The organism is Microbacterium sp. MMO-20, assembly GCF_037147735.1.
In the GTDB taxonomy this organism is placed as follows: domain Bacteria; phylum Actinomycetota; class Actinomycetes; order Actinomycetales; family Microbacteriaceae; genus Microbacterium.
Genome location: NZ_JBBCUU010000002.1, coordinates 57,210 through 114,524 on the forward strand (window position 1 = coordinate 57,210; position 57,315 = coordinate 114,524).

The 57,315-nt window shown below is 70.8% G+C and carries 48 protein-coding genes and 1 riboswitch (2 of these 49 running past the window's edge); of the genes, 27 read left to right on the forward strand and 21 right to left on the reverse strand.

The genetic code is table 11. The features are described 5' to 3' along the window. Positions 1-79, reverse strand: the start of a protein-coding gene (locus WFI52_RS03940; protein WP_336626029.1) for a YccF domain-containing protein. The gene continues 320 nt to the left of window position 1, outside the view; the window shows 79 of its 399 coding nt (coding positions 1-79); the start codon lies at positions 77-79; the stop codon falls past the left edge of the window. A gap of 237 nt (positions 80-316) precedes the next feature. Here WFI52_RS03940 and WFI52_RS03945 point away from each other — a divergent pair, with 237 nt between their 5' ends. The 3 genes from WFI52_RS03945 to ligD are packed head-to-tail and all read left to right on the forward strand — an operon-like array spanning position 317 to position 4,896. After that, positions 317-2,773: an ATP-dependent helicase gene (locus WFI52_RS03945; RefSeq protein WP_336626028.1), complete on the forward strand. Its 2,457-nt coding sequence runs from the start codon at positions 317-319 to the stop codon at positions 2,771-2,773. 44 nt (positions 2,774-2,817) lie between these two features. Then, positions 2,818-3,846, forward strand: coding sequence for an SseB family protein (locus WFI52_RS03950; RefSeq protein ID WP_336626027.1), 1,029 nt, complete (start codon positions 2,818-2,820; stop codon positions 3,844-3,846). A gap of 24 nt (positions 3,847-3,870) precedes the next feature. Continuing rightward, positions 3,871-4,896 carry a non-homologous end-joining DNA ligase gene (gene ligD, locus WFI52_RS03955; RefSeq protein WP_336626026.1) on the forward strand — a complete coding sequence of 342 codons (1,026 nt, stop codon included), beginning with the start codon at positions 3,871-3,873 and terminating at the stop codon, positions 4,894-4,896. On the opposite strand, the gene WFI52_RS03960 is transcribed toward ligD, so the two are convergent. The 3 genes from WFI52_RS03960 to WFI52_RS03970 form a co-directional block, all read right to left on the reverse strand. After that, a complete protein-coding gene (locus tag WFI52_RS03960) occupies positions 4,897-6,117 on the reverse strand; it encodes an AI-2E family transporter (protein WP_336626025.1) in 1,221 nt (406 codons plus the stop codon). Between the two features lie 62 nt (positions 6,118-6,179). Next, positions 6,180-7,559 (reverse strand): threonine/serine ThrE exporter family protein, encoded by a 1,380-nt coding sequence (locus WFI52_RS03965; protein WP_336626024.1) that lies wholly within the window; start codon positions 7,557-7,559, stop codon positions 6,180-6,182. A gap of 200 nt (positions 7,560-7,759) precedes the next feature. Then, entirely contained in the window at positions 7,760-8,857 is a 1,098-nt protein-coding gene (locus WFI52_RS03970) for an ATP-dependent DNA ligase (RefSeq protein WP_336626023.1), read from the reverse strand. Positions 8,858-9,013: 156 nt separating this feature from the next. Here WFI52_RS03970 and WFI52_RS03975 point away from each other — a divergent pair, with 156 nt between their 5' ends. The 3 genes from WFI52_RS03975 to WFI52_RS03985 all read left to right on the forward strand — a co-directional run bounded on the left by WFI52_RS03975 (position 9,014) and on the right by WFI52_RS03985 (position 12,299). Next, a complete protein-coding gene (locus WFI52_RS03975; protein WP_336626022.1) occupies positions 9,014-10,744 on the forward strand; it encodes an acyl-CoA dehydrogenase in 1,731 nt (576 codons plus the stop codon). A gap of 206 nt (positions 10,745-10,950) precedes the next feature. Further along, a complete protein-coding gene (locus WFI52_RS03980) occupies positions 10,951-11,700 on the forward strand; it encodes an SDR family oxidoreductase (RefSeq protein WP_336626021.1) in 750 nt (249 codons plus the stop codon). A 23-nt stretch (positions 11,701-11,723) separates the two neighbouring features. After that, complete coding sequence (locus WFI52_RS03985; protein WP_336626020.1) at positions 11,724-12,299, forward strand: TetR/AcrR family transcriptional regulator; 576 nt, start codon at positions 11,724-11,726, stop codon at positions 12,297-12,299. A 47-nt stretch (positions 12,300-12,346) separates the two neighbouring features. On the opposite strand, the gene WFI52_RS03990 is transcribed toward WFI52_RS03985, so the two are convergent. The 3 genes from WFI52_RS03990 to WFI52_RS04000 all read right to left on the reverse strand — a co-directional run bounded on the left by WFI52_RS03990 (position 12,347) and on the right by WFI52_RS04000 (position 15,597). Next, positions 12,347-13,549, reverse strand: a complete 1,203-nt coding sequence (locus WFI52_RS03990; protein ID WP_336626019.1) for an acyl-CoA dehydrogenase family protein — start codon at positions 13,547-13,549, stop codon at positions 12,347-12,349. Next, positions 13,549-14,700: a phosphotransferase family protein gene (locus tag WFI52_RS03995; protein ID WP_336626018.1), complete on the reverse strand. Its 1,152-nt coding sequence runs from the start codon at positions 14,698-14,700 to the stop codon at positions 13,549-13,551. The genes WFI52_RS03990 and WFI52_RS03995 overlap by 1 nt, the downstream gene beginning before the upstream one ends. Before the next feature lie 219 nt (positions 14,701-14,919). Next, positions 14,920-15,597, reverse strand: coding sequence for a TetR/AcrR family transcriptional regulator (locus WFI52_RS04000; protein WP_336626017.1), 678 nt, complete (start codon positions 15,595-15,597; stop codon positions 14,920-14,922). A gap of 297 nt (positions 15,598-15,894) precedes the next feature. Between WFI52_RS04000 and sucC the strand changes: the two genes are divergently transcribed. After that, positions 15,895-17,061: an ADP-forming succinate--CoA ligase subunit beta gene (gene sucC / locus WFI52_RS04005; protein WP_336626016.1), complete on the forward strand. Its 1,167-nt coding sequence runs from the start codon at positions 15,895-15,897 to the stop codon at positions 17,059-17,061. A 39-nt stretch (positions 17,062-17,100) separates the two neighbouring features. Continuing rightward, the gene (sucD, locus tag WFI52_RS04010; protein WP_336626015.1) at positions 17,101-18,003 is read left to right on the forward strand and encodes a succinate--CoA ligase subunit alpha; all 903 of its coding nucleotides are present in this window, start codon (positions 17,101-17,103) and stop codon (positions 18,001-18,003) included. A gap of 86 nt (positions 18,004-18,089) precedes the next feature. Here the strand turns inward: sucD and WFI52_RS04015 are convergent, their stop codons facing one another. Then, positions 18,090-19,508, reverse strand: coding sequence for an NCS2 family permease (locus WFI52_RS04015; protein ID WP_336626014.1), 1,419 nt, complete (start codon positions 19,506-19,508; stop codon positions 18,090-18,092). 79 nt (positions 19,509-19,587) lie between these two features. Here WFI52_RS04015 and WFI52_RS04020 point away from each other — a divergent pair, with 79 nt between their 5' ends. From WFI52_RS04020 to WFI52_RS04050, 7 genes are all read left to right on the forward strand, one after another. Further along, positions 19,588-20,991: a cell division protein PerM gene (locus WFI52_RS04020; protein WP_336626013.1), complete on the forward strand. Its 1,404-nt coding sequence runs from the start codon at positions 19,588-19,590 to the stop codon at positions 20,989-20,991. A 46-nt stretch (positions 20,992-21,037) separates the two neighbouring features. Beyond that, positions 21,038-21,643 carry a phosphoribosylglycinamide formyltransferase gene (purN, locus tag WFI52_RS04025; RefSeq protein WP_336626012.1) on the forward strand — a complete coding sequence of 202 codons (606 nt, stop codon included), beginning with the start codon at positions 21,038-21,040 and terminating at the stop codon, positions 21,641-21,643. Positions 21,644-21,683: 40 nt separating this feature from the next. After that, positions 21,684-23,291, forward strand: coding sequence for a bifunctional phosphoribosylaminoimidazolecarboxamide formyltransferase/IMP cyclohydrolase (purH, locus tag WFI52_RS04030; RefSeq protein WP_336626011.1), 1,608 nt, complete (start codon positions 21,684-21,686; stop codon positions 23,289-23,291). A gap of 94 nt (positions 23,292-23,385) precedes the next feature. Beyond that, a complete protein-coding gene (locus WFI52_RS04035; RefSeq protein ID WP_336637396.1) occupies positions 23,386-24,897 on the forward strand; it encodes an AlkA N-terminal domain-containing protein in 1,512 nt (503 codons plus the stop codon). Further along, positions 24,894-25,418 carry a methylated-DNA--[protein]-cysteine S-methyltransferase gene (locus WFI52_RS04040; RefSeq protein ID WP_336626009.1) on the forward strand — a complete coding sequence of 175 codons (525 nt, stop codon included), beginning with the start codon at positions 24,894-24,896 and terminating at the stop codon, positions 25,416-25,418. The genes WFI52_RS04035 and WFI52_RS04040 overlap by 4 nt, the downstream gene beginning before the upstream one ends. Before the next feature lie 296 nt (positions 25,419-25,714). After that, the gene (locus tag WFI52_RS04045) at positions 25,715-27,559 is read left to right on the forward strand and encodes an ABC transporter ATP-binding protein (RefSeq protein WP_336626008.1); all 1,845 of its coding nucleotides are present in this window, start codon (positions 25,715-25,717) and stop codon (positions 27,557-27,559) included. Then, complete coding sequence (locus WFI52_RS04050; RefSeq protein ID WP_336626007.1) at positions 27,556-29,373, forward strand: ABC transporter ATP-binding protein; 1,818 nt, start codon at positions 27,556-27,558, stop codon at positions 29,371-29,373. Before WFI52_RS04045 ends, WFI52_RS04050 begins: the two co-directional genes overlap by 4 nt. 368 nt (positions 29,374-29,741) lie before the next feature. Here the strand turns inward: WFI52_RS04050 and WFI52_RS04055 are convergent, their stop codons facing one another. Further along, the gene (locus tag WFI52_RS04055) at positions 29,742-30,194 is read right to left on the reverse strand and encodes a GNAT family N-acetyltransferase (protein WP_336626006.1); all 453 of its coding nucleotides are present in this window, start codon (positions 30,192-30,194) and stop codon (positions 29,742-29,744) included. A 141-nt stretch (positions 30,195-30,335) separates the two neighbouring features. Between WFI52_RS04055 and WFI52_RS04060 the strand changes: the two genes are divergently transcribed. Then, positions 30,336-32,552, forward strand: coding sequence for an NADP-dependent isocitrate dehydrogenase (locus tag WFI52_RS04060; protein ID WP_336626005.1), 2,217 nt, complete (start codon positions 30,336-30,338; stop codon positions 32,550-32,552). Positions 32,553-32,663: 111 nt separating this feature from the next. On the opposite strand, the gene WFI52_RS04065 is transcribed toward WFI52_RS04060, so the two are convergent. Together WFI52_RS04065 and WFI52_RS04070 are read right to left on the reverse strand one after the other, a co-directional pair. After that, complete coding sequence (locus WFI52_RS04065; RefSeq protein ID WP_336626004.1) at positions 32,664-34,139, reverse strand: L,D-transpeptidase family protein; 1,476 nt, start codon at positions 34,137-34,139, stop codon at positions 32,664-32,666. A 116-nt stretch (positions 34,140-34,255) separates the two neighbouring features. Then, complete coding sequence (locus tag WFI52_RS04070) at positions 34,256-34,687, reverse strand: hypothetical protein (protein WP_336626003.1); 432 nt, start codon at positions 34,685-34,687, stop codon at positions 34,256-34,258. Positions 34,688-34,794: 107 nt separating this feature from the next. Between WFI52_RS04070 and WFI52_RS04075 the strand changes: the two genes are divergently transcribed. The 6 genes from WFI52_RS04075 (at position 34,795) to WFI52_RS04100 (ending at position 40,953) form a co-directional block, all read left to right on the forward strand. Beyond that, on the forward strand, positions 34,795-35,976 hold the full coding sequence (locus WFI52_RS04075; RefSeq protein WP_336626002.1) for an ROK family transcriptional regulator: 1,182 nt from the start codon (positions 34,795-34,797) through the stop codon (positions 35,974-35,976). Positions 35,977-36,058: 82 nt separating this feature from the next. Next, positions 36,059-37,327, forward strand: a complete 1,269-nt coding sequence (locus WFI52_RS04080; RefSeq protein WP_336626001.1) for an extracellular solute-binding protein — start codon at positions 36,059-36,061, stop codon at positions 37,325-37,327. Between the two features lie 102 nt (positions 37,328-37,429). Then, complete coding sequence (locus WFI52_RS04085) at positions 37,430-38,386, forward strand: carbohydrate ABC transporter permease (RefSeq protein WP_336626000.1); 957 nt, start codon at positions 37,430-37,432, stop codon at positions 38,384-38,386. After that, positions 38,383-39,222: a carbohydrate ABC transporter permease gene (locus WFI52_RS04090; protein ID WP_336625999.1), complete on the forward strand. Its 840-nt coding sequence runs from the start codon at positions 38,383-38,385 to the stop codon at positions 39,220-39,222. Before WFI52_RS04085 ends, WFI52_RS04090 begins: the two co-directional genes overlap by 4 nt. Beyond that, a complete protein-coding gene (locus tag WFI52_RS04095) occupies positions 39,222-40,181 on the forward strand; it encodes an ROK family protein (protein ID WP_336625998.1) in 960 nt (319 codons plus the stop codon). The genes WFI52_RS04090 and WFI52_RS04095 overlap by 1 nt, the downstream gene beginning before the upstream one ends. Continuing rightward, positions 40,174-40,953, forward strand: coding sequence for a glucosamine-6-phosphate deaminase (locus WFI52_RS04100; protein WP_336625997.1), 780 nt, complete (start codon positions 40,174-40,176; stop codon positions 40,951-40,953). The genes WFI52_RS04095 and WFI52_RS04100 overlap by 8 nt, the downstream gene beginning before the upstream one ends. Positions 40,954-40,981: 28 nt before the next feature. Here the strand turns inward: WFI52_RS04100 and WFI52_RS04105 are convergent, their stop codons facing one another. The 5 genes from WFI52_RS04105 to WFI52_RS04125 form a co-directional block, all read right to left on the reverse strand. Next, positions 40,982-42,352: an FAD-binding oxidoreductase gene (locus WFI52_RS04105; RefSeq protein ID WP_336625996.1), complete on the reverse strand. Its 1,371-nt coding sequence runs from the start codon at positions 42,350-42,352 to the stop codon at positions 40,982-40,984. Between the two features lie 2 nt (positions 42,353-42,354). After that, entirely contained in the window at positions 42,355-42,759 is a 405-nt protein-coding gene (locus tag WFI52_RS04110; protein WP_336625995.1) for a YrdB family protein, read from the reverse strand. Between the two features lie 44 nt (positions 42,760-42,803). Beyond that, positions 42,804-44,513, reverse strand: a complete 1,710-nt coding sequence (locus WFI52_RS04115; protein ID WP_336625994.1) for a sigma-70 family RNA polymerase sigma factor — start codon at positions 44,511-44,513, stop codon at positions 42,804-42,806. A 365-nt stretch (positions 44,514-44,878) separates the two neighbouring features. Beyond that, the gene (nagA, locus tag WFI52_RS04120) at positions 44,879-46,015 is read right to left on the reverse strand and encodes an N-acetylglucosamine-6-phosphate deacetylase (RefSeq protein ID WP_336625993.1); all 1,137 of its coding nucleotides are present in this window, start codon (positions 46,013-46,015) and stop codon (positions 44,879-44,881) included. Continuing rightward, positions 46,012-47,565, reverse strand: a complete 1,554-nt coding sequence (locus tag WFI52_RS04125) for a family 20 glycosylhydrolase (RefSeq protein ID WP_336625992.1) — start codon at positions 47,563-47,565, stop codon at positions 46,012-46,014. Before WFI52_RS04125 ends, nagA begins: the two co-directional genes overlap by 4 nt. A gap of 127 nt (positions 47,566-47,692) precedes the next feature. Continuing rightward, a riboswitch (ZMP/ZTP riboswitch) is annotated at positions 47,693-47,775 on the forward strand. 49 nt (positions 47,776-47,824) lie between these two features. Here WFI52_RS04125 and glyA point away from each other — a divergent pair. Together glyA and WFI52_RS04135 are read left to right on the forward strand one after the other, a co-directional pair. Continuing rightward, entirely contained in the window at positions 47,825-49,099 is a 1,275-nt protein-coding gene (gene glyA, locus WFI52_RS04130; RefSeq protein WP_336625991.1) for a serine hydroxymethyltransferase, read from the forward strand. An 88-nt stretch (positions 49,100-49,187) separates the two neighbouring features. Continuing rightward, positions 49,188-50,072 (forward strand): bifunctional methylenetetrahydrofolate dehydrogenase/methenyltetrahydrofolate cyclohydrolase, encoded by an 885-nt coding sequence (locus WFI52_RS04135; protein ID WP_336625990.1) that lies wholly within the window; start codon positions 49,188-49,190, stop codon positions 50,070-50,072. A 238-nt stretch (positions 50,073-50,310) separates the two neighbouring features. On the opposite strand, the gene WFI52_RS04140 is transcribed toward WFI52_RS04135, so the two are convergent. From WFI52_RS04140 to WFI52_RS04160, 5 genes are all read right to left on the reverse strand, one after another. Next, the gene (locus tag WFI52_RS04140) at positions 50,311-51,063 is read right to left on the reverse strand and encodes an amino acid ABC transporter ATP-binding protein (RefSeq protein WP_336625989.1); all 753 of its coding nucleotides are present in this window, start codon (positions 51,061-51,063) and stop codon (positions 50,311-50,313) included. Continuing rightward, a complete protein-coding gene (locus tag WFI52_RS04145; RefSeq protein WP_336625988.1) occupies positions 51,060-51,905 on the reverse strand; it encodes an amino acid ABC transporter permease in 846 nt (281 codons plus the stop codon). The genes WFI52_RS04140 and WFI52_RS04145 overlap by 4 nt, the downstream gene beginning before the upstream one ends. Before the next feature lie 22 nt (positions 51,906-51,927). Next, positions 51,928-52,779 carry an ABC transporter substrate-binding protein gene (locus WFI52_RS04150; RefSeq protein ID WP_336625987.1) on the reverse strand — a complete coding sequence of 284 codons (852 nt, stop codon included), beginning with the start codon at positions 52,777-52,779 and terminating at the stop codon, positions 51,928-51,930. Positions 52,780-52,920: 141 nt separating this feature from the next. Next, entirely contained in the window at positions 52,921-53,466 is a 546-nt protein-coding gene (locus tag WFI52_RS04155) for a hypothetical protein (protein ID WP_336625986.1), read from the reverse strand. 56 nt (positions 53,467-53,522) lie between these two features. Continuing rightward, a complete protein-coding gene (locus WFI52_RS04160) occupies positions 53,523-54,320 on the reverse strand; it encodes a transglutaminase-like domain-containing protein (RefSeq protein ID WP_336625985.1) in 798 nt (265 codons plus the stop codon). 129 nt (positions 54,321-54,449) lie between these two features. Here WFI52_RS04160 and WFI52_RS04165 point away from each other — a divergent pair, with 129 nt between their 5' ends. The 3 genes in view from WFI52_RS04165 to WFI52_RS04175 are tightly spaced (at most 10 nt apart) and all read left to right on the forward strand, a layout consistent with a single transcriptional unit that may run on beyond the window. After that, complete coding sequence (locus WFI52_RS04165; RefSeq protein WP_336625984.1) at positions 54,450-54,992, forward strand: Dps family protein; 543 nt, start codon at positions 54,450-54,452, stop codon at positions 54,990-54,992. A gap of 5 nt (positions 54,993-54,997) precedes the next feature. Then, positions 54,998-55,879, forward strand: coding sequence for an SDR family oxidoreductase (locus WFI52_RS04170; RefSeq protein WP_442927702.1), 882 nt, complete (start codon positions 54,998-55,000; stop codon positions 55,877-55,879). 10 nt (positions 55,880-55,889) lie between these two features. Then, on the forward strand, positions 55,890-57,315 hold the 5' portion of the coding sequence (locus WFI52_RS04175; RefSeq protein ID WP_336625982.1) for a glycoside hydrolase family 15 protein. It continues 389 nt past the right edge of the window; 1,426 of the gene's 1,815 nt are visible here — the first part of the coding sequence; it begins with the start codon at positions 55,890-55,892; the stop codon falls past the right edge of the window.

A 57,315-nucleotide genomic window follows, 5' to 3' on the forward strand; every position in this document is an offset into this window, starting at 1 on the left:
CGACGCCCGCGGCGACGTACCCGACGAAGAGCCAGAACCCCGCGAAGATGATCCAGATGATGTTGAGGATCGTGCGCATGGCTCCATTCTCGCTCGCGTCGGCTCGTGGCGGTGTCGGGCGCGACGCAGGTGCGGGCCACAACTCAGGCAGGATCGTGCGCTGCGCGCCAGATCGGCGCCTCGACGGCGCTTCTGCCTGAGTTATGCGCGCCCGGCTCGCGCCCCCGGCTCGCGCCCCCGGCTCGCGCGCCCGGCGAGGTTCCGGCCGCAATCGGGCGCCGCCGCTGTCGGGCCCCGCGCCTAGACTTGAGGGGACATGCCTGACCCCATCACACCCGTCATCGTCGGCGCGGGCGACGCCGGCCAGAACCGCCCCGACGACGACCTGCTCGCCGGTCTCAACGAGCCGCAGCGCGAGGCCGTCACCTACCGCGGACCCGCGCTCCTCATCGTCGCCGGAGCGGGGTCGGGGAAGACGAGCGTGCTGACGCGCCGCATCGCGTCGCTCCTGCGCGCCCGCGAAGCGTGGCCGAGCCAGATCCTCGCCATCACCTTCACGAACAAGGCCGCAGGCGAGATGCGCGAGCGCGTGCAGGGCCTCATTGGCGACGTCGCGCAGGGCATGTGGATCTCGACGTTCCACTCCGCGTGCGTGCGGATCCTGCGTCGTGAAGCCGAGCAGTTCGGCTTCACGAAGAACTTCACGATCTACGACTCGGGCGACTCACGCGCGTTGATCAAACGCCTCGTCAAGGAGCACGAGGCGGACGCGTTCGGCCTGACTCCGGCATCCGTGCAGAGCCGCATTTCGAAGCTCAAGAACGAACTCGCGGATGCCGAGTCGTTCGCCCGCACGGCGAACATGAGCGATCCCGCCGAGCGCGTCTTCGTGGAGATCTTCGCGGACTACCAGCGGGCGCTCCAGCGCGCGAACGCCTTCGACTTCGACGATCTCATCGGTCAGACCGTCTATCTCTTCCGCGCGTTCCCGCACGTCGCCGACGTGTACCGCAAGAGGTTCCGGCACATTCTCGTCGACGAGTACCAGGACACGAACCACGCCCAGTACGCACTCATCCACGAGCTCACGCGCCCTCCCGGCGCCGATGGGTACAGTGCCGACGGCTCGGCGCACGATTCGGGGATGATGATCTTCGACGCCCCGACCGAGGAGGCGGCGTCGCTCACCGTCGTCGGCGACTCGGACCAGTCGATCTACGCCTTCCGCGGCGCCGACATCCGCAACATCACCGAGTTCGAGCGCGACTACCCGGGTGCGAAGGTCGTGCTCCTGGAGCGGAACTACCGGTCCACCCAGACGATCCTGGATGCCGCGAACGCCGTCATCGGCAACAACTTCGACCGCAAGGACAAGAAGCTGTGGACCGACGTCGGCCTCGGCGACCCCATCGTCGGCTTCACCGGGTACTCGCAGCACGACGAGGCGCAGTTCGTCGCGGACGAGGTGGAGGCGCTCCGTCGCCGCGGCATCCCGTACAGCGAGATGGCCGTCTTCTACCGCACGAACTCGCAGTCGCGCGCGCTGGAGGAGATCTTCATCCGCTCCGCGGTGCCGTACAAGATCATGGGCGGCACGAAGTTCTACGAGCGCGCCGAGATCAAGGACGCGCTCGCGTATCTCATCGCCGTCGCGAACCCCGCTGACGAGCTGAGCGTGCGGCGCATCCTCAACCGTCCGCGGCGCGGTATCGGCGACGTCACCGAGACCTCGATCGCGCGGTACGCGGCGGAGGAAGGGATCACCTTCCGCGACGCTCTGGCGAACGCGTCCGCGCTGGGGGTCGGCCCGAAGATCCAGCAGGCGATCGCGCACCTCGATGCCGTGCTCGCCGAGGCATCCGCCATCATGCTGCCGCCGTCGGGCGAGGTGGCACCCCCGACCGCCGTCACCGAGGGGCTGAACGTCCTGTTGAACAAGAGCGGGTACCTCGATGCGCTGCGACGGTCGAAGGATCCGCAGGACGAGGCCCGCGTCGAGAACCTCGACGAACTCGTCGCGGTCACGCGCGAGTTCGCCCGCAACAACCCCGAAGGCACGGTGCTCGACTTCCTCACGGAGGTCGCCCTGGTGTCGGACGCCGATGACCTCGACGACGCCACCGGCTCCGTCTCGCTCATGACGATGCACACGGCGAAGGGTCTCGAGTACGACGCCGTCTTCGTCACGGGCGTCGAAGAAGACCTGATCCCGCACCGGATCTCGGCGGGTGAGCCTGGGGGGCCGCAGGAGGAGAGGCGTCTGTTCTACGTCGCGCTGACGCGCGCGCGCAAGAAGCTGCACCTCTCGCTCGCGATGACACGCGCGCAGTTCGGCGAGGTGTCCGCGGCGATGCCGAGCCGCTTCCTGCAGGAGATCCCGCACGAGCTCATCGACTGGCGCCAGTCGCCGGGCGACGTCAATTCGCGCGGCGGTACGCAGTCGCGCGCGCTCAATGCGCGCCCCGGTGCGGGCCGCGGCGGCTTCGGCGGCTCCGGGGGAGGGTCGCGCTACGGCGACGACCTCGTGCCGCTGCCGCGACGCGAGAAGCCGGCGGGCGACGTCACGAAGTTCGCCAACCGCATCCCCGCGAAGGTCCGCGACAACGGAGATCTCGAGCTCGCGCCCGGCGACCGCATCCGCCACGACGACTTCGGCGAGGGGCGCGTCGACATGGTGACGGGGGAGGGCGCGAAGCGCATCGCGCACGTGCGCTTCGATTCCGCGGGGCCGAAGAAGCTGCTCATCAAGATCGCGCCGATCGCCAAGCTGTGACGCTCGGGCACGGGCGGCCCCCGTCGGGCGTTTAGGCTCGACGCATGGCACTGTTCTCGCGTCGTGGCAAGAGCGACGACTCCTCCGCGCCCGAGCCGATCGTCGCCGACGAGGGGGTGGATGCCGCGGCATCCGCTGCCCCCGTCGCGGCGGAGGAGACCGAAGCGGTGCCGCAGGTCGGCATCTCGGTCAGTACGTTCGGGCGCGGCCCGGAGAGCGCACGTCCCCTGGCGGCGGATGCCGCGAGCACGGAGCCCGCGCGCCCGGCGGAAGCCGCCCCGCCCGCCACGCAGTCGGTGCCGGGCCTGCCCGACAACGTGCTGGTGCAGCAGGCGCTGCGGGCCCTCTCCGACGACCCGCAGCCCGCGGAGATCATGAACGTCATGCGCCAGGCGCTGCAGGGGCAGCTCTACGTGCGCGCGCAGGGCGACGCGAAAGAACTGCTCGAGGCCGGCCGCGGGCTGAACCTCGCGATCGCGTCGCACCAGGACAAGCGCTTCCTCCTCGTGTTCAGTGGCGGCGGGCCGGTCCAGGCGAGTGCGCAGGCCGAGAGCGGCGGCCCGACGTCGGCGCTCGGTCAAGCCGCGTACAACGTGCTGCGCACCGCGATCGACTCGGGCTACGACGGCATCTCCCTCGACCACGCGAGCCCTGGTGCCCGTCTCGTGCTGCCGATCGAGCTCGTGAAGAAGGCGATCGAGGAGGGCGCGCCGGCGCCGTTCGAGGTGAAGACGCTGCTCGCCGGCCCTCGCACCGATGCGACGACCGCGCAGGTCGCCGAGGCCCTCAGCCGCGTGCCCGTGTGGGCCGCGGGTCGCAAGGCCGAAGACGGCCGCATCGGTCTCGCCGAGGCGCGCGGCGAGAGCGGCGTGCGGCGACTCGAGGTCTACTCGCACCCCCTCGAGGTCATCGCGATGGGCCGCGGAGACGGTCCGCTTCGCCTCACGGCCGAGCAGCTCGCGCGCGCGGTGGCATCCGCGCCGTCGCTCACCGGGATCGTCGTCGACCCCGCCGGCCCGTGGATCGAGCTCGATCGCGACGACCTGGCGCCGGTCCTGGCCCTCGCGGACTGAGCGCAGCGGGCCTAGGGTGAGCGCATGGCGTCGGAGCGTATCACCCTGACCGTGGCGGGGCCGGACGGGGCCCGCGACGTGTCGCTGTCGAGCCCGAACCGGGTGATCTGGCCGGAGCTCGGCATCACGAAGCGCGAGCTCGCCGAATACGTCGCGGCCGTCGCCGAGCCGTTCCTGCGCGCCAACGGGCACCGGCCCGTCTCGCTCGAGCGGTTCCCCGATTCGGTCGCGGGCGAGAGCTTCTTCTCGAAGAACCCGCCCAAGGGGGCGCCCGACTACGTGCACGAAGTCATGTGCACGTACAACAGCGGGCGCCGGCATCCGCAGGTCGTCCTCGACGAGGCCGCCGCGATCGTCTGGGCGGTGCAGATGAACACCGTCGTCTTCCACCCGTGGGCCTCGCTCGCGGCCGACACCGACAACCCCGTCGAGCTGCGCATCGACCTCGACCCGCAACCCGGGACCGATATCGCGGATGCCGCGGCGGTCGCGCCCGCGCTCCGCGAGGTCTTGCGCGAGGCGGGGCTGGAAGCGTGGCTGAAGACGAGCGGCAACCGCGGCATCCATGTGTTCTGCCCGATCGAGCCCACGCACGAGTTCCTCGACGTGCGGCACGCCGTCATCGCCGCGGGGCGCGAACTCGAACGGCGGATGCCCGATCGCGTCACCACGAACTGGTGGAAGGAGGAGCGCGGGGAGCGCATCTTCGTCGACTTCAACCAGGCGAACCGCGACCGCACGATGGCGGGCGCCTACAGCCCGCGCGCGCTCCCCGGCGCCACGGTGGCGACCCCGATCACGTGGGACGAGCTCGCGGGAGGTGTCGACCCGGCATCCTTCACCGTCCGCACCGTCCCGGAGCGACTCGCCGCCACCGGCGATCCGTGGGCGGACTTCGCCGCGCGCCCGGGACGCATCGACACGCTGCTCGAGTGGTGGCAGCGCGACCTCGACGCAGGGCTCGGCGAGCTGCCGTTTCCGCCGGAGTTCCCGAAGATGCCGGGCGAGCCCCCGCGCGTGCAGCCGAGCAGAGCGCGCAAGACCGACTGATCAGCCGGCCGCCTTTCCGTCGGCCGTCCTGGCCGTCACGGCGCCGCGCCCCGACACCATCGCGCGCTCGTCGGTGCGATGCTTGCGTCGCGCCCAGCGGGCGGGGGTGGCGGGCCCGTCCCACACCTGGATGATGCCCCACGCCGTCGCCGTGAGCGGCACCGCGAGCACAGCGCCGACGATGCCGCCGAGGACGGTGCCCGCCGTCAGTGCGATGAGCACGACGAAGGCGTGCAGCTTCATCGAGCGCCCCATGAGCACCGGTTGCAGGAAGTTGCCCTCGAGCTGGTTGACGAGCACGACGACACCGACGACGAGGAGGGCGACCACCCACCCGTTGGCGACGAGCGCCACGAGCGCGGCGAGGATGCCGGCGAGCGTCGCGCCGACGAACGGGATGAAGGCGAGCAGGAAGACGAGCACCGCGAGGGGCACGGCCAGCGGCACCTGCAGGATGAGGAGACCGATGAGGATGCCGAGGGCGTCGACCGCGGCGACCGAGGCCGTTCCGCGCACGTACGAGCCGAACACGCTGACCGTCTTCGACCCGATGCGCACCGCGCGGGCGTACTTCTCACCCTCGAACGGGCGCAACACGAAGGCCCACATCTGCGGGCCGTCCTTCAGGAAGAAGAAGAGGACGACGACGAGCAGGATGAAGCCCGTCACGAACGACGCGACCGCGCTCACACCCGCAATCGCTCCGGAGCCGAATTGGGCCGAGGTGAGGAAGTCGGTCGCCGAGTCGATCCACTGGTCGATCTGCGACTGGTCGATCGAGAACGGCAGGGTCGAAACCCAGTCCAGGAGCTGCTGGAAGCCCTGCTGCGCCTTCGTCGACAGCTCGCCCCACTGACCGCGGACGGCCGCCACGATGAGCCACCCGATCCCGGCGAGGATCGTGACGACGACGAGCAGCACGAGCAGGGTCGCTCCGAGCGGCGGCACGCCTCGCCGGCGCAGCCACGCCATCACCGGCGCGAAGGCGCACGCGAGGATGAGCGCGAGCAGCAGCGGGATGACGACGACCGTGAGCTCGCGAAGCCCGATGATGAGCCCGGCGGCCACGGCGACGACGAGGATGATCTGGAGTGATCGGATCGCGAGGCTGCCGAACCCGTCCTGCCACAGCGACGCGGGCTTTCCGGCGGGTTGAACCCGCACGGGATCGGCGGCGGAGCTGCGGACGGCGACGGGGCTGGAGGCGCGGAAGAGTCCCATCCTTCGACGCTAACCGGTCGTCTCGGCCCGCGCTCAGGGTTGACAGCGGGCCACCCCGGCCTTCACGCGCCCCGTCGCACCCACTCGCGTTCGGTGAGCACGCGCGCCACCGTCAGCCCGATCGCGAGGGCGACCACGACGAACACCGCCGTGAAGCCGTTCTGGATCGCCGAGAGGGTGTCGCCCGCGATGACGCCGGTGATCGCCCGGTAGGCGGCGGCCCCCGGCACCATGATGAGCACCGCCGGCACCGTGATGGTCACGCGCGCCGCGCGGAGCCGATCGCCGACGAGGAACGCGCCGAAGCCGACCGTGAGGGCCGCGATCGCCGCGGCGAGCGGAACGGTGGTCCCGGCATCCACCATCGCCAGCCTGCCCACGTTCGCGATCGTCCCGAGCGTCGCCGCCGTGAGCGCGATCGCGGGCGGAGTGTCGAACAGCACCGCGAAGCCCAGCACGCCGACGAAGCCCGCCACGAGACGCACGATCGAGAGCACCGGCTCGTCGAACAGCGGAGTGGCGGTCTGGGTGACGGTCGCGTGGAAGAGCGACCCGATGCCCCACACCGCGGTGCCGGTCGCGAGCAGCACGAGCGTCGCGTAGACGACACGGGAGATTCCGGCGTTCAGGTCGAGGCGGGCGAGATCGAGCGCCCCGGTGACGAGCGGGAAGCCCGGCACGAGGTAGAGCACGGCGCTCGTCAGCGCGGCGTCGTGCTGCCCGCCCGGGAGACCGACGGCGGCGAGGAGCGCCGCGACGCCGAGGTAGACGAGCAGCGCCGTCATCGCGGAGAGGAAGACGACGAGGAACTCGTTCGTGCGCAGACGCCCGATGCGCAGCCGCACGAACTGGCCCGCGCCGGCCGCGATGCCGACGGCGACGAACTCCTGCCAGCCGCCGTTGTTGAGCAGCGCGAACGCCGCGCACGCGAGCGCCGCGCCGAGCACCCGCACGATCTCGGGATAGCGGCGCGGGGTCGACTCGATCGCGTCGAGCCGCCGCTGCAGCTCGGCGGCGGGTGTGCCGGGGCGCAGCTCGCCCGTCAGGCGCTTGAGCGCGGTGAGCCGGTCGGCGTCGACGGCCGGGCGGCGGATCTCGGCGACCCGCGTGCGGAACATCTGCCCGCGGCTCGTGGTGGCGACGATGTCGGTCATGCCGACCCGCGTGTGCAGCTTCTCGATGCCGACCGCGTGGGCGGCGCGCTCCATGCTGTCGCGCACGCGCGCCGACGAGCCGCCCGCGCCGAGCATGAGCGCGCCGAGGCGCATGACCGCGTCGGTGCGGGCGATGAACTGCACCGGCTCGAGTCGCAACTCCTGGGTCAGCGTCCACTCGACGTCCGACGGCCGGTCGGCGTCGATGCTGGCGTCGGTGTCGTCGCGGGGCGCCGAGACGGCGCCGGGCCGGTCGCTGTCGGCGGGCGGGTCGACGGGCTCGGACATGTCTCGATCCTGGCACCGGGTCGGTACGACGCGCACCCCGCGCGGCCGTGCTTTTTCACGGCCGGGCGCGCGCTCCGCCGCCGCCGCGCAGGGCTAGCGTCAGACCCAGAAAGAACGGGCATCGCCCGCTTTCGCACCTCGGGCCCGCATGGCCGGCCGCCGGTGTCCGGCGCCGATGCGGGCTCGTTGTGCGTGCGGCGTCAGTCGAGCACGTCGGCGAGGTCGTATGCGGGTACGGTCTCGAGCTGCGCGAAGGTGCACGATCGCGGGTCGCGGTCGGGCCGCCAGCGTTCGAACTGCACGGTGTGGCGGAAGCGTCGGCCCTCGAGCTGGTCGTAGCGCACCTCGAGCACCCGCTCGGGTCGCAGCCGCACGAAGGAGGTGTCCTTGCCCGCCGCCGTGAACCGGGAGCGCTCGCCGTCGCCGTGCACGGCCGCGCCCAAGGCATCCGTCTCGACGAGCGGAGCGAGCTCGTCGACGAGCTCGAGGCGGCGTGCGTCGCTGAACGCGGAGACCCCCCCGACCTGGTGCAGCCGTCCGTCGTCGTCGTACAGCCCGACGAGCAGCGAGCCGACGCCGGCGCCGCTCTTGTGCACGCGGTAGCCGAGAGCGACGACGTCGGCCGTGCGATGGTGCTTGATCTTCAGCATGGTGCGCTTGCCCGGGGCGTACGGCTCCGCGAGCGGCTTGGCGACGACGCCGTCGAGCCCCGCGCCCTCGAACAGCGCGAGCCAGCGGGCGGCGAGGGCCGGGTCGGTCGTCGTGCGCGTGAGGTGCAGCGACAGGGCGGCGCCGGGGGAGGGGCGGATGCCTCGCATCAGCTCCTCGAGTTCGCGGCGGCGCACCGCGAACGGTTCCGGCATGAGGTCGCGCTCGCCGCGGGCGAGCAGGTCGAAGGCGACGAACTGCGCCGGGTCGGTGTGGCTGAGCTGCTGCACGCGCGAGTCGGCGGGGTGGATGCGCTGCGACAGCGCCTCCCACGAGAGGCGCGCCGGGGTGTCGTCGTCTGTGCCGTTGGCCGCCGCGCCGTTCTTCGCGGGGCGGGCGACGACGATCTCGCCGTCGAGCAGGCACGGCTCCGGCAGGAGCGCCGCGAACGCCTCGGCGAGCTCGGGGAAGTAGCGCGTCAGCGGCTTCGCGCCCCGCGAGCCGATGATCACGTCGCTGCCGTCCCACGACACGAGCGCACGGAACCCGTCCCACTTCGGCTCGAACGAGAGCCCGCCCGGCGTCTTCGCGGGGTCGGGGATGGCGGGCACGGCCTTGGCCAGCATCGGTGCGGGGATCGCGTATGCCATGCGCTCCATCCTGGCCCGCGCTCCTTGTCTGGGCGAGGGGGTAGCGCCGCGACGGGCGATCGCAGCATCGGCCGCGACGTGACACTGAGTTTCATCTACACTGGGCTTTAGTCTCATCTCGGGCATTCGCCCGGCCGTCTCAGCGAGGAGCCCGCCATGGCCACCGACTACCAGCCGCCCGTCGCCGACTACGCCTTCCTCTATCGCGAGGCGTTCGGCACCGACATCGTCGCGCGCGCGACCGGCGGCGAGCTCACCGCCGACGACGGAGCCGACATCATCGCGGGAGCGGGCGAGTTCGCGGCATTCGTCCTCGCGCCGCTCGAGCAGGTCGGCGACCGCGAGGGTGCGCGCCTCGTCGACGGCCAGGTGCACCTGCCCCACGGATTCGCCGAGGCATACGCCGCCTTCGTCGAGGCCGGCTGGGTCACTGCCGAGGCGCCCGCCTCCGCCGGCGGCGACGGGCTGCCCGGTTCGATCCGCGCGGGCCTCGGCGAGATCTGGAACGCCTCGAACGCGGCGTTCGCGCTGTGCTGGCTGCTGAGCGCGGGACAGATCCACGCCCTGGATGCCGCGGCGTCGGACGAACTGCGCGAGATCTACCTCGCCAAGCTCGTCTCGGGCGAGTGGACCGGCACGATGAACCTCACCGAGCCCGCGGCCGGCACGGATCTCGGTGCGATCCGCACGATCGCGACGCCACGAGGCGACGGCAGCTGGTCTCTCAAGGGCCAGAAGATCTTCATCACGTGGGGCGACCACGACGTGGCCGAGAACATCGTGCACCTCGTGCTCGCGCGCACGCCTGGCGCCCCCGAGGGCGCCAAGGGACTGTCGCTGTTCGTTGCGCCGAAGTACCTCGTCAACGCCGACGGCTCGCTCGGCGACCGCAACGGCGTCGAGACCGTCGCGATCGAGCACAAGTTGGGCATCCACGGGTCGCCGACGTGTGTGCTCTCCTACGAGGACGCCACGGGCTACCTCGTCGGCGAGGTCGGCGGCGGGCTTGCCGGTATGTTCGTGATGATGAACTCCGCGCGCATCGGGATGGGCTTCCAGGCGACCGGCATCGCCGACCGCGCCCTCCAGCAGGCCGAGGCATATGCCGCTGACCGCATGCAGGGCCGCGTGCTCGAGCGCGGCGGTGACGCGCCGATCGCGGAGCACCCCGATGTGCGGCGTCTGCTGCTCTCGATCCGCAGCGACGTGTTCGCGATGCGCGCCCTCGGGGTGTACGTCGGCGACCTGTTCGACCGCGCCGAGGCATCCGAGGACGCCGCCGACCTCGCGTTCGCCGAGTTCTTCGTGCCGATCCTCAAGGGCTGGGCCACCGAAGACGCCGTCGCGCTGACGAGCGACGCGATCCAGGTGCACGGCGGCATGGGCTTCATCGAGGAGACCGGCGCCGCGCAGCACTACCGCGACGCGCGCATCATGACCATCTACGAAGGCACGACGGCGATCCAGTCGAACGACCTCATCGGCCGCAAGGTGATCCGCAACGAGGGTGCCACCGCCGAGACGCTGTTCGCCCAGATCGACGAGACCGTCGCCGCGCTCCGCGGAGCCGGGGCGGGCGAGGTCGCGGCGCGCACCGCCGACCGGCTCGAGCGTGCCGTGGCATCCGCCCGCCGGGCGACCGCCGACGTCGTCGGCTTCGGGTCGTCGCCGCGCGACGCGCACGCCGTCAGCGTGCCGTACCTGATGCTGCTCGGGGTGCTCGCCGGCGGCTGGATGCACGCGCTCGCCGTCGTCGCCGTCGCCGCGCACGAGGCCCCCGCCGCCGAGGACGCCGCGCGCCTCACCCTCGCCGACTTCTACGGTGCGCACCACCTGCCCCGAGTTCACGGCCTCGCCGAGACGGTCGCCTCCGGCGAGACCGCCTGACCCGCCGGCATCCGCCGGCCGCGGCGTGCGCGCCGCCCGCCGGCCGCGCACGCGCTCGTCGCCGAGACCGACCGCCGGGCACTCGGTCTCGCGCCGGACGGTCGGTCTCGCGGGCCGGGCGGTGTCGCGCGCGGGCCGCCGCGCGAGCGTCGCATGCTACAGTCGGGCATACCGACTGGACGGTATGACGCTCGAGGAGGAGCATAATGGCGGATGCCGGGGCACGGTTCGCGGACACGGTGACGATCGTCACGGGCTCGAGCCGCGGAATCGGACTCGCGATCGCCGCGCGTCTGGTCGCCGAGGGCGGCCGCGTCGTCCTCACGGGTCGCCGCCGCGAGCCGCTCGAGGCCGCCGCCGCGGAGCTCGGACCCGCCGCCACGGCGGTCGCGGGCGCGGCGGATGACCCGGTGCATCGCGCCGGGGTGTTCGCGCACGTCGCCCGGACGCACGGCCGGCTCGACCATCTCGTCAACAACACGGGCATCAACCCGGTGTACGGACCGCTCGCGAGCGTCGACGTCGCGGCGGCGCGGAAGATCCTCGAGGTCAACGTCGTGGCGGCGCTGGAGTGGTCGCGCGACGCCGCCGCGGCGGGGCTCACCCGCTCGATCGTCAACATCGCCTCGGTCGCCGGAGTCGGCGCGAGCCCCGGCATCGGCATGTACGGCGTCTCGAAGGCGGCGCTCATCAACCTCACGGCGCAGCTCGCGTTCGAGCTCGCGCCGGGCATCCGGGTCAACGCCGTCGCCCCCGCCGTCATCAAGACCGCCTTCGCCCGCGCGCTCTACGAGGGCCACGAGGCCGAGGTGTCGGCCGCGTATCCGCTCGCGCGTCTCGGCGAGCCCGACGACGTCGCGGGTCCGGTCGCCTTCCTCCTGTCCGCCGACGCCGCGTGGGTGACCGGTCAGACCCTGGCGATCGACGGTGGCGCCGGCATCCGTCCGCTGATGTGACGCGTCCGCGCGAAGATGGACTTATGAGAGATTCGCGGGTCGCCGACGACCTCCGGCGCGCCGCCGTCGAGCTGTTCGCCGAGCAGGGCTACGCGACGACGAGCGTGCAGCAGATCGTGGATGCCGCGGGCGTCACGAAGGGCGCCATGTACCACTACTTCGCCTCGAAGGACGACCTGCTCTTCGGCATCTATGACTCGCTCCTGACCCTGCAGAAGGCGCACCTCGACGAGATCGTCGCCCGCGGCGGCGATGTGGACGAGATCCTGCGCGCCGCCTGCATCGACGTCGTCAAGACCTCGATCGACCAGCTCCGCGAGGGCGCGGTCTTCTTCCAGAGTCAGCACCTGCTCACCCCCGAACGGGGGCGGGAGATCGTGCGCCGTCGCCGCGAGTACCACGACGTGTTCGCGGCGCTCCTCGAGCGGGGGCAGCGGGAGGGGCGGTACCGCACCGACGTCCCGCTCGCCGTGCTCGTCGCGCACTTCTTCAGCGACGTGCACTACCTCTCGCACTGGTACTCGTCCGACGGCCCCGAGAGCAAGGGTCTCGTCGCCGCGCAGCTCACCGAGCTGTACCTCGCGAGCCTGCGCGCCTGAACGGCGGGCGGGCCGGGGTCGGGCGCGGCCGGGCGTGCCGGGCGCGGTCACCCCTTCAGCTGCGCGCGGCCCAGGCTGCTCAGGTGCACTTCGTCGGGTCCGTCGGCGAGGCGCAGCGAGCGGATGCCGGCGTACATCTCGGCCAGCGGGGTGTCGCTCGACACGCCTGCACCGCCGTGCACCTGGATCGCGCGTTCGAGGATCTGCTGTACGGCGCGCGGCACGGCGATCTTGATCGCCTGGATCTCGGTCATCGCCTTCCGGTTGCCGACGGTGTCCATGAGCCATGCGGTCTTGAGCACGAGCAGGCGCAGCGACTCGAGCGTGATGCGGGCCTCGGCGATCCACTCGCGGATGATGCCCTGGTCGGCGAGCGGGCTCCCGAACGCGTGCCGGTCGCCCGCTCGCTCGATCATCAGGGCGAGCGCGCGCTCGCCAGTGCCGAGCGCGCGCATGCAGTGGTGGATGCGCCCCGGGCCGAGCCGCGCCTGCGCGATCGCGAACCCGTCGCCCTCGCCGCCGATGAGGTTCGCGGCGGGCACGCGCACGTCGTCGAACACGATCTCGGCGTGACCGCCGTGGTCGCGATCGTCGTAGCCGAACACGGTGAGCGGGCGCACGATCCGCACGCCCGGGGTGTCCCGCGGCACGAGGATCATCGACTGCTGGCGGTGCCGGTCGGCGTCCGGGTCGGTCTTGCCCATCACGATGAAGATCTTCGCGTCGGGGTTCATCGCCCCGGTCGACCACCACTTGCGGCCGGCGACGACGTAGTCGCCGCCGTCGCGACGGATCCGCGTCGCGATGTTCGTCGCGTCGGACGAGGCGACGTCGGGCTCGGTCATGCAGAAGGCAGAACGGATCTCGGCATCCAGCAGCGGGCGCAGCCAGGCATCCTTCTGCTCCGGCGTGCCGAAGTCGTTCAGCACCTCCATGTTGCCGGTGTCGGGGGCCGCGCAGTTGAACGCCGGGGGAGCGAGGCGGGTCGACCAGCCGGTGACCTCGGCGACGGGGGCGTACTGCAGGTTCGTGAGGCCCGCGCCGTGCGCACCGGGGAGGAACAGGTTCCACAGGCCCTGCGCTCTCGCCTCGCGCTGCAGGTCGCGCACGATGGGGCGCACCGTCCATTCGTCCGGAGACTGCGCGAGCTGCGTGTCGAGCCCGGGCTCGGCGGGGAGCACGCGCTCGTCGACGAAGCGGCGCGCCTTCGCGATCAGTGCGGTCGTCTGCTCATCGAACGAGAAGTCCATCAGCGTGCCTCCAGTCCTCGGCGGGCGAGCGGCTCGACGAGCGCGCCCATGCGATCGAAGCCCGCGCCGACGGTGTCGCCGGCGCGGAAGCGGTAGTGGATGCCCTCGAGGATGACGGCGAGCTTGTACGCGGCGAACGCGCGATACCAGTCGAGGGTCGGTACGGCGATGCCCGCGCGCGCGGCGTACGCGTCGACCAGTTCGTCGAGGTCGGGGTAGCCGGCGGCGGGGTCGACGGCGCTCGGGACGGCGGCCGCGAGGACCGGGTTGGCGGCGCCGTCAGCGTCTCCGTCGTCGCCCGCGAGGTCGCCGATGGTCCAGTAGAGCGCGAACATGCCGAGGTCGACGAGCGGGTCGCCGAGCGTCGCCATCTCCCAGTCGAGGATCGCCGAGACGTGCGCGTCGTCGCGCCCGCCGACCACGAGCGCGTTGTCGAGACGGTAGTCGCCGTGCACGATCGCCGGGCGGCCGGATGCCGGCACGTCGCCCTCGAGCGATGCCTGCAGCGCGTCGAGGGTGGGCGTCTCGCGCGAGCGTGACGCGTCGAGCTGCCGCCGCCACGTGCGCAACTGACGTTCGAGGTACCCGTCGGGTCGCCCGAAGTCGCCGAGGCCGACGGAGTCGGGATCGACCGCGTGCAGATCGGCGAGGTGCGCGGCGAGCGAGATCCCCAGCCGGTGCAGCGCCGCGGGGGTGAAGCCGGCGTTGTCGGCGGGTCGGGCCAGCACGCGCCCGGGCGCGCACTCCATGACGAAGAACAGGGTGCCGGTGACCTCGTGGGTGTCGGTGTCATCGACGATGTCGACGGCGACCGGCACGGGCACCGCGGAGCCGGCGAGCGCCGAGATGACGCGATGCTCGCGGCGCATGTCGTGGGCGCTGGAGAGCACGTGCCCGAGCGGCGGCCGCCGCAGGATGAGGGGTCGCCGCGTCCGCTCGATCCGGTAGGTGAGGTTGCTGCGTCCGCCCTCGATCACGGCCGCCGTGATCCCGCTGCCGTCTGCCGGTCGGGCGGGGGGGTCGGCGTCGGGGTTGGGGTTGGCGTTGTGGTCGCGTTCGGGCTCCCGCGCGGGCGCAGGCGAGAGCTCGGGGTGTGTGCGGTCGATCCACGCGGCGAGCCCCGCGACGTCGAGCCCTGGAACGTCGGTCATCGTCGACCCCTCCCGCGACACGTCATGCGCCGCTGGCACTGAGCATACCGAATGGTCGGTATGCCGCCAAGCCACAGATGCGCGCGACATCGCCCCGCCGCGGACCCGAGACCGACCGATCGCGCCGACACCGACCGCCCGGCAGTCGGTCTCGCGCCGGATGGTCTGCCCTCACGGGGGTGCGCCCGCGAGGGCAGTCGCGGCGCGGCGGCGCGGGGGCTACAGCGCGTCGCGGAGGCGGCGGGCGACCTCGGCGGTCGGCATGCGCCGGGGGAACGTCGCGACGACGACGTCGTCGCCTCGGGTACCCTCGCCGTCGGGGTGCACGCCGAAGCGGTGCATCAGGCGGTCATAGGCATCCGTCAACACCGACTCGGGGATGTCGTCGGTGCCGCGCAGCAGCCGCCGCAGCACGTGGTTGTGCACGGCGGTGACCGCGGCCGAGAAGGCGACCGCGTCGATCGGATCGAGCCCGGGCAGCGCCTGGCGCAGGTAGTCGTCGAACAGGCGCTCGTACTGGAACACCGTCACGATCTCGCGCTCGCGCAGCGCCGGCACCTGCCGCACGACGGCGTAGCGGCGGCGGGCGAGCTCGGGGTCGGCCGCGAAGTGGCGGAACACCTCGACGGATGCCGCCGCCGCGGCCGCCCACGGATTCTCGCGCGGGTCGCGCCGCGCGGCCTCGAGGAAGGTGCGCAGCTGCGCGAGGAGCACGTCGTGGTCGCTGAAGACGACGTCGTCCTTGCCACCGAACTGGCGGAAGAAGGTCGAGCGCGAGACGCCCGCCGCCTGCGCGATCTGCTCGACCGATGTCGCCTCGAACCCCTGGGCGACGAACAGGTCGAGCGCGGCCGAGACGACGGCGTTGCGGGCGGTGGTGGGGGCGACGTCGGTCATGCGCCGAGCCTAGTCGCCGTCCGGCCGCCGGTCGTCGGACCGGTGGGGCAGGTGTGCGCTCCAGATGCCCCCGAGACGACACCAGCACCACCGGTCCGACGGTTGAGCACTCGCACCGGGACGCACGCCAAGAGCCGCACCGATACTCACGCCGGCCCCAGGCTGGCGCCGCGCCGGGCCGGTCCCGGGCACTCAGGCGCACGTATTAGGCTGGGGGATTGGTCGATATCTCGACATCGAGACATCTTCGGCATCGGACACCCCGAAAAACCACAGACGCCCAGCGGAGGATTGCGCGTGGATCTCTACGAATACCAGGCACGTGACCTGTTCGAGAAGTACGAGGTGCCGGTGCTTCCCGGCATCATCGCCGACACTCCTGAGGAGGCGAAGGCGGCGGCCGAGAAGCTCGGCGGCGTCGTGGTCGTCAAGGCTCAGGTCAAGACCGGAGGCCGCGGCAAAGCGGGCGGCGTGAAGGTCGCGAAGACCCCGGACGAGGCGTACGAGGCCGCGAAGGCGATCCTCGGTCTCGACATCAAGGGCCACGTCGTCAAGCGCGTCATGATCGCGGGTGGTGCCCAGATCGACAAGGAGTACTACTTCTCGGTGCTGCTGGACCGTGCCAACCGTTCCTACCTGTCGCTGTGCTCGGTCGAGGGCGGCATGGAGATCGAGCAGCTCGCGGTCGAGAAGCCCGAGGCGCTCGCCAAGGTCGAGGTCGACCCGCTGACGGGCATCGACGAGGCGAAGGCGCTCGAGATCGCCAAGGCCGGTGGCTTCGACGACGAGACGGCCGCGAAGGTCGCCCCCGTCTTCGTGAAGCTCTACAACGTCTACACCGGCGAGGGTGCGACCCTCGTCGAGGTGAACCCGCTCATCCAGGATGCCTCGGGCAACATCATCGCCCTCGACGGCAAGGTCACCCTCGACGACAACGCGTCGGAGGTGCGCCACCCCGAGCACGAGGAGCTGGAAGACAAGGACGCCGCCGACCCGCTCGAGGCGAAGGCGAAGGCATCCGGCCTCAACTACGTGAAGCTCGACGGTCAGGTCGGCATCATCGGAAACGGCGCGGGCCTCGTCATGTCGACGCTCGACGTCGTCGCGTACGCCGGTGAGAACCACGGCGGCGTGACCCCCGCGAACTTCCTCGACATCGGCGGCGGCGCGTCGGCGACCGTCATGGCCGCCGGCCTCGACGTCATCCTCGGCGACCCGCAGGTGAAGTCGGTGTTCGTCAACGTCTTCGGCGGCATCACGTCGTGCGTCGCGGTCGCAGAGGGCATCGTCAAGGCGCTCGAGATCCTCGGCGACACCGCGACCAAGCCCCTCGTCGTTCGTCTCGACGGCAACCAGGTCGAAGAGGGTCGCGCGATCCTCGCCGCGGCGAACAACCCCCTCGTGACCCTTGCCGCGGGCATGGACGAGGGCGCCGACAAGGCCGCCGAGCTGGCGAACGCCTGATCCTTCGACGAGCTCAGGAACCGGAACAGGACTAGAACAATGTCTATCTACCTCAACAAGGACTCCAAGGTCATCGTCCAGGGCATCACCGGCGGCGAGGGCACGAAGCACACGGCGCTCATGCTCAAGGCGGGCACCAACGTGGTCGGCGGCGTCAACGCGCGCAAGGCCGGCACGACCGTCTCGCACACCGACAAGGACGGCAATGCCGTCGAGCTGCCCGTGTTCGCCTCGGTCGCCGAGGCGATCGAAGCGACCGGCGCCGATGTCTCGATCGCGTTCGTGCCGCCGGCGTTCACGAAGGACGCGATGATCGAGGCCATCGACACCGACATCCCGCTCCTCGTCGTCATCACCGAGGGCGTGCCCGTCGGCGACACCGCGGAAGCGTGGGCGTACGCGAAGTCGAAGGGCAACAAGACCCGCATCATCGGGCCGAACTGCCCCGGCATCATCACGCCCGGCGAGGCGCTCGTGGGGATCACCCCGGCGAACATCACGGGCAAGGGCCCGATCGGCCTCGTGTCGAAGTCGGGGACGCTCACGTACCAGATGATGTTCGAGCTGCGTGACCTGGGCTTCTCGACCGCGATCGGCATCGGCGGCGACCCGATCATCGGCACCACGCACATCGACGCGCTCGAGGCGTTCGAGGCCGACCCCGAGACCAAGGCGATCGTCATGATCGGCGAGATCGGCGGCGACGCCGAGGAGCGCGCGGCCGATTACATCAAGGCGCACGTCACGAAGCCGGTCGTGGGCTACGTCGCCGGCTTCACCGCTCCCGAAGGCAAGACGATGGGCCACGCCGGCGCCATCGTCTCGGGCTCCGCCGGCACCGCGCAGGCGAAGAAGGAGGCCCTCGAGGCCGCCGGCGTCAAGGTCGGCAAGACGCCCTCCGAGACGGCCGCCCTCATGCGCGAAATCATCGAGACGCTGTAACGCCGTCTCCTCGAGAAGGGTCCGGATGCCTCGGCATCCGGACCCTTCTCGTTTCAGGAGGCCGGCCCTGGGCGCGGCGGACCGAGTCAGACGCCGAGCATCGCCTCGATCGGGCCGCGCGCGAAGAACAGCACGAAGCCGACGCCGACGACCCACAGCAGCGGGTGGATCTCCTTCGCCTTGCCCGAGAACGCATGCAGCACGATCCACGAGACGAATCCTGCGCCGATGCCGTTGGCGATCGAGTACGTCATCGGCATGACCGTCGCGGTGAGGAAGACCGGCAGCAGCACGCGGAAGTCGGTGAAGTCGATGCTCTTGATCTGCGAGAGCATCATCGCTCCGACGAGCACGAGCGCGGCGGCCGCGACCGCGCCAGGCACGAGCGAGGTGAGCGGCGTGAAGAACATCGCCAGCAGGAAGAGCCCGCCCGTGACGACCGATGCGAGTCCCGTGCGCGCGCCCTCGCCGATGCCCGACCCCGACTCGACGAACACCGTCGCGGACGACGAGGACGTCCCGCCGCCGACGATCGCGCCGACGCCCTCGACGATGAGGGCCGACCTGATGCGCGGGAAGTCGCCCTTCTCGTTCGCGAGCCCGGCTTCGCGGGCGAGGCCCGTCATCGTGCCCATCGCGTCGAAGAAGTTCGAGAACAGCAGCGTGAACAGGAACATGATGAGTGCGACGACGCTCACGCGCTGCAGGTCGAAGCCGAAGTCCACGGCGCCGATGAGACTGAAGTCGGGGAGCGCCACGATGCCGCCCGCGAACCCGAAGTCGAGCCCGAACGGCCAGATCGCGTTGACGATCGCGGCGAGGACCGTGCCGCCCACGAGCGCGATGAGAATCGCTCCCTTCACACGCAGCGCGATGAGGACCCCGCCGATCAGCAGTGTGAGGACGAACAGCAGCGTCGGGAGGGACGCCACCGAGCCGCCGACGCCGAGGTCGACGGGCGGCGACGGATTGCCGGTCGCGGTGACGAAGCCCGCGTTGACGAAACCGATGAAGGCGATGAAGAGCCCGATGCCGACCGTGATGGCGAGCTTCAGCTGCACCGGCACGGCGTCGAAGATCATCTTCCGCAGGCCCGTTGCGGCGAGGAGGACGATGATCACGCCGTTGATGACGACGAGCGCCATCGCCTCGGGCCAGCTGATCGAGCCGACGATCGAGAATGCGAGGAACGCGTTGATGCCGAGGCCCGCCGCGAAGGCGAACGGCAGACGCGTCACGAGACCGAACAGTACGGTCATGACGCCCGCCGTGAGCGCGGTGGCCGCGGCGACGGCGCTGCCGGAGAGGACCGTCCCCTCGACGTCGGGTGTGGAGAGGATGAGGGGGTTGAGGATGACGATGTAGGCCATCGTCACGAAGGTGACGAGGCCTCCGCGCAGCTCGGTGCCGACCGTCGAACCGCGCTTCGAGATCTCGAAGAAGCGATCCAGGGCGCCCCCGTCGGCGGTGGTGGTGCGTGTGGGCGCTCCGGGTGTGCTCGACATGAATCCTCCCGTGAGAAAACGTAGTGGCTCTGCGTGCCCGCGAGGCGCGCGCGCCCTCCATAGGTAGGGTCGAAGCCGCATGAATCGCCTCCTCGTCGCCCTCCTCGCCGCCCTCGACGCCCTGATCGCGGCGGCCGTCGGCGTCGCCGCGGCGCTCGCGCCGCTGACCGTGCTGTGGGTGCTGGGCCTCGGCGGCACGGCCGATTGGGGCGCGCTCTGGCCCGCGTCGGTGCGGCTGTGGCAGTTCGGGCAGCTCGTGCCGCTCGCGATCACGCTGCCGCCGGACTATCTCACGGCGACCGGCATCCCGATGGATGCCGCGAGCTTCTGGATCTCCCTCGCTCCGCTCGGGTTCGCCGCCTTCACCGCGCTCTTCGCGGCACGCTCCGGTGCGCGCGCTGCGCGTTCGGGGGCGTGGGTCGTCGGAGTCGCCTCGGGGGCGGTCGTGACCCTCGCCGTCGCGGGGCTGGCATGGCGGACGTCCGCGAATCCCGTCGCTGCCGTGTACGGATGGCAGGCGCTCCTCGTGCCGACCGCCGTGTTCGCTCTTCCCGCTCTGCTCGGTGCGGTCGTCGGAGCCTGGCGACACGGCGACGACGGGGTGGTCGACGCCGTGCGCGCCCGCTTCGAGCGCTCCTCGCTCTCCGAGACAGCGCCCGAGGCGGCAGCACGCGGAATCGGCGTCGTCGTCGCCGGATTCATTGCGGCAGGTGCCGCCGTCATCGCGGTGGCGACCGTCGTGCGCGGCGGTGAAGTGGTCGCGCTGTTCGAGTCGGCGCACGTCGACGCGCTCGGTGTCGTGATGCTCGGTCTCGTGCAGCTCGCCTATCTTCCGACGCTCGCCGTCTGGGGCGGCGCGTTCGCCGCCGGGCCGGGGTTCGCCGTCGGCGCAGGGACCGCCGTCTCGCCCTCCGGAGTCGAGCTGGGAGTGCTGCCCGGCATCCCCGCACTCGGACTCGTGCCGGGCTCGCTCTCGCCGTGGGCGCTCGTGATCGTCATCGCGCTCGTCGCCGTCGGTTTCGCGGCGGGGGCCGCCGCGCGCCGGCGTCTCGTGGCGGGCGGCGGCGAGGCCCCTCCCCGGACACGCGCCGTCGTGCTCGCCGTCATCGTCGTCGGCGGGGCGGCCTCGTGTGCCGCGCTCGCCGCGCTCGCGGAGGGTTCGATCGGGCCCGGTCGTCTCGGCGACGTCGGTCCCGCGGCCGGCCCCGTCGGGCTCGCTGTCGGCGCCGAGCTGCTCGTCGGCGCCGCGATCGCCCTGTTCGCACCCGTCCGGCGCTCGGCGGGACGTTCGTTGTCGCACTCCGACGGCACCGCGGCCTCGTGGCCGGAGGACGCTGTCGTCGTACCTGTCGCCGCCGTGTCCACCCCGTCGCGCGACCTCGTCCCCAGCTCGACGCCTGACGAGACCGAGACAGCGCCGCTGGGCGCGACGGACCTCGATCCGCTGGCGTCCCGCGGCGATCCGGACGACCGCCCGGCCTGACGTGCCTCGAGCCGTCGATCGCCTGAGCCGCCGGTAGACTGTGCGGGTGCTCACGGTCGCCGTCCTTATCTCGGGCACGGGGTCGAACCTGCGGGCGCTGCTCGACGCAGCCGCCGAACCCGGATTCCCCGCGCGTGTTGTCGTCGTCGGCGCCGACCGGCAGGCCGACGGCTTCGCGCATGCCGAGGAGTTCGGCATCCCGACCGTCATGGTGCCGTTCCGCGACTTCGAGACGCGCGAGCACTGGGGAGCGGAGCTGCGCCGTCAGATCGACGTGTGGACGCCCGACCTCGTCGTGCTGAGCGGGCTCATGCGCCTTCTGCCCGCGGATCTCGTGGATGCCTGGGCTCCGGCCCTCATCAATACGCACCCCGCATTCCTGCCTGAGTTTCCGGGCGCGCACGGCGTGCGCGACGCGCTCGCGGCGGACGTCGCCGAGACGGGTGCGAGTGTCATCGTCGTCGACGGCGGCGTCGACACCGGGCCGATCCTCGCGCAAGAGCGCGTCCCGATCGTTCCGGGGGACACCGAGCACACCTTGCACGAGCGCATCAAGCCCGTCGAGCGGCGCCTGCTGATCGATGTCGTGCGCGCCATCGCGACGGGCGAGATCGACCTCGCGTCGTATGCGGCGGCATCCGACGCCCCCTGATCCTTCTCACCCCTTCCGATCCCGAGCACTGGAGTTCCGCATGGCCGGCCCGACCATCGATCCCGCCCTCTACCGCGACCGCGATCTCGTCCCGATCCGCCGTGCCCTCCTGTCGGTCAGCGACAAGACCGATCTGCTGCCGCTCGCGCAGGCGCTCGCCGGCGCCGGCGTCGAGCTCGTCTCGACGGGTGGATCTGCGGCGCTTCTGCGCGAGGCCGGACTCGCCGTCAAGGACGTCTCCGAGATCACCGGCTTCCCGGAGTCGCTCGGCGGGCGCGTGAAGACGCTGCACCCGAGCGTCCACGCGGGCCTGCTCGCCGACCTGCGCCTCGAGGACCACGAGAACCAGCTCGCCGAGCTCGGCATCCTGCCCTTCGAGCTCGTCGTCGTGAACCTGTATCCGTTCGTCGAGACCGTCGCCTCCGGCGCGACCGGCGATGCCGTCGTCGAACAGATCGACATCGGGGGTCCCGCGATGGTGCGCGCCTCGGCGAAGAACTTCGCGAACGTCGCGATCGTCGTCTCGCCCGAGTCGTACCCGGCGATCATCGACTCTCTGGGTCAGGGCGGCACGTCACTGTCGCAGCGTCGCGAACTCGCGGCGCGCGCCTTCGCGCACACCGCCGCGTACGACCGCGCCGTCGCGACCTGGTTCGCGGAGGAGACCCTCGAGTCCGAGGGCGACCTGCCCCAGCACCTCACCATCAAGGCCGAGCGCCTCCAGACCCTGCGCTACGGCGAGAACTCGCACCAGCGCGCCGCGCTGTACTCCCGCGTCGGCGGCCACGGCATCGCCCAGGCGACGCAGCTGCAGGGCAAGGAGATGAGCTACAACAACTACGTGGACGCGGATGCCGCGCTCCGCGCCGCGTTCGACATGGTCAAGCCCGCGGTCGCGATCATCAAGCACGCGAACCCGTGCGGCATCGCGATCGCCGCGCCCCAGGCACTCGACCCCATCGCCTCGGCGCATCTGCGCGCGCACGAGTGCGACCCGGTCTCGGCGTTCGGCGGTGTGATCGCAGCCAACCGCACGGTGACCCTGAAGATGGCCGAGAACCTCCGTGACATCTTCACCGAGGTGATCGTGGCGCCCGACTTCGAGCCCGAGGCGCTCGAGGTCTTCCGTCTCAAGAAGAACCTCCGCGTGCTGCGGCTGCCCGACGACTGGCGGCAGGAGCCGATGGACGTGCGCCTTCTCTCCGGCGGGCTCCTCCTTCAGGACGCCGACCGCTTCCCGCCCGAGGTCGAGACCCTGGTCGACGGGTGGGAGCTCGTCACGGGCGACATGCCCTCCGCCGAGGAGAAGGCCAACCTCGCGTTCGCGTGGAAGGCGTGTCGTGCCGTGAAGTCGAACGCGATCGTCCTCGCGCAGGCGTCGGCGACGGTCGGCATCGGCATGGGGCAGGTCAACCGCGTGGACTCGTGCCGCCTCGCCGTCGAGCGTGCGGGCGACCGCGCCGCCGGGTCGGTCGCGGCATCCGACGCGTTCTTCCCGTTCGCGGACGGACCGCAGGTGCTCATCGACGCCGGGATCCGGACGATCGTGCAGCCGGGTGGCTCGGTGCGCGACCAGGAGGTCATCGACGCCGCGCGCGCCGCGGGCGTCACGATGTTCTTCACGGGCGAGCGGCACTTCTTCCACTGACAGCCGAACCGCCGGCCGCGGTCGGTCGGGAGGGTTGCACCGTTGTGTCCGATTTCCGCGAGCCGCGGGGGCGGTCACGTGCGAGGCTGGGGGCATGTTCGCGGCATCCCTGACCTTCGACGAGCGCTACCGGGCGATCGACGCGCGCGACGCGCGGTTCGACGGGCAGTTCGTGACGGCCGTGCGCTCGACGGGCATCTACTGCCGACCGAGCTGCCCGGCGCGCACGCCGAAGCCCGAGAACGTGACGTTCTACCCGACATCCGCCGCCGCGCACGAGGCGGGCTACCGCGCCTGCAAGCGGTGTCTTCCGGAAGCCGCGCCGGGCTCGCCGGCGTGGAACCTGCGCGGCGACGTCGCAGGACGTGCCATGCGCCTCATCGCGGACGGCGTCGTCGAGCGCGAGGGCGTGCCCGGTCTCGCCGCGCGGCTCGGCTATTCGTCGCGCCACCTCACCCGCCTGCTCACCGAGGAGCTCGGCGCCGGCCCCCTCGCCCTCGCTCGCGCGCAGCGCGCGCACACGGCGCGGATGCTCCTCGTCTCGACCGATCTGTCAGCATCGGATGTCGCGTTCTCGGCGGGGTTCGCGAGCGTCCGCCAGTTCAACGACACCATCAGCGAGGTGTTCGGGATGGCGCCTCTCGCGCTGCGCGCGCGTCGGCGTGGGGATGCCGCCCTCCCCGCACCGGGCGCGATCGACCTCGTTCTGCCGCATCGCGGACCGCTCGACGTCGCAGGGCTGTTCGCATGGATGGCGGCGCGCGCCGTCGCGGGAGCCGAAGTCGGCGCGGCGACGTCCTTCGCCCGGACCGTTCGCCTCCCGGGCGGACCGGCCTGGTTCGAGCTGCGCACCGACGACGCGGGACGGGTGCGTCTGCGCGCGAAGCTCACCCAGCTGGGCGATCTCCCCGTTCTCGTCGCGCGGGCGCGGCGACTCTTCGACCTCGATGCCGATCCGCTCGCGGTCGATGCCGCGCTCAGCACGCACCCGGAGCTCGCCCCGCTCGTCGCCCGGGTCCCCGGCATTCGCGTCCCCGGTGCGGTCGATCCGCACGAGATGCTCATCCGGGCGATGGTGGGGCAGCAGATCACCGTCGGCGCCGCGACGACGGCGCTGTCGGCGCTCACCGACGCGCTGGGGGAGCGGGTCGCCGGATTCGGTGACGACGCTCCGCCCTCCGACGAGGGCGCAGGTGCGCGTTTCGACCGGCTGTTCCCGACGATGGCGGCCATCGCCGCACACGGGCACGAGGTGCTGCGCGGGCCGGGAGCGCGGATCCGCGCGGTCGTGAACGCTGCCACAGCTCTCGCGGACGGAACGCTGTCTCTCACCGCGGGTGACGAGACGCGGGGGCAGCGCGCCGCGCTGCTCGCGCTACCGGGCGTGGGACCCTGGACGGCTGACTACGTGCGGATGCGCGTGCTGGGGGACCCCGACATCACCCTGCCGGGTGATGTCGCGGTGCGGGCGGGGGCGGGGTCCGCCGGGATCCCGGCGGACCCGCGCGGATTCGACCGGTGGGCCGCCCGCACCGCCCCGTGGCGCAGTTACCTCACGGCGCACCTCTGGCGCGCCGTGCCACCTCGCGAAAGGACCACCCGATGACCGCCACGATCCAGACCCTCGACACCCCCGATGGTGCCTTCACCCTGCTCGTCGACGAGCGGCAGCGCGTGCTCGCGAGCGGGTGGACAGCCGAGCCGGCAGCGATCCTCGCACGGCTGCGGACGCCGCCGTCCGACGTGCGCGAGGGAACTGTCGACGCGGCGGCGGCCGTCACGGCGTACTACGCCGGCGACCTCGGCGCGATCAACGGTATCGAGGTGCACCAAATCGGCACCGCGCTGCAGCGCGCCGGATGGGAGGCCCTCCGCCGCATCGCGCCTGGCCGCCCCCTCACCTACGCCGAGTTCGCGACGGCGCTCGGCTCGCCGAGCGCCGTCCGCGCGGCCGCGTCGATCTGCGCGCGCAACGCCGCCGCCCTGTTCGTGCCGTGCCACCGAGTGCTCCGCACCGGCGGAGCACTCGGCGGGTTCGCGTGGGGGCTCCCCGTCAAGCAGGCGCTCCTCGACCGCGAGGCCGCTCTCGCCGCTGATCCGAGCGAACAGATTCTTGCGCACAGCTGACTCTCAGGGATACTCTGGACGGCTGTCGCCGCAACCCGGCGACGCGCCCCCGCTCACCGAACCTGGAGGAACTCATGTCCACGGCCATCGTCTACACGAAGCCCGCCGTCCTCCGTCCGTTCGCGGCCGGGGCATTTCGGGGATAACGCCCGCGCATCTCCCTCTGGCGGCATGACTCCGCCTCGCATCGCGTTCTCCTGCATTCGGGCCCCGCACGTCTTCGTGCGTCCGCGCGCCCGCCCCTTCGCCGTCGCCGCACGTTCGGCATCCCTTTCCGCACCACCCCCGCAAGGATCATGACTTCACCGTCCGAAAAGATCTCGACCGTCCGGGCCCTGGCCCGGCTCCTTCCGTTTGCGAAACCCGTCCTCGGGCGCCTCGTGCTGGGTGCCGTGAGCGCGCTCGGGGCGAGCCTGCTCGCCCTCTCCATCCCGCTCGTGCTCGAGACTCTCGTGCAGGGCCCGATCTCGACGGGGGATGTCGGCGCGCTCGCGTGGGGCGCGGGGCTCATCCTGCTGCTGGGTCTGCTCGAGGCGCTCATGGTATGGCTCCGGCGCTGGTTCGTCCTGGCGCCCTCGACGAGCGTCGAGTACGACATGCGCACGAGCTTCTACGAACGCCTGCAGCGTCTGCCCGTCGCCTTCCACGACCGCTGGCAGTCGGGGCAGCTGCTCAGCCGCATGATGCAGGACATCTCGATGCTGCGGCGCTGGCTCGCCTTCGGCCTCGTCCTCCTCGTCGTCAACATCCTGACGATCCTCGTCGGCATGGGGCTGCTGTTCCGCTGGCACTGGGCGCTCGGGATCACCTTCCTCATCGTCTGTGCGCCGCTGTGGTACGCCGGTTACCGCTTCGAGAAGACGTACGGCACGCTCGCGCGGCGGAGCCAGGACCAGGCCGGCGACCTCGCGACCGCTGTCGAGGAGTCGGTGCACGGCATCCGTGTGTTGAAGGCGTTCGGGCGCGGCAAGCACGCCCTCGTGAAGTTCGCGCGACAGGCGGAGTCCCTCCGCGAAACCGAGATCGACAAGGCGAAGGCCGTCGGCTGGATCTGGTTCTGGCTCGTGCTGCTGCCCGATATCGCCTTCGCACTGTGCCTCGGCGTCGGCATCGTCCTCGCGCAGGCCGGGCAGCTCCAGGTCGCCGAGCTCGTCGCGTTCTTCGCGATGGCCACCGTGCTGCGCTGGCCGATGGAGTCGATCGGCTTCCTGTTCTCGTTCCTGCTGGATGCCAGGACCGCGAGCGACCGCATCTTCGAGGTCTTCGACGAGCAGAACACCATCACCGATCCCGCCGATCCCGTGACTGTCGGCTCCTCGCGCGGGGCGCTCGCCTTCGAGGGGGTGCACTTCCGCTACCAGGATGCGCACGCCTCCGAGCGCGACCTCCTCGACGGCATCGATCTCGCCCTCGAGCCGGGGGAGACCATGGCGCTCGTGGGACTCACCGGCTCGGGCAAAACGACCCTCACGACGCTCCCCGCGCGCCTGTACGACGTCACCGGGGGTCGCGTCACGCTCGACGGCGTCGACGTGCGTGAACTCACGCTGCACGATCTGCGCACGCGCGTCGGCATGGCCTTCGAGGATTCGACGCTCTTCTCGCAGACGGTGCGGGAGAACGTCCTGCTCGGGCGCGAGGACCTCGCGCCCGAGTCCCCCGAGGCAGAGCGCGTGCTGCGCGAAGCGCTCGCGGTCGCGCAGGCCGGCTTCGTCGACGAGCTTCCCGACGGCGTCGATACGGTCATCGGCGAGGAGGGCCTGTCGCTCTCCGGCGGTCAGCGTCAGCGCCTCGCGCTCGCACGCGCCGTCGCGGCGCGACCCGCCGTGCTCGTCCTGGACGACCCGCTGTCGGCTCTCGACGTCGACACGGAGGCACTCGTCGAAGACGCGCTGCGCGAGGTGATGTCCGACACGACGACGCTCGTCATCGCACACCGGCCGTCGACGGTCATGCTCGCAGACCGCGTTGCGCTGCTCGAGGCCGGCCGGATCACGGCGGTCGGCACCCACAGCGACCTCCTGCGCACGAGCGAGCACTACCGCTACGTGATCTCGAGCCTCGAAGACGCCGCGCAGCGGCGTGGCGAGGCGTCCCCCCGCACGACACCCGTCCCCACCATCGAGGAAGTGCCCCGATGACCACGGCATCCGTCGCCGGAACGACCGGAGAAGACCGCTCCGACTACACCCGCGAAGAGTCGCGCGCGATCCGCCGGCGCTCGTTGCGCCTGCTCGGCTCGCTCGTTTCGCCGCTGCGGCTGCAGCTCGCGCTCGCGGGCGCGGTGCTCGTCGTCTCGACCGCGCTGCAGGTCGCGGGCCCGGCCCTGATCGCCTTCGGCATCAACCAGGCGCTCCCGCGCGTTCTGGAGGCGGGCGACTGGATGCCGACGATCATGATCGTCGCGGTCTACCTCACCGCCGGAGCCGGCGGAGCCGCGCTCATCGGCTGGTACGCGGTCGTCGCCGCTCGCCTCACGCAGGCCGTCATGCTCGACCTGCGCAAGCGGATCTTCGTGCACACGCAGCGGCTCAGCCTCGAGTTCCACGAGTCGTACACGTCGGGCCGCATCATCTCGCGTCAGACGAGCGATCTCGACTCGATCCGCGAGCTCCTCGACGGCGGCCTCAACGAGCTCGTCTCCGGCATCCTCTACGGCGGTTTCACGCTCATCGCGCTGCTGCTGCTCGACTGGCAGTCCGGTGCGATCCTCCTCGTCGGCGGCATCCCGCTGTACTTCCTCATGCGGTGGTTCTACCGGGGCTCGCAGCGGGCCTATCGCGAGTCGCGCGTCGTGTCGGCGAAGGTCATCGTGAAGTTCGTCGAGACGATGACGGGCATCCGTGCGGTGAAGGCGTTCCGTAAGGAAGCGCGCAACGACGAGGAGTTCGGCGACCTGTCGGGCCAGTACCGCGACGTCAACATGCGGTCGCTCCGCCTGTTCGGGACGTTCGAGCCGGGCATGATGGCCGTCTCCGCGTTCGTCGTCGCGGGGGTTCTCCTGTGGGGCGGCATCCGGGTCGGCACGGGCGACCTGCTCGTCGGAACCCTGCTCGCCGCCGTCCTGTACGTGCGGAACTTCTTCTCTCCGCTGCAGGAGATCGCGATGTTCCTCAACTCCTACCAGTCCGCCGCGGCCGCTCTCGAGAAGGTGTCCGGCGTTCTCGACGAGGAACCCACCGTGCCCGACCCCGAGCACCCCGTCGACCTCTGGGATTCGCGCGGGCACATCGAGTTCCGGGACGTCGTCTTCGGCTACTCGGGCGACCGCACGATCCTTCCGCACTTCTCGCTCGACATCCCGGCGGGGCAGACGATCGCTCTCGTCGGGACGACGGGCGCCGGAAAGTCGACTCTCGCCAAACTCGTGTCTCGCTTCTACGACCCGAGCCAGGGCCAGGTGACGCTCGATGGCGTCGACCTGCGGGCGCTGCACCCCAAGGACCTTCGCCGCGCGATCGTCATGGTCACGCAGGAGGCGTACCTGTTCAGCGGCACGGTCGCCGACAACATCGCGCTCGGCAAGCCCGACGCGACGCTCGACGAGATCAAGGCCGCCGCGCGCGCGGTCGGAGCGGATGCCTTCATCGAGCGCCTGCCCGACGGGTATGCCACCGACGTCAACAAGCGCGGTGGGCGCGTCTCAGCGGGGCAGCGCCAGCTGATCTCGTTCGCGCGGGCCTTCCTGGCGAACCCCGCGGTGCTGATCCTCGACGAGGCGACCGCGTCGCTCGACATCCCGTCGGAGCGTCAGATCCAGGAGGCGCTGCAGACGCTGCTGGCCGACCGCACCGCGATCATCATCGCGCACCGCCTCTCGACCGTCGCGATCGCCGACCGCGTGCTCGTCATGGAGCACGGCGAGATCATCGAGGACGACGACCCCGAGACGCTCATCGCCGGTACGGGCAAGTTCGCGCAGCTCCACGCGGCGTGGCGCGAGTCGCTCGTCTGACCCGTTTCGCGCCGCAACAGATTCGCAGAACGCCAACAGAATCGGATGCCGCAGACCCAGGCATCCGATTCTGTTGCGTCCTTGCGAATCTGCGCGAGCGGGCGTCGCACGCGAGGAGGGGAAGTGCGGGCTCAGTGCTGCAGGTGCAGCTGCTGCGATAGCGCCCGCGCGATCGCGGCCTCGACGGCGGGCCAGGCGTAGACGATCTCCGCGTACGAGAAGCGACACCCGCACCGTGCTGCCGATGCGCAGAACGGCACCAGAGTCGCAGAGTCGGCGCCGTGGCGTGCGATTCCGTTGCACTTCTGCGAATCCGGAGTCTGCGCGGCGTGCGCAGCCCGGCACGGTGCGACGGGGCGATGCCGGGACTAGAGACGGATCTCGGCGATGACCTCGCCGTACTCGGTCTCGTCGACGGGGACGAACCCCACGCGGCTGAAGAACGCCTCGGGGCCGCCCTGGCCGGCCTCGTAGATGACGTCGACGCGATCCATGCCGCGCGAGCGCGCCTCGTCGAGCAGCTTCTCCACGGCGAAGCGGCCGACGCCGCGGCCCTGGTCGTCGGCATCCACGTTGATCCGCCAGAGCACCGACCGGAAGTGATCCTTCTCGGCCTCCTCATCGAAGTTCGCGCTCACGAACCCGACGACCTCGTCCCCGTCGAGCACGACGCGCTGCCAGGAGGTGGCCGGATTGACGACAGCGCCGGCGACCGCGTAGCTGGTCGGGGCGATGAACGCCTCCTGCCCGGGCTTGAGGGACAGGGCGTTGACCGCGACGATCGTCGCGGCGGACAGTTCCACGAGGCGCAGCTCGGTCATGTCTCCAGGCTAGCGGGTCGCGTGGGAGCCGGCATCGTCCATTCGTCGACACGAGGCAAAGTATCTCGACGTCGAGATACTTTCGTCGCGTGCGGTAGGGTGGGAGGCGACCCCGCGACGCTCGATAGAGGAAGTTCAGACGTGCCTGATTCCACCATCATCTACACCCACACCGACGAGGCGCCGGCACTGGCCACCGCCTCGTTCCTGCCGATCGTGAAGGCGTTCGCGGGCCAGGCCGGAGTCGACATCGACACGCGCGACATCTCTCTCGCCGGTCGCATCCTCGCGGCGTTCCCCCAGCGCCTCACGCCCGAGCAGCAGGTCGGGGATGCGCTCGCCGAGCTCGGCGGGCTCGCGACGCTGCCGGAAGCGAACATCATCAAGCTGCCCAACATCTCGGCATCCATCCCGCAGCTGAAGGCGGCGATCGCAGAGCTGCAGGGCCAGGGCTACGACATCCCCGACTACCCGGACGAGGCCGGAACCGTCGAGGAGAAGGACATCCGCGCGCGCTACGACCGCATCAAGGGGTCGGCCGTCAACCCGGTGCTGCGCGAGGGCAACAGCGACCGCCGCGCGCCTCTCGCGGTCAAGAACTACGCCAAGAAGCACCCGCACCGCAACAAGGCGTTCGCGCAGGGCTCGAAGACGCGCGTCGCGACGATGGGTCACGACGACTTCAAGAGCAACGAGAAGAGCTGGATCGCCGCCCACGACGACGTGTTGACGATCCGTCACACGGCGACCGACGGCACCGTCACGGTGCTCAAGGAGGGACTCAAGGTCCTTCCGCGCGAAGTCATCGACGCGACGTTCCTCTCTGCGAAAGCACTCGACGCGTTCCTCGCCGAGACGATCGCGCAGGCGAAGGCCGAGAACGTGCTCTACTCGGTGCACCTCAAGGCGACGATGATGAAGGTCTCGGACCCCATCATCTTCGGCCACGTCGTCCGCGCGTTCTTCGCCGATGTCTTCGACGCCTACGGGGCGCAGCTCGCGGCGGCAGGTCTGAACGGCAACAACGGCCTCGGCGCGATCCTCTCCGGGCTCGGCGAGCTCGACGGCGGTGACGCGATCTCCGCCCGCATCGCGCAGGACCTCGAGTCGGGCCCGCGCCTCAGCTACGTCAACAGCGACAAGGGCATCACGAACCTGCACGTCCCCTCCGACGTCATCGTGGATGCCTCGATGCCCGCGCTCGTGCGCAACGGCGGAAAGCTCTGGGGCAAGGACGGCGAAGAGGAGGACACCATCGCGGTGATCCCCGATTCGTCGTACGCGGGCGTCTACCAGGCCGTCATCGACGACGTCATCGCGAACGGTCCGCTCGACCCCGCGACCATCGGCACTGTGCCCAACGTCGGGCTCATGGCGCAGGCGGCGGAGGAGTACGGCAGCCACGACAAGACCTTCGAGATCCCGGCGGACGGCGTCGTGGAGGTGCTCGACTCGGCCGGCACCGTGCTCATCGAGCACCGCGTCGAGCGGGGCGACATCTGGCGCGCGACGCAGACGAAGCACATCGCGATCATGGACTGGGTGCGTCTCGCGGTCACACGCGCGCGTGCGACGGGTGTTCCCGCGGTGTTCTGGCTCGACGTCAACCGGGCGCACGACGCCCAGCTCATCGGCAAGGTGCACCAGGCGCTCGCGACGCTCGAGACCCACGACATCACGATCGTGATCCTGCCCCCGGCCGAGGCGACCCGCTACACCCTCGCGCGCCTGCGCCGCGGCGAGGACACCATCTCGGTCACCGGCAACGTTCTGCGCGACTACTTGACCGACCTCTTCCCGATCCTCGAGGTCGGCACGTCGGCGAAGATGCTCTCGATCGTCCCCCTCCTCGCCGGTGGTGGACTGTTCGAGACGGGCGCCGGGGGATCCGCCCCCAAGCACGTGCAGCAGCTCCTCGAAGAGGACTACCTGCGCTGGGATTCGCTGGGCGAGTTCTTCGCTCTCGCGGCATCGTTCGAACACCTCGCCGAGTACACCGGCAACGCCTCGGCCAAGGTGCTCGCCGACACCCTCGATGCCGCGACCGGCACGTTCCTCGAGGAGGACCGTTCGCCCGGCCGCGCGCTGGGAACGATCGACAACCGCGGCAGCCACTTCTATCTGGGCCTCTACTGGGCGCAGGAGCTCGCGCGTCAGACCGCCGACCCCGCGCTCGCGGCCGCCTTCGCGCCGATTGCGCAGAAGCTGACGGATGCCGAGGCGCAGATCGTCGAGGAGCTGAACGCGGTGCAGGGGCACCCGGTCGACATCGGCGGCTACTACCACCCGGACGCCGTCAAGGTCGCCGAGGTGATGCGCCCGTCGCAGACGCTCAACGCGGTGATCGACGCCCTCTGAGCGACGCCATCACGAAGCGGCGGATGCCTCGGCATCCGCCGCTTCGTCGTTGCGGTCAGGCCCGGCGGTCGAGCGCGCCCGCGCCGCGGGCGCGCGTCGTGATCGGGCGACTCAGTTGTGGATCCACACGTCGCCGCCGTTGGGCAGCCAGTCGTAGATCTCCTTGGCGCGCCAGTTGGGCATGCCGACGCAGCCGTGGCTGCGCGGGTTGCCGAAGTCGTTGTGCCAGTACACGCCGTGGAGCGCCTCGCCGCCGTAGTAGTACATGATCCACTGGACGTTCGGGACCTCGTAGTTCCAGTAGTCGTCGGTGGCCGAGGACGACGTCATGGTCTGCACGTCGTGGTGCGACTGCACCGTGAAGTGACCGACGGTCGTGGGGGACTCGGCGATGCCGCTCGAGATCGGCCACGAGTCGATGACCTGCCCGTTCTCCTTCATGTAGAGCATCTGCTCCGACAGGTTGACCTCGACCATCCGCGCCGACGTCGCCATCACCGCGGGGGTGACCTGTACGGGGAGGGCGTAGACGCCGTTGCCGTCGCCGAGCTGTGCGGCGAAGTTCTTCGCGACCGCCGCGGTGTCGCCGAGCGTGCGTCCGTCCGCCCCGGGCGTCGTCGTCTCGAGGACGGTGCCCTCGGCATCCGTCACGACGGCGCCGTTGACCGGGGCGCGGTTGACGAGGGCGGGCAGGGCGTCCACCGACGCCTGGATCTTCGCGGGGTCGGCCGAGATCGTGAAGGTGCCGGCGCGATTGGCGCTGACGGTCAGCCAACTCGCCGCCGTCGCCGCGTCGATCGGCACCGTGCGCTCTTCGCCGACGTAGAAGCCGATGTTCTGGAGCAGGGCGTTGACCTTGTCGGCGGCCGCCTGCGCCTTCGTCGTGTCGGCGGCGGCGGGCACGGCGAAGGGTTCGGGTGTGATCGAGATGTCGGTCTGGCCGGCAGCGAGCGCGTCGTGCAGGGCGCCCGCGACCTGGTCCACGTCGATCCCCGTGCCGTCGACCGCGGGCGTGACGGTGAAGCCGGATCCCGTGAACGACACGGCGGCGGGGGTCGGGTCCGTGTAGGCGGACGGGGCGGCGGCGCGCAGGGCATCGGTCGCGCGGTCCTCGTCGAGCGTCACGGTCGCATCCAGCGGGTCGCCGAACCACTGCGCGACGTTCCACATCGGCCGCTGCTGGAACGCGGCGTCGGCGAGAGCCGCTGCGTCGACCTTGGCGCCGAGCTCGGCGCCCGTGACCGTCGCTCCCGTGCCGTCGATCGTGACGGAGGTGGCGGCGATCCGCTGGTCGATGGCGTCTGTCGCGGCGCCGGCCGTCATGAAGCCGACGGGAACTCCGCCGACCGTCGTGCCGGGCGCGATGAGCAGAGTGGATGCCGCGGCGACCCCGGCCACCACGAGCGCCGCAGGGACGCCGATCCACAGCCAGAGCTTCTTGCGGCTGCGCTTGGCGGGCTCGGCGGGAGCCCACTCGAGCGGAGCCGCGGGGGTGTCAGCGGCGATCACGGTTGTCGCGGCAGCATCGCCACTTTCGGGCGCGCCCGACTCGCCCTCGGTCTCCGACTTCGAAGCCAGATCGGTCACTGCGCACCCCCCGGTAGAGGCGGAGCAGCGCGCGTCTGCGCTGTTCCGCCCCTCAATGGTACGCGAAAAGCAGCCGCTGGCCGGGGGAGAAGGGGTGCACGGGCGTCACGGAAGCATCACGGGGACGGGCACAGCTTCGTGAAGGCGGCGAACGATTCCTGGATGCCGGCGGTCGCGGACTGCAGCGCCGCGAGCTGCGTCAGATCCCCTGACGCGATCGCGCCGAGGGCGTCCGCGGCGTGCGTGAATCCCTTCTGGAGTTCGGGGAGAAGGCCGGCGATCTCGGGGTTGTCGATCTCGCCCGCGGCGTCGGAGAGGGAGGCGGCGACATCGCCCATGACGCGGGCGGAGGCCTGCGGGTCGGTGACGTCGAGCTGCGTCAGGCGTTCCGCGGCATCCGCCACGTTCTCCCGCACTGCGGCGCACGCCGTACCGACGTCTTGCGCCGAGGCGGTCGGGGCAGTGCCGGTGCCGGCGGTGCAGCCCGCGAGCGCAAGCGCTCCGGCCAGGGTGAGGGCGATGAGCCCGCGGCGGGTCCGACGAAGCATGGGACCGGCTCCTCTCGTGGGGATGACGTGTAACGGTTGTGTAAACACGCCATTCGGGTCGTGGGGCGCGCTTGCAAATGGTTTGTTCGTAAGGTTTACTAACAAACATGCCAGGATCGGACACGCAACGGAGCCCCTCCGTCGAGAACACCCCGCGGGCGGGGCGTTCCTTCGGGTCGAGCCGCGCGCTGCGACAGGCCGCGAAGGTCCTGCCCGAGCACGCCCGGGCGCACAACCGATCGCTCGTGCTGCAGACCCTCTTCCACCAGGGTGCCATGTCGCGGGCGGATCTCTCCCGCGAGACGGGGCTCACGCGCGTCACGATCTCGGATCTCGTCGCCGAGCTCATCGACGACGGCTACGTCGCGGAGCGCGGCGTGCGCGAAGCGGCCGGCCCCGGCAAGCCCGCGATCCTCGTCGACCTCGACCGCGAGGGTCATCGCATCATCGGTGTCGACCTCTCGCGCAGTGACCGGTTCCTCGGCGCCGTGCTCACGCTCGACGGCGAGATCGTCGCGCGTCACGACGTCGACGTCCCGGCGGAGCGCTCCGACATCCTCGCGACGGTCATCGCGCTCGTACGCGCGCTCGTCGAAGATGCGCACGCGCCCGTGCTCGGAATCGGTGTCGGCTCGCCGGGTATCGTCGACGACCACGGCGTCGTGCAGACCGCTCCGAACTTCGGCTGGACCGCCGTCGACCTCGAACACATCCTGGGCGCCGAGGTGTCGCTGCCGGTCCTCGTCGCCAACGATGCGAACGCCGCCGTCCTCGCCGAGTACACCTTCGGCGGTTCGGGGGAGGACGTGCTTCTCGTCCGCGTCGGCCGCGGTGTCGGCTCGGGTCTGCTGGCGAGCGGCCAGCCGATGCTCGGCAGCCGCTTCGCCGCCGGCGAGATCGGACACGTCACCGTCGGAACCGACGGCGGACCGGTGTGCGTCTGCGGCAAGGTCGGATGCCTCGAAGCCTGGCTCTCCGAGCCCTCGCTGCGCCGTGCGCTCGCCGAGCCCGGTGTCGACCGCGACGCCGTCCTGCAGGGCGCGGGGGAGCGGCTGGGCATCGCACTGGCGCCTGTCGTCGGCGCGCTCGACCTGTCGGAGATCGTCCTCTCCGGCCCCCCCGAACTACTCGAAGGCACGCTCGCCGAGGCGACCGTCGAGACACTGCGTGCGCGCACACTCGCCGAGTTCCACGACGGCGTGCAGGTACGGATGACGGCCGAGGGGCAGGACATCGTCCTGCGCGGCGCGGCCGTCATGGTCCTCTCCGGACAGCTCGGGGTCTCATAGCCCTCACCAATCCCCCCGGATGGGTCGGTCGGAGTTCCCGTCCCCCGACCCCAAGGGAACACCAAGAAAAAAGGAAGACACCATGAACAAGAAGCTCGGAGCCCTCGCGCTCCTCGGCGCTTCGGCTGTCGTTCTCGCCGGCTGCGCAGGCGGCACCTCCGGTGGCAACTCCGCCACGCCGGAGGGCGCAGAGCTGCGCGTCTGGCTCGTCGGCACCGACACGCCGCAGGATGCGCGCGACTACCTGACGAAGACCTTCGCCGAGGAGAACCCCGGTTCGAAGATCGTCATCGAGGAGCAGCAGTGGACGGGCCTCGTCGACAAGCTCACGACGAGCCTGTCGTCGAACGACACCCCCGACATCGTCGAGATGGGCAACACGCAGGCTGCGGCATTCACCTCGTCGGGCGCGCTCCTGGACATCTCCGACATCCAGTCGGACCTGGGCGGCGACGACCTGCTCCCCGGCTTCGTGGAGGCGGGCTCCTGGGACGGCAAGCTGTACGCCGCGCCGTACTACTCGGGCGCGCGCGTCGTGTTCTACAACACGGCCCAGTACCAGACGGCCGGCGTCTCGGTGCCGACGACCCTCGGCGACTACGTCTCCAACGCGGGTAAGCTCGCCGCGGCGCTCCCGGGCGTCTCGGGCGTCTACTTCCCCGGCAAGGACTGGTACAACGCGCTCCCCTTCATCTGGGAGAACGGCGGCGAGATCGCCGTGCAGAAGGACGGCAAGTGGGACGCGCAGATGTCGAGCGACGCCTCCGTCGCGGGCATCACGCAGGTCCAGGAGGTCATGGCCTCTTCGCTCGCCCCCAAGGACGGCGACGAGACCGAGGCATGGGTCCCGTTCCGCACTGAGAAGGCTGCGACCCTCTCCGCTCCGAGCTGGGCGTACTGGTCGATCGTGGCCGACGAGGACAAGGCCGACACGGCCCTCACCAACTCGCTCGGCTACTACGCCCTGCCGGGCAAGGACGGCGGCGCGGCCAAGGTCTTCGCCGGTGGCTCGAACATCGGCATCGCGGCCAAGTCGTCGCACGCCGACCTCGCCAAGAGCGCGCTGAAGATCATGCTCAGCGACGACTACCAGGAGATCCTTGCGAAGGGCGGCCTCGTGCCGGCCAAGAAGTCGCTCGGTAAGGACGTCGCCGCGGCGACGCCGGAGCTCGCGAAGGTCATCGCGGATGCCGCGGCGAACGCGAAGCTCACCCCGGCATCGCCCAAGTGGGCCGACGTCGAGGCCAAGGGCCTCCTGCAGGACTTCTTCGTGAAGGTCGCGCAGGGCGGCGACGTCAAGGCGCTCGCTACGGAACTCGACACCCAGATCGAGTCCATCCTCAACGGCTGATCCCCCGCAGCCTGACCCGGCGGGTGATTCCCGCCACCGGTTCCCCCGGGGTCCCGAAACCCCGGGGGAACCCCCCCTCGACCCACGGAAGGAGATCGCGCGATGACCTCGACGACAATCTCCCCCGAGTTGACGCACCCCGCTCCCGAGGCGCCCACCCCGCGCCGCCGCCGTCCCTTCGACGGCACGCCGCTCGCGCTCCTGCTGCCCGCGCTCGTGATGCTCGTCGTCTTCATCGGCTGGCCGCTTCTGCAACTGATCATCATGTCGTTCCAGAAGTACGGCCGCGAACAGATCTTCGGCGCCCCGCCGAGCTTCGTCTGGTTCGATAACTACATCAAGGTCCTCACGGACTCGGAGTTCTGGGTCGTCCTCGGGCGCAGCTTCGGCCTCATGGTCGTGTGCGCTGCGGCGACGATGGTCTTCGGCGTCGCGATCGCCCTCATGATGAAATCCCTCGGCAAGGTCATGCGCACGGTCGTCTCGGTCGGCCTGCTGCTCGCCTGGGCCATGCCGGCACTCACCGGCACCATCGTCTGGGGCTGGATCTTCGACACGTCGTACGGCCTCGTGAACTACCTGCTGACGCAGATCACCGGGCAGAACTGGATCGGCCACAGCTGGCTGTCCGATCCCCTGAGCTTCTTCGGCGTCGCCGCCATCATCATCACGTGGGGCGCGATCCCCTTCGTCGCCTTCTCGACCTATGCCGGCCTCTCACAGGTCCCGGACGAGGTGCTCGAAGCGGCATCCCTCGACGGGTCGAGCGCCTGGCAGCGCTTCCGCTTCATCGTGCTGCCGTACGTCCGGTCGATTCTCGTGGTCCTGCTCATCTTGCAGGTGATCTGGGATCTCCGCGTCTTCGCCCAGATCTACGCGCTGCAGACCGTCGGCGGCATCCGCGCCGACACCAACACCATCGGCGTCTACATCTACTCGGTCTCGATGGCCACCGGCGACCTCGGCTCCGGTGGGGCGATCTCGGTCCTGCTCGTGATCATCCTTCTCGCGATCTCCGCCTACTACATCCGCACCATGCTGAAGGAGGACGAGTCGTGAGCGCCCGTACGCGCCGGATCACCGGCCGTGTCGCCCTGAACGCCGCCGCCATCGTGGTCTTCGCCTGCTCCGTGTTCCCGGTCTACTGGATGGTCAACACGGCCCTCCTGCCGGGCTCGGCGGTCAAGAGCGACGTGCCGCACTTCTGGCCCGACCAGTTCACCCTGAAGAGCTTCGAGGCCGCGTGGAACGGCGGATTCGTGCCCGCCCTCGGCATCTCGCTCGCGGTGACGCTCCTCACGCTCGTCACAGCGCTCGTCTTCGCGTTCCTCGCCTCGATCGCCGTCTCGCGCTACCGGTTCCGCTCGCGGAAGACGTTCATCGTCGCGATCCTCGTGATCCAGATGATCCCCGCCGAAGCGATGATCATCTCGACGTTCCGCGTCCTCGACGGCTGGCAGCTTCTCAACACCGTCATCGGTCTCGCCGCGGTCTACATCGCGATGGTGCTCCCGTTCACGATCTGGACGCTGCGCGGCTTCGTCAACGGCATCCCCGCCGACCTCGAAGAGGCCGCCATGATCGACGGCTGTACGCGCACTCAGGCGTTCTGGCGGGTCACCTTCCCGCTTCTGGCGCCCGGACTCGTCTCGACCGGCATCTTCGCCTTCATCCAGGCGTGGAACGAGTTCGTCTTCGCGCTGGTCATCATGACCCGCCCCGAGATGGAGACCCTGCCGATCTGGCTGCGCAGCTTCGTGCAGGCCACGAAGGCGACCGACTGGGCCGTCGTCATGGCCGGCTCCACCCTCATGGCCATCCCGGTGATCGTCTTCTTCCTCATCGTGCAGGGCAAGATGACGAGCGGTCTCGTGTCGGGAGCGGTGAAGGGCTGATGCGACTCGGGTTCGACGTCGGTGGTACCAAGACCGACGCGGTGGTCGTTGCGCCCGGCGAGGAGATCCTCGCGCGGGTGCGGCGCCCCACCGGGTGGGGTCCCGATGCGGTCGTCCAGACCGTGCTGAGCCTCGTCGCCGAACTCGCCGGCGCCGTCGGCATCCGGCCCGCGGAGTTCCGGTCCATCGGCATCGGGATGCCGGGGCAGGTCGCCCCGGGCAGCGCGACCGTGACGCACGCCGTCAACCTCGGCGTCGGCGAACTGGACCTCGCCGCCGCCGTCGGTGGCGTCGTGGGTGTTCCCGTCCGCGCCGAGAACGACGTGAAGGCCGCCGCGATCGGCGCCTACGCTCTGCACGGCTTCTCGGACGCCGTTGCCGAGGCGGCGACGGCGAGGCCGCGCTCGCTCGCATACCTCAACCTCGGCACGGGGGTTGCGGCGGGTTTCGTCCGAGACGGCGAGCTGTGGCGTGGCGCGCACGGCACGGCCGGCGAAGTCGGGCACATCTCGGTCGACCCGAACGGCCCGCTCTGCAAATGCGGTCAGTTCGGCTGCATCGAAGCCTTCTGCGGCGGCGGCGCCATCGCCGAACGCTGGGGTCGCGCGTCGATGCTGCCCGTGCTCGACGTCTTCGATGCGGCGGATGCCGGCGATGCCGAGGCGATCGCGCTGCGGGCCGGGCTTGCGTACGGTGTCGCGTCCGCCATCCGCGTGATCGTGCTGTCTGCGGACGTCGATCGCGTCATCCTCGGGGGAGGCGTCACCGCCCTCGGGGATCGTATGCTGAGCCTCGTGAAGGACGATCTTGCCGCGAGCGCCGTGGCATCGCCGTTCATGAGGTCCCTTCGTCTGGTCGAGCGGGTGGAGCTTCTGCCCCCCGGATCGCCCGCTGCGGCCGTCGGCGCCGCATTGGTCGGGGCCAGCGCAACCGAACAGGAGGCAGTCGCCCATGGCTGAGATCGTCATCGTCCCGTCCGCCGCGGCAGCGGGGGTGCTCGTCGCCGACGCGATCGTGAAGCTCATCTCCGCGCGGCCCGACGCCGTGCTGGGTCTTGCGACGGGGTCGACGCCCCTCAGCGTCTACGAAGCGCTGCGTCCACGCGTCGCCGGCCTCGACCTCTCCCGCGTGCGCGGGTTCGCGCTCGACGAATACGTCGGCATCGACCCGAACCACCCGGAGAGCTACCGCTCGGTGATCACGAAGGAGGTCGTCGAGCCGCTCGGTCTCGATCCCGCCCTCATCCACACGCCGAACGGCGACCTGGCGACGATCTCGCACGCGGGTGAGGACTACGAGCGCGCGATCGCAGAGGCCGGCGGCATCGATCTGCAGATCCTCGGCATCGGGACCTCCGGTCATATCGGCTTCAACGAGCCCGGGTCGTCGTTCGCGTCGCGCACGCGCGTGAAGACGCTGATCGAGCAGACTCGCGAGGACAACGCCCGCTTCTTCGACTCGGTCGACGATGTGCCGATGCACTGCATCACGCAGGGGCTCGGAACGATCCTCGAGGCGAAGCACCTGTTCCTGCTCGCCTTCGGCGAGGGAAAGGCCGCCGCGGTCGCGGGAGCCGTCGAGGGGCCGGTGACGTCGTCGCTCCCGGGGTCGGCGATCCAGCTGCACCCGCATGTGACGGTCGTCGTCGACGACGCGGCCGCCTCGCAGCTCGCGCACGCCGACTACTACCGCTACGCGTTCGCGAACAAGCCCGCGTGGCAGGGGCTCTGACCCGTCGTCCGCATCGGGCGAGCCGGCGTCAGGGCGCGAACACCTTGCCGGGGTTCAGGATGCCGGCGGGGTCGAACACGCGCGTGATCGCGCGCTGCAGCTCCCACTGATCGGGGCCGAGCTCGTCGGCGAGCCAGCGCCGCTTGAGGATGCCGACGCCGTGCTCTCCCGTGAGGGTGCCGCCGAGGCGCAGCGCCGCCTGGAACAGCTCGCCCGCGGCCTCCCAGACGTGGTCGGGGACCTCGGGTCCCTCGACGATGAAGTTCGGGTGCAGGTTGCCGTCACCGGCATGGCACACGGTCGGGATGGCGAGCCCGTAGGTGCGCTCGATCCGGGCGATCTCGTCGAACATGTCCGGGAGTGCGCTCCGGGGGACCGAGACGTCCTCGATGAGCGCCGTGCCGAGGGTCTCCATCGCGGGGTGCATCGATCGGCGGATCCGCCAGAGCAGGTCGGCCTCTGCATCGTCCACGGCCAGGCGCACCGCGCCCCCGGATGCGGCGAGGATCGCGGCGATCGACTCCGCCTCCTCCGACGCCGTCGGGCCATCGGTCTGGATCGTCAACTGCGCAGCGCCCGCGTCGGGCGCGGGGAGGCCGAGAAGGCGATGCACGGCGTCGAGGGACGCGGCATCCATCAGCTCCATGATCGCCGGCTGGACTCCCGACGCGGTGACCGCCGCGGCGGCGCCGGCCGCGTGGCGGACGTCGGGGAACGATGCCGTGAGCGTGCGCGTCTGTCCGGCGATGAGCCGCCGCAGCTTGAGCGTCGCACCGACGACGACGCCGAGCGTGCCCTCCGACCCGATCACGAGCGACGTCAGATCAAGGCCCGTCACACCCTTCACACTGCGGTGACCGAGGCGGAGCAGACGACCATCTGCGAGGACGAGGTCGACGCCGAGGACCGCGTCGCGCACGACGCCGTACTTCGCGCAGAGGAGCCCGCCGGCGCCCGTTGCGATGTTGCCGCCGACGGTCGAGATCTCGCGGCTCGCCGGGTCTGGTGCCCACCACAGCCCGTCCTCGGCGAGAGCGCGATTCAGGTCGGCATTGAGGATGCCGGGTTCGACCACGGCGATCAGGTCGTCGGGACGCACCTCGAGGATGCGGTCCATGCGGCGCACCGACAGGACGATCTCCCCGGCCCCTGCGTTCGCCCCGCCGGCGAGACCCGTGCCCGCCCCGCGCGTGACGACGGGCGTTCCGGTGGCGTGCGCGATGCGCAGCGCCTCCTGCACGTCGGCGACGGATGCCGCGTGGACGATCGCGAGGGGACGCCCCTGCGCCGCGTGCCCCGACTTGTCGGTCCGAGCGGCCTCGAGGTGGGCGGGATCGGTGTCGACACGTTCGGCGAGCGTACGCCGCAGCTGCGTGACGACGTCGGTCTCGGATGCCATCTTCAGGTGAGGCGACGACGTCCGGCGATGAGTCCCACCGTCACCGCCACGACAGCGAAGGCGATGCCGATCCAGGCGCTGCCACTGGTCCACCACACGATCGTGGCCGCGGCGTAGACGAGGAGTTCGACCAGCGCGCGCACGAACGGGTGCACGGCGAACACCGCGCGCGGGGAGACGAACAACGCCCACAGGAGGATCGCGACGAGCGGGGTCGCGATGCCGAGCACGATGTTCCATGGGAACGGCCACGCCGTGAAGCCCCAGACGGCGAGAGTGCCGAAGGCGAAGAGTTCGCAGAGGAACGCGATGACGTCGATGGCGTCGAGTGCGGGGCGCGTGCCGGCTGCCGTCGTCGTCGCCGGCTGCTCGGGTGCGGCGGGACGGACGTGCGGCAGATCGGACATGCCTCCAGTCTACGCGGGGCGTGTCGGCCCGATCCGCGGCGGGGTCACCGGATGCGCGTGACCGGGACGTCGCTCCACGGTCCGGTGTCCTCGCCCGAGCGGTAGGCGATCTCGATCGCCTTGTTCGAGACCTCGTCCCAGTTCGTCGGCACGTTCATCGTCACGTGACCGTCCGCGCCGACCCGCGCGGTGCCCCGAACGGCCGTGCCGACTCGGACGACGACCTCGCTGTCGGGCTGCCCGGTGACCTGGACCACGGCGGCCAGCACGCCCCACGTGTAGGTCGCGGTTGCGTTCGGGGAGCCTTCCGGCAGGGACGGACCGGCCGTCGCCGTGGGAGTCGGTGTCGGAGTCGCTGTGGGTGTTGGAGTCGGAGTGGGAGTCGCCGTGGGTGACGGTGTCGGCGACGGAGCGGCCGTAGGAACCGGAGTGGGCGTCGGCGACGGAGAGGGTACCGGGGCCGGCGCGGGGTCGGCGGCGCGCTCATCCCGGACGGGCGGAACGGCCGGGCGAACCGACGGCATCGCGGGGGTGGGCGGGGCCACTGTTTCGACCGGTGACGAGGGCAGCGCACTCGGAGACGGCCCGGGTGCGAGCGGCGCGGATCCGTCAGGTCCGCCGCCGGACGCTGCCGTGTCGGAGTCGCCCGCACCGGCGCCCGTCGCGGCATCCGCTACCTGCGGCTGCGGCAGAAGCCCGGGGATCGCGAAGGCGGCGACCGTGGCGCCGACGACGAGCACGCCACCGACGATTCCCGCGATCGCGGCCGTCCCGAGGGCGCCCCCCGCGCTTGCGCCCACGGCACCTGCACCTGCGCCGCCGGCTCCACCGGCGCCGCCGCCCGCGCCGCCGGCGGCTCCCGCCCCGCCGCCCGTCGCCCCGCCGCCGACGGTCACGGCTCCGGGGAGGGTGGGTGAAGCACCCGCCGCCAGCGCGACGATGGGCACCCCGCCGCCCTGGACCGCCGCGAGGTACGCGCCGGCGGCTCCCGCCCCGATCGTGAGAGGCAGGAGAACCAGGACGAGGCGGTGCGAGACGTCCTTCGCCTCGGCGGCGACGATCGTGCACCGCGCGCAGTCGCCGAGGTGATCCTCGACCTTGCCGTGATCGCGACGCCCGAGATTGCCGCGGGCATACGCGCCGAGCCGCTCGATCGTCCACTGGCAGTCCGAGCCGTCGGCGACCGAGCGCAGGTGCGCCTGGATCCAGGCCTCGCGCAGCCCCTCCCGGGCGCGGAAGGCGAGCTGAGCGACGGCCGTCGCCTTCATGCCGAGCAGCGGCGCGATCTCCGCCGGCTTCATCTGCTCGATCTCGGTGTACCAGAGCACTTCCTGCCACCGCTCCGGCAGCGAGCGGAACGCCTGCGCGGTCAGGCTGCGATCGAGCGCGTCGTCGGTCGCGTGCGCGTCGGCATCCGGATCCGGCACGAACTCGAGTTCGTCGATCGGACTTTCGCGCTTCGCGCGTCCCCAGCCGGCGGCCGTGTTGCGGATGCTCGTGAAGAGGTAGGCGCGGAACGACCCGGTCGGTCCGCCGCCCCGCACGATCGACTGATAGATCCGCGCGTACGCCTCCTGGACGAGGTCGTCGGCGTCGAAGGTCGAGGTGATCGACCCCGCCACGACGATGCCGGAGCGGTAGTGGCGTCGCCACAGTTCGCCGAAGGCCGCGCTGTCGCCCGAACGCGTGCGCAGCACGAGGTCCGCGTCGGAGATGTCAGCGACATCCTCACGCGGTCCAGCGTGTTCGTCCATGCTCGTCCTGTCGTCGGGTTCACCCATGAGACGCGCGTTCGGCGGAATCATGACGCGGTTATCGCCATTCTCCCAGGAGTCCGGCCGCACGCTCCCTGTGAGCGCGGCTCGACGGGTCCGCACACTCGACGGAAATTTCTTGGGGAAGTCGCGTCATAGATCCCGACTCGCTGCATCTCATGGGTGTGCCGGAATCCGCGCGCACCTCGGGGGAGGTCGTGCGGCGTTGCGGTCACAGGCACGGAGGATCGTGCCGCGTCGGTCGCGACGGGGGTACCGGGGGGAACACCCCGACGCGACGGACAAGGGGGACAGAGCGGGGCGGCAGGCGTGGGGGCGCCTCCCGCCCCGCTCGTTCGTCGCCGTCAGATGCGCGTGCCGTCGACCCAGACGCCCGCGACGTGCAGCGCGCCGTCGAGCAGCACAGCGTCCGCCGCGGCGCCCGGACGCAGCGAGCCGTGGCGCGCCGCCATGCCGATCGCCCGCGCGGGTACAGCGGTGACGGCCGCGACGGCGTCGGCGAGGGGCAGCCCGCCGGCGACGACGAGCCGGAGCGCGGCATCCTGCGTCAGCGTCGAGCCCGCGATCGCGCCGTTCTCGACGAGGCGCGCTTGGCCGTCGATCACGCGCACGGCCAGCCCGCCCAGCTCGTAGTCGCCGTCGGGCGCGCCGGCGGCGGCCATGGCGTCGGTGATGAGCGCGATGCGGTCGGGCGCGCCCGCGAATGCGAGCGCGATGACGTCGGGATGCACGTGGAAGCCGTCGGCGATCAGCTCGAGCGTGACGCGGTCGTCGCGCATCGCGGCGAGGATCGGCCCGGGTGCGCGGTGATGGATGCCGGGCATCGCGTTGAACGCATGCGTCAGCAGCGTCGCGCCCGCGTCGAACGCGGCGGATGCCTCGTCCTCCGTCGCGTTCGTGTGGCCGACGGCGACCGCGACACCGCCGGTGACGAACTGGCGGACGGCGTCGATGCCGCCGGGGAGTTCGGGCGCGAGCGTCACCTGACGCACAGAGCCGCGGCCGGCGTCGATGAGACGGGCGACGGCGGCGGCATCCGGCGCGCGCAGCAGACTCGCGGTGTGCGCGCCCTTATGGCCGAGATCGAGGAAGGGGCCTTCGAGGTGCGACCCCAGGATCGTGGTGTCGTCCTCAGCGAGGTCGGCGATCAGCGCGACCCGCGCCGAGAGATCGTCGATCGACGCCGTCACGAGCGAGAGGACGGCGCGCGTCGTGCCGTGAGCGCGGTGGACGGCGCGAGCGATGCGGATCGCATCCGCGCCGTCGTCGAACGCGGCCCCGCCGCCGCCGTGCCCGTGGATGTCGACGAACCCCGGTGCGAGGTACGCGCCGGCGCCGTCGAAGGCATCGCCGGCCGGCAGGGCGCGCCACGCGTCGCCGGTTCCCGTGCGGAGCACCGTGTCGCCCTCGAACGCGACCCACGCGTCGTCGGTCACGGCGCCGTCGTCGACGAGCCGGACGGAGTGGATGACGGTCGTCATGCCCGCGCCGTTTCGTTCGAGGGCGTCGCGGACGATGCCGACCAGGGAATGTCGGGGAGCGGCGTGAACGCGATCCCCATGCGCGTCCACAGCGGCGCGATCGCGGCCAGACGCGCGGCGAACGAGTCCCACGTGCGCAGCGCACTCGTGCCCGCCGCGGGAGACCAGGCGGCTTCGGCGGCGGAGGCGATGCGGGGGAAGGCGAGGGCGTCGATGTCGCTCAGCGTACGCGCGGTCTCGGCCCAGAGGGGCGCTTCGACGCCCAGGATGTCGTCGTCGCCGATGCCGTCGATCACGGTCGCAGGGTCCCATTCGTAGGACTGCCGCGCCGAGACGACGCCCGCCCAGACGAGACCCAGCGGGGCATCCGCGTCGAACTTCATGTCGAGGTAGATCGCGTCGGCGGGGGAGAGGATGACTCTGCCGCCGGCGGCGACGAAACCGCGGGTCTTCTCGTCCATGCCGTCGGTGGGCGTGCGGAGCCCCCAGTACTGACCGATCGTGCCGGAAGCGAGGCGCGCGCCGGCGACTCCCGCCTCGTGCCACGCGATCGGTGTCTTGCCGGTCGCCGCGACGATCGCGCTCGCGCGTTCGACGAAGTGGGCGAAGTCCTCGGGTGGCGTGCCGAGTGCCTCGTCGCCGCCGAGGTGGAGGTACGGGCCCGGGGTGAGCTCGGCGAGCTCGGTGAAGACGTCGGCCACGAACGCGTAGGTCGCCTCGTCGTGGATCTTCAGCGACGAGAATCCGACCGCCACGCCGTCGTACGGCACGCCGTGCGCGGGCGCGTCCCCGCCGTAGTCGCGGATGATCTCGAGCATGTGCTCATCGAGCCGCGGCTGCTCGGTGAGTTCGGGGTAGGCGAGGGTGACGGCGTGCGTGTGGCCCGGCATGTCGAACTCGGGCACGACGATCATGTGGTGCGCTGCGGCATGGGCGACGATCTCGCGGTAGTCGGCCTGCGTGTAGAAGCCCCCCGCGTCGCCGCCGACGGCCGTCGCGGACGCCCTCTCGGCGAGCAGCGGCCGCGACCGCAGCTCGAGTCGCCAGCCCTGGTCGTCGCTCAGGTGCAGGTGCAGCGCGTTGAACTTGAGGCTCGCGGCGCGCTCGATGTACGCCTTGACGGTCTCGGGGTCGAAGAAGTGGCGAGCGACGTCGAGCATGACGCCGCGATATCCGAATCGCGGGGCGTCGTCGATCTGGACGGCGGGGATCTCCCAGCCGTCGTCCGTCCCGCTGATCAGCTGACCGAGCGTCTGGATGCCGTAGTGCAGGCCCGCCGCATCGGCGCCGGTGATGGTGACGGATGCCGCGGACGACCGGAGCCGGTAGGACTCGGGATCGCCGTTTCCGTCGATCTGCAGTGTGATCGCGGGGCCGGCCGTCCCCGCGGCGCGGCCGACGTCGAGACCTGTGCGCGTCGTGATGAGGGCGCGGGCGGCGGCCACGGCATCCGCGTCGCCGACCACCTCGGTCTGCGTTCGGAGGGAGAAGGCCGCTTCGCCGATCGTGGCGATCGAGGCGGGGGCGGGGACGACGGCGGGGAGGGCCACGTTGCTCCATTCGGCGGGTGTGTGATGGCATCCATTCTCGCCGAATCGATTCGAGTTGTAAAGCGCCCTAACAAACCCGAATCGGAGACGCTGACCGTTCGCGCGCGTGGCGGTGCGGCCGGTATGCTCGCTGTGTCGCGACTGGCGTTGAGGTGGGCCACCACCGGGGAGCGACCACATGGCAATCGACCGTACGCCTGGGTCGGCCGTGGCCTTCTCCGCCGCCGGGCGGATGAACCCACCCCGATCAGGAGCTGCCATGACCGACCCGTCCTTCACCGCCCCGCTCGCCGAGGTCGACCCCGAGATCGCCCAGGTGCTCGAGCGCGAACTCGAGCGTCAGCGCGGGTATCTCGAGATGATCGCGTCGGAGAACTTCGTGCCGGTCTCGGTGCTGCAGTCGCAGGGCTCGGTGCTCACGAACAAGTACGCCGAGGGCTACCCGGGACGTCGCTACTACGGCGGCTGCGAAGAGGTCGACGTCGCCGAGGAGCTCGCCATCGAGCGTGCGAAGGCCCTCTTCGGCGCCGAGTTCGCGAACGTCCAGCCGCACTCCGGCGCCTCCGCCAACGCCGCCGTCCTCCACGCGATTGCGCGGCCCGGCGACACGCTGCTGGGCCTCTCGCTCGACCACGGCGGTCACTTGACGCACGGTATGAAGATCAACTTCTCGGGCCGCCTGTACAACATCGTCGCGTACGGCGTCGACGCCGAGACCTCGATCATCGACATGGACGAGGTCGAGCGTCTCGCCGTGGAGCACTCCCCGAAGGTCATCATCGCCGGGTGGTCGGCGTACCCCCGCCAGCTCGACTTCGCGCGCTTCCGCGAGATCGCCGACAAGGTCGGCGCCCTCCTGTGGGTCGACATGGCGCACTTCGCCGGCCTCGTCGCGGCGGGCCTGCACCCCTCGCCCGTGCCCTACGCCGATGTCGTGTCCTCGACCGTGCACAAGACGATCGGCGGTCCGCGCTCGGGCTTCATCCTCACGAACGACGCCGACATCGCGAAGAAGATCAACACGGCCGTCTTCCCGGGCCAGCAGGGCGGTCCGCTCATGCACGTGATCGCCGCGAAGGCGACGGCGTTCAAGCTCGCCGCGAGCCCCGAGTTCCGCGAGCGCCAGGAGCGCACGGTGCGGGGAGCTGCAATCCTCGCCGAACGCCTGGCGCAGCAGGACGTCGTGGATGCCGGGATCTCGATCCGCTCGGGCGGCACCGACGTGCACCTCGTGCTCGTCGATCTTCGAAACGCCGCGATCGACGGCAAGCAGGCCGAGGATCTGCTCCACGAGATCCACATCACGGTCAACCGCAACGCCGTACCGAACGACCCGCGCCCGCCCATGGTGACGTCGGGCCTGCGGATCGGCACGCCGGCGCTCGCGACGCGCGGCTTCGGGGATGCCGAGTTCACCGAGGTCGCCGACGTCATCGCGCTCGCGCTGCAGCCGGGCGCCGACCTCGAGGCGCTTCGCGCGCGCGTGGCATCCCTCACCGCCGCCTTCCCCCTCTACCCGGGTCTCGTTCAGTGAGCCGCTCTCGAAACGGCATGCAGCGCGTGACGCGCGTCGGCGCGCGCCGCGCTGCATGCCGTCTCGCGGAGAAGGCGGGAGGCGCACGATGACGGCCGTGAAGCTCGACGGGCGGGCGACAGCGGCCGCGATCAAGGCGGAGCTCGCCGAGCGCGTCGCGAAGCTGAAGGCGGCGGGGGTCACCCCGGGCATCGCGACGGTGCTCGTGGGTGCCGACCCGGCATCCCAGCTGTACGTCGGGATGAAGCACCGCGAGTCCGAGGCGATCGGAATGAACTCGATCCAGGTCGAGCTGCCGGCGGATGCCACGCAGGCGGACGTCGAGGCGGAGATCGATCGGCTGAACGCCGACCCGTCCTGCCACGGCTACATCGTGCAGCTGCCGCTGCCGCGTCACCTCGACACGGACCGCATCCTCGAGCGGATCGATCCCGCGAAGGACGCCGACGGCCTGCACCCCGTGAACCTCGGCAAGCTCGTGCTCAACGTGAACGACGAGATCACGTCCCCGCTGCCGTGCACGCCGCGGGCCGTCATCGAGCTGCTCGAGCGCAACGGGTTCGCGCTCGCCGGCACGCACGTCGTCGTCGTCGGGCGCGGGGTCACGATCGGTCGCTCGATCGGGCTGCTGCTCACGCGCCGCGCCGTCAACGCGACCGTGACGCTGACGCACACGGGCACGCGGGATCTGCCGTCATACCTGCGGCAGGCCGATGTCATCGTCGGCGCCGCGGGCGTCAAGCACCTCGTCCGCCCCGAGGACGTCAAGCCCGGTGCGGCCGTGCTCGACGTCGGCGTGACGCGCGAAACCGACCCCGACACCGGCAAGTCGAAGGTCTACGGCGACATCGCCCCCGGAGTCGAGGACGTCGCTGGCTGGCTGTCGCCGAACCCCGGCGGCGTCGGCCCGATGACAGTGGCGCTCCTCATGACGAACGTCGTCGAAGCAGCGGAGCGCACGATCCGCGCCTGAGCGTCAGCGTGCGGCATCCGGTCCGTCGCGTTCGGCGGAGCAGGAACTCCGCAGATTGCGATGTACTCCGCACCAGGATGCCGCGATGCCTGCGGAGTTCGTGACATTCTGCGGAGCACGTGCGCGCACCGATCGCCCGCTCGGCCTCGCCCGCCCGCCCCCGCAGTGCACCCTCGTGCGAAACGAGTGCACCCTCGTGCGAAACGAGCGCACCCTCGCGGAAGGGGATCTTGCGGAGTCAGGGGGTGATGCGGGCGAGCAGTGCGCGGGTGCGCGGGTGCGCGGGCGCGGTGAAGACGGATGCCGGGGCGCCCTCCTCGACGATCAGGCCCTCATCGAGGACGATCACCCGGTCGGCGACATCGCGCGCGAAGGCCATCTCGTGCGTGGCCATGAGAATCGTCGCCCCGCCTTCGGCGAGGGAGCGCACCAGGTCCAGCACCTCGCCGACGAGCTCGGGGTCGAGGGCCGAGGTGATCTCGTCGAGGAGCAGGACGTCAGGGTCGGTGGCGATCGCCCGGGCGATCGCCACGCGCTGCTGCTGCCCGCCCGACAGGCGGTCGGGATGAGCCTTGGCGAAGCCGGCGAGCCCGACCCGCTCGAGCAGCGCCATCGCGCGCTCCTCGGCATCCTTCTTCGGTACCTTGTGCACGATGCGCGAGGCGAGCGTGACGTTGCCGAGCACGGACAGATGCGGGAAGAGGTTGTAGCTCTGGAAGACGGCGCCCAGACGTGCGCGCACCCGATTGCCATCCACACGCGGGTCGGAGATGTCCTCCTCCCCGAGGAAGATGCGCCCGTCGTCGATGGGCTCGAGCAGCCCGAGGCAGCGCAGCAGCGTGGACTTGCCCGAGCCCGACGCCCCGATGAGCGCGACCACGTCGTGCGCCCGGAGCGACACCGATACCCCGCGCAGCACTTCGCGGGCGCCGAACGACTTCCAGACGTCCTCGGCGCGCAGAGCCGGGATGGCGGGGCTCGCGTGCGTCACAGGATCGCTCCCGTCTGCTCGCGCTCGCGCAGGCGCGCCGTGTACCAGTCGGTGACGCGGATCGTCGGGATCGCGAGGAGGACGAAGAGGAGGCCCGCCACGACGTACGGCGTGAAGTTGTAGGTGAGGGATGCCACGGATCGCGCCGCGGCGATGGCGTCGACGGCCCCGAGGATCGAGATCAGGCCGACGTCCTTCTGCATCGAGATGAAGTCGTTCATGAGCGGTGGCGTCATCTTGCGCAGCGCCTGCGGGAGCACCACGCGGCGCATGGTCTGCCCGTGTCCGAGGCCGAGCGCGCGGGCGGCGAGGCGCTGCGACGGGTGGACCGCCTCGATCCCCGCGCGGATCACCTCGGCGACGTACGACGAGTAGGTGAGGGTTACCGCGAGCACACCGAGGACGACGACGGGGATGCGGACTCCGGCAATCGTCGGCAGACCGTATCCGACGAGGTAGAGGACGATGATGAACGGCAGCCCGCGGAAGAGGTCGGTGTATCCGGCCGCGAGGACCCGAAGCGGAAAGAACACGGGGCCTCTGAGGGTTCGCACGAGCGCGATGAGGAGGGCGACGGCGCTCACGGTGATGAGCGAGAGGGCCAGCACCTGCAGATTCAGCAGGAACCCGTCCCAGACTTTCGGCAGTGCCTTCACCGCGACCGCGGGGTCGAAGAACGCGCCCTGCACGCCCGCCCAGCCCGGGGTGTTGATCACCGTCACCCAGACGACCCCGGCGAACACGAGCGTCGAGGCGATCGCCACGAGGACCGACCGCCGCTCGCGCCCGCGTCGGTAGGCGCGCCGCTCGAGCTCGAGCGCGCTGGGGGCGTGGCTGGTCACGGGACGACGTTACCCGACCTGGTCACTTCAGCTGCGGGATGCCGTCCGTCAGCACGCCGAGCCACTTCTGCTCGAGCGCGGCGAGCGTCCCGTCTGCGCGAAGCGCGTCGACGGCCTCGCTGACGCGCGCCGTGAGCGGGGAATCCTTCGCCAGGACGATGCCCCACTGGTCGGGCACCCCGGCAGCGGGCAGTTGCCCGACGACGAAGGAGTTCTCGATGTAGGGCACGACGGTCGCGACGTAGGCGGTGGGGGTGTCGAGCACGATCGCGTCGATCTGGCCGGCCTTCAGCGCCGCGACGGCGTCCTCGTTGGAGCTGTAGTACTGCGCGGGGGTGGTCGGGGCGATCGCCTCTTCGAGCGTCGTCGCACTCGTCGACCCGGTCATGGCGCCGAGGACGAGACCTTTGAGCCCAGCGATGTCGGTGACGCCGTCGGCCTTTCCGCCTTTGACCGCGACGACCGACTGGCTCGCCTCGTAGTACGGCGTCGAGAAGTCGACGGCCTGCGTGCGCTCGTCGGTGATCGTGTACTGCTGGATGTTGACGTCGAAGTTCTTCGGCCCCGGCGCGATCGCCGACTCGAACGAGGTGCGCACCCACACGACGTCCTCCTTCGCGAAGCCGAGCTTCTCCGCGACGGCGTACGCGACGGCGGCTTCGAAACCCTCGCCCGACGCCGGGTCGTCGTTCAACACGTACGGTTCGTAGGCGGTCTCGCCCGTCGCGAAGGTGAGCTTGCCCGGCGTCACGTAGCCGGCGTCGGCGCCGGCGGTCGAAGACGCCGGGTCGGAAGCACCGGCGCAGCCGGCGAGGAGGAGGAGGGCGGCGGCCGCGGTGGCGGCGAGAGTGGTGCGCAGAACGGGACGCGACATGGCGGGGTACCTTCCGGGTGCGGGAGCGCGGCCCGTCGGATGCTGTGGACGGATGCCGCAGCATCCATCATCGCCGCTGAGGATGCCGCCTCGGGCGGCGGGCGTCGGTTTGTTACAGGGTCGTCATGCGGCCGTGTCGTGTCAGCTCTTGCCGAGGTCGTCGAGCATCTTGCGCTGTTCGGGGGTGAGGCCGTCATCGAGGAGGGGCCCCGCCGCCGGGGCGGCACCGGTCGTGGTCTCGGGGCGATTCGTGCCCCGAATGCGCGCCTCGGCGCGGTCGTACAGGTCGCCGGCGCGCCGCTGCAGCCGATCGTCGATCTTCGAATACACGAACCAGCCGATCGCGATGATGATCGGGGGCAGGACGTACGCCCAGAACCAGCTGCCGCGTGCGTTCACGCCCGTGAGCAGCAGCGTGATGATCCAGACGATCGCGGCGACCGCGAGCACGATGAGTCCCTGCACGAGCGCTTCGCCCGCGCGGGTGCGCTCGCCCGCCGTCTTGGCGGCGGACTTCGCGAAGGCCCCCTGGAGGAGGGGCTTCACGAAGAGCTCGGCGAGCGTGAGGACGACGGATGCCCAGATCACCGCCCATCCCACGTGGGCGGGCGTCAGCAGTCCGATCAGGAGCAGCACGACGACGTTGAACACGTACAGCGAGACGAATCGCACGACCCAGGCCTTCATGCCCCCAGCGTGGCACGGTGTCGCCGCCGACGCGAACGCCGGTCCGCGTCGCGCCGTCAGCGGATCGAGACGAGCTGCGTGACGTCGTCCCGCGGCAGGTCGTCGACGACCGCGGTCACCTCGATCGCGTCGAGTTCGGCGCGCCCGCTCAACACGGTGAGGAACGCGGTGTCGGCGGCATCCCGTCCTGTCGCGATGCGCACGAGACTCTGGCGGGGGGCGAGGGCCGTGGCATCCACCACGCGCCAGGCGCCGTCGATCCACGCCTCGGTCACGGCGTGGAACTCCATCGGCTCGAGACCCGGCGCGTAGACGGCGGCGACCCGCGCGGCGACCCCCTGCGCCCGCAGGAGTGCGGCGCACAAGTGGGCGTAGTCGCGGCAGACACCCTGTCGGGCGAGGAGGGTCTGGACGGCGCCGTCGGTCGGGCCGGACGCACCGGGAACGTAGCTGAGCTGCGTGCCCACCCACGAGGAGACCGCGGCGAGGAGGTCCGGCCCGGGCTCGATGCCGGCGAATTCAGCCGTCGCGGTGGGGGAGAGTACGTCGCTTTCGGCGTAGCGGCTCGGCAGGCGGTACGCGAACAGGTCGTAGGGCAGACCCACGGTCGGACTCCCCTCCCCGAGGATGTGCGCGCGGTAGTCGACGACGAGCGTTCCCGCGCCGGCCTGCAGCCGCTGAAAGCGCGTGCCGCTGTGATCGGCGAACGTGGTCGTGGGGACCGGCACGCCGTCGAGGAGCGCGGTGAAGCTCTCGTGATCGGGTTCGTAGTGTGCCGAGACCGCGATCGCGACGACCAGGTCGGCGGGGTCGGACACGTTCAGTTCCAGATGTGCGGTGACGTCTCGCTGCATGCGCACAGCGTGACACATCGCGCGTGCGCCGCGGAACGCGCGGCGGGCCCCGGAGGATCGGCGTATCATCTGCGTCCTGCGCGCGCAATCCCCGTCCGCGCGGCCGGCGCCGCCTCTACCGTCGAAGTCATGGCAACCACGACAGCGACCAAGAACAAGCGCAAGCCGGCGCACGGCGCGCGACTGACCGATGAGCAGAACGCCGAAAGCGGCTTCACCGCCTCGAAGGCCCTGAGCGAGAACCTGCAGAAGGTGCTCGTGGACCTCATCGAACTGGCCTCGCAAGGCAAGCAGGCGCACTGGAACGTCGTGGGCACCAACTTCCGCGACACGCATCTCGCCCTCGACGAGATCATCGATGCCGCGCGCGAGTTCAGCGACACCATCGCGGAGCGTATGCGGGCCCTGCACGCGCTGCCGGACGGGCGCAGCGACACGGTCGCCGAATCGACCACCCTGCCCGAGTTCCCCCAGGGCGAGATCGCGACGACGGAGGTCATCGATCTCATCACCGCGCGTCTGGAGGACGCCGTCGCCACGTGCCGCGACGTTCACGACCAGGTCGATGAGGAAGACCCGACGAGCGCGGACATCTTCCACGAGATCATCGAGAAGCTCGAACAATACGCGTGGATGATGAGCGCCGAGAACCGGAAGCCCGCCGCATCGTGACCGGCATGTACACGCTCCAGGACCCGACGACGCAGTATCCGCGCCCGCCGTTTCCCCCGCAGCAGCAGACGGGGCCCGGCGACATCCACGAGATGACCCCCGCACCCGACCACGGTGAGAAGACCTACGTCGGCTTCGGGCGTCTCCCCGGTCGCAAGGCGCTGGTCACCGGTGCCGATTCGGGCATCGGCCGCGCGGTCGCGATCGCCTACGCCCGCGAAGGCGCCGACGTCGCGCTGTCCTACCTTCCGGTCGAGCAGGCGCAGGCAGAAGAGGTTGCAGAGCTGATCCGCGCCGAAGGGCGTACGGCAGTCCTGCTCCCCGGCGACCTGCAGGACGAGCAGGTGAGCATCGACACCGTCGAGAAGGCCGTCGAAGGCCTCGGCGGTCTCGACATCCTCGTCCTCAACGCGGGGACCATGCCGACCGTCGATTCGATCGACGACTTCGAGACGAAGACCCTCGACCACGTCGTGAAGGTCAACATCTATCCGCTCTTCTGGATGACCAAGGCCGCCTCGCCGCATCTGAAGCCGGGGTCGGCGATCATCACCACTTCGTCGATCCAAGGTTTCGACCCGTCACCCTCGCTCGCCGAGTACGCCGTGTCGAAAGCGGGCATCGCCAATTGGACCCGAGCCACGGCGCAGCAGCTCATCGAGCGCGGCATCCGTGTCAACGGCGTGGCGCCGGGCCCGATCTGGACGCCGCTGCAGCCCGCATTCGTGCCCAACGAGAAGATCGAGCACTTCGGCGAGCAGACTCCGATCGGCCGCGCCGGCCAGCCCGTGGAGCTCGCCCCGGCGTATGTGTTCCTCGCCTCGCAGGAATCGAGCTACGTCGTCGGCGAAACCATCGCGGTGACGGGCGGGATGACTCTGACGTGAGCCGGACCGGATGACGGTCGTCGGGCGCGACGACCTGCGCACTTACGCCCCGATCGGCGACGGCCGCACCGTCGCACTCATCGCCGCCGACGGCGGCATCGACTGGATGCCGATGCCGAACCTCGACTCGACGCCCGTCTTCGCGCGCCTCCTGGACGACGACCACGGCGGATGTCTCGAGCTTTCGCCCGAGGGTCGCTCCGGCATCGATTACACCGTCCGTCGTCGGTACCTGCCCGGGACCAACGTGCTGCAGACGACGTTCGCGTCGTCGGCCGGGACCGTCCGCGTCACCGATGCGCTCGTTACCGGTATCGCGGGGCGGCTTCCGTGGGCGCAGCTCGTGCGCCGCATCGAATCTCTCGAGGGCGAGGTGCGGATGCGTTGGGCGATTCGCCCCGGCACGAGGCTCCGGACGGCGGCACCGTGGGTCGTCCGTCACGACGGGGCGCACCTGATGAGGGTGGGTGCGACGACCCTCGCCGTCCTCGGCGAAGAGATCGGACGGGCGCGCTCGGAGCAGGACGCCGACCCGTTCCCGTTGATCCGCGGCACCTTCCTCGCGCGGGGCGGGAGCCGCCATCTGCTCGCGGTCGTCGCCACCGACGACGAGCCGCTGCATCTTCCCGATCCCGCGACGCTCGACGACAGCCTGGAGCGCTCCATCGCCGGCTGGCGGACGTGGTCGCGTGAATTCTCGTACGAGGGACCCTGGTCGGATGCCGTGCAGCGCAGCGCGCTCGCCCTGAAGCTTCTCGTGTACGCGCCGACGGGGGCGATCGCGGCTGCCGCGACGACGTCGCTGCCGGAGAATCCGGCAGGCGGGAAGAACTGGGACTACCGCTACGCGTGGGTGCGCGACCTCGCCTACACGGCCCACGCACTCGTCCGGTTCGGGCTTCGTGAGGAGACCCACGCCGCGCTCTCCTGGCTGGTGCGGACGATCCGAGCGCACGGGTCCGACCCGCACGTGATGTACACGCTGCGAGGTGAGCTCCTGGACGGGGTGGAGGAGTTCGACGTGCCGGGCTGGCAAGGGATCGGCCCGGTTGTCACGGGCAACCCCGCGCGAGATCAGCTGCAGCTCGGTGTCTACGGCGACCTGTTCGCCATCTGCCGCACGTACGTCGACGCGGGCAACGTCCTCGATGTGGAGACGGGCCGCATGCTCGCGCAGGGGGCCGACCGGACGTGCGATCTGTGGCGGGAGCGCGACTCGGGCATGTGGGAACTGCCCGAGCTCGAGCACTACACGTCGTCGAAGATGGGGTGCTGGCAGGCGCTTCGCGACGCCGTGCACCTCGCCGAGGCGGGCGCGATCCCCGGTGACACCGCACGCTGGGCCTCGGAGCGCGATCGGATCTCGACGTGGATCGCACGCGAGTGCTGGTCGGAGGATGCCGGTGCGTACACGATGTACGCCGGTTCGACGGCGC

Coding starts and splice junctions, on each gene's coding strand:
- WFI52_RS03945 (WP_336626028.1), top strand. CDS start 317: ATGCCTGACCCCATCACACCCGTCATCGTCGGCGCGGGCGACGCCGGC.
- WFI52_RS03950 (WP_336626027.1), top strand. CDS start 2,818: ATGGCACTGTTCTCGCGTCGTGGCAAGAGCGACGACTCCTCCGCGCCC.
- ligD (WP_336626026.1), top strand. CDS start 3,871: ATGGCGTCGGAGCGTATCACCCTGACCGTGGCGGGGCCGGACGGGGCC.
- WFI52_RS03960 (WP_336626025.1), bottom strand. CDS start 6,117: ATGGGACTCTTCCGCGCCTCCAGCCCCGTCGCCGTCCGCAGCTCCGCC.
- WFI52_RS03965 (WP_336626024.1), bottom strand. CDS start 7,559: ATGTCCGAGCCCGTCGACCCGCCCGCCGACAGCGACCGGCCCGGCGCC.
- WFI52_RS03970 (WP_336626023.1), bottom strand. CDS start 8,857: ATGGCATACGCGATCCCCGCACCGATGCTGGCCAAGGCCGTGCCCGCC.
- WFI52_RS03975 (WP_336626022.1), top strand. CDS start 9,014: ATGGCCACCGACTACCAGCCGCCCGTCGCCGACTACGCCTTCCTCTAT.
- WFI52_RS03980 (WP_336626021.1), top strand. CDS start 10,951: ATGGCGGATGCCGGGGCACGGTTCGCGGACACGGTGACGATCGTCACG.
- WFI52_RS03985 (WP_336626020.1), top strand. CDS start 11,724: ATGAGAGATTCGCGGGTCGCCGACGACCTCCGGCGCGCCGCCGTCGAG.
- WFI52_RS03990 (WP_336626019.1), bottom strand. CDS start 13,549: ATGGACTTCTCGTTCGATGAGCAGACGACCGCACTGATCGCGAAGGCG.
- WFI52_RS03995 (WP_336626018.1), bottom strand. CDS start 14,700: ATGACCGACGTTCCAGGGCTCGACGTCGCGGGGCTCGCCGCGTGGATC.
- WFI52_RS04000 (WP_336626017.1), bottom strand. CDS start 15,597: ATGACCGACGTCGCCCCCACCACCGCCCGCAACGCCGTCGTCTCGGCC.
- sucD (WP_336626015.1), top strand. CDS start 17,101: ATGTCTATCTACCTCAACAAGGACTCCAAGGTCATCGTCCAGGGCATC.
- WFI52_RS04015 (WP_336626014.1), bottom strand. CDS start 19,508: ATGTCGAGCACACCCGGAGCGCCCACACGCACCACCACCGCCGACGGG.
- WFI52_RS04020 (WP_336626013.1), top strand. CDS start 19,588: ATGAATCGCCTCCTCGTCGCCCTCCTCGCCGCCCTCGACGCCCTGATC.
- purH (WP_336626011.1), top strand. CDS start 21,684: ATGGCCGGCCCGACCATCGATCCCGCCCTCTACCGCGACCGCGATCTC.
- WFI52_RS04035 (WP_336637396.1), top strand. CDS start 23,386: ATGTTCGCGGCATCCCTGACCTTCGACGAGCGCTACCGGGCGATCGAC.
- WFI52_RS04040 (WP_336626009.1), top strand. CDS start 24,894: ATGACCGCCACGATCCAGACCCTCGACACCCCCGATGGTGCCTTCACC.
- WFI52_RS04045 (WP_336626008.1), top strand. CDS start 25,715: ATGACTTCACCGTCCGAAAAGATCTCGACCGTCCGGGCCCTGGCCCGG.
- WFI52_RS04050 (WP_336626007.1), top strand. CDS start 27,556: ATGACCACGGCATCCGTCGCCGGAACGACCGGAGAAGACCGCTCCGAC.
- WFI52_RS04055 (WP_336626006.1), bottom strand. CDS start 30,194: ATGACCGAGCTGCGCCTCGTGGAACTGTCCGCCGCGACGATCGTCGCG.
- WFI52_RS04070 (WP_336626003.1), bottom strand. CDS start 34,687: ATGCTTCGTCGGACCCGCCGCGGGCTCATCGCCCTCACCCTGGCCGGA.
- WFI52_RS04075 (WP_336626002.1), top strand. CDS start 34,795: ATGCCAGGATCGGACACGCAACGGAGCCCCTCCGTCGAGAACACCCCG.
- WFI52_RS04080 (WP_336626001.1), top strand. CDS start 36,059: ATGAACAAGAAGCTCGGAGCCCTCGCGCTCCTCGGCGCTTCGGCTGTC.
- WFI52_RS04085 (WP_336626000.1), top strand. CDS start 37,430: ATGACCTCGACGACAATCTCCCCCGAGTTGACGCACCCCGCTCCCGAG.
- WFI52_RS04095 (WP_336625998.1), top strand. CDS start 39,222: ATGCGACTCGGGTTCGACGTCGGTGGTACCAAGACCGACGCGGTGGTC.
- WFI52_RS04100 (WP_336625997.1), top strand. CDS start 40,174: ATGGCTGAGATCGTCATCGTCCCGTCCGCCGCGGCAGCGGGGGTGCTC.
- WFI52_RS04105 (WP_336625996.1), bottom strand. CDS start 42,352: ATGGCATCCGAGACCGACGTCGTCACGCAGCTGCGGCGTACGCTCGCC.
- WFI52_RS04110 (WP_336625995.1), bottom strand. CDS start 42,759: ATGTCCGATCTGCCGCACGTCCGTCCCGCCGCACCCGAGCAGCCGGCG.
- WFI52_RS04115 (WP_336625994.1), bottom strand. CDS start 44,513: ATGGACGAACACGCTGGACCGCGTGAGGATGTCGCTGACATCTCCGAC.
- nagA (WP_336625993.1), bottom strand. CDS start 46,015: ATGACGACCGTCATCCACTCCGTCCGGCTCGTCGACGACGGCGCCGTG.
- glyA (WP_336625991.1), top strand. CDS start 47,825: ATGACCGACCCGTCCTTCACCGCCCCGCTCGCCGAGGTCGACCCCGAG.
- WFI52_RS04135 (WP_336625990.1), top strand. CDS start 49,188: ATGACGGCCGTGAAGCTCGACGGGCGGGCGACAGCGGCCGCGATCAAG.
- WFI52_RS04150 (WP_336625987.1), bottom strand. CDS start 52,779: ATGTCGCGTCCCGTTCTGCGCACCACTCTCGCCGCCACCGCGGCCGCC.
- WFI52_RS04155 (WP_336625986.1), bottom strand. CDS start 53,466: ATGAAGGCCTGGGTCGTGCGATTCGTCTCGCTGTACGTGTTCAACGTC.
- WFI52_RS04160 (WP_336625985.1), bottom strand. CDS start 54,320: ATGCAGCGAGACGTCACCGCACATCTGGAACTGAACGTGTCCGACCCC.
- WFI52_RS04165 (WP_336625984.1), top strand. CDS start 54,450: ATGGCAACCACGACAGCGACCAAGAACAAGCGCAAGCCGGCGCACGGC.
- WFI52_RS04170 (WP_442927702.1), top strand. CDS start 54,998: ATGTACACGCTCCAGGACCCGACGACGCAGTATCCGCGCCCGCCGTTT.